A 50,652-nucleotide genomic window follows, 5' to 3' on the forward strand; every position below is an offset into this window, starting at 1 on the left:
TGGGAGATCAACTGCCCGTAAACGCCCGATTGGTGAGGGCTAATAATCAGTGGGGATGAACAAAACCCCCCACTAATTAAAGTTTCACTTTATTATGCGCTTGCTGATTCTTTTTTTACATCATCTTCAAGAACACGAACAAACTGCGCTTCATTATATGGATAACCAGCTTTTGTAATTTTCACTTTTACTAGCTTACCAATCAATTCTTCAGATCCTTCAAACACAATTTTTAAGTAGTTATCTGTATAACCTACATATAAACCTTCACGGTCACCATCTTTAAATGTCTCTTCCGGAATGATTTCAAGTACTTCACCTTCAAATCCAGAAGCATACTCTTTCGCTAATTGATTTGATAGCTCAATTAAACGGTGAACACGATCGTTCTTCACGTCTTCAGGAATTTGATCTTCCATACGTGCTGCTGGAGTACCTGTACGTTTTGAATAAGGGAAAACGTGTAATTCAGAGAAACGATTCTCTTTAATGAAATTGTACGTTTCCATGAATTCTTCTTCTGTTTCACCTGGGAATCCAACAATTACGTCTGATGTAATCGCAAGACCTGGTAACGCTTCTTTCAAACGATCTAAACGCTCTTGGAAAAATTCCATCGTATACTTACGGCGCATACGTTTCAATACAGTATTAGATCCTGACTGTAATGGAATATGCAAGTGACGTACAACTACTTCTGATTTATCTAACACTTCAATTACTTCATCAGAAATTTGACTCGCCTCAATAGAAGAAATACGAAGGCGTTTTAATCCGCCTACTTTCGCTTCCATATCGCGCAGTAATCCCGCTAAGTTATACTCTTTTATATCTTCACCGTACCCACCTGTATGAATACCTGTTAATACGATTTCTTTATAGCCCGCATCTACTAATTGCTGCGCTTGTTTAATAACTTCTTTTCCATCACGAGAACGCATTAAACCACGCGCCCAAGGAATGATGCAAAATGTACAGAAGTTATTGCAACCTTCTTGTATTTTTAAAGATGCACGTGTACGGTCCGTGAAATATGGTACATCGAGCTCTTCATATACACGTGTTTTCATGATATTGCGGACAGCATTAATTGGTTGACGCTCTTTACGGAATTCTTCGATGTATCCTAACATCTTCTCACGATCTTGCGTACCAACAACAATATCTACACCTGGAATTGCCATAATTTCTGCTGGAGATGTTTGTGCATAACACCCAGTTACACAAATTACCGCATCTGGATTTTGACGTACAGCACGTCTAATTACTTGACGGCTTTTTTTATCTCCAGTATTTGTTACTGTACATGTGTTAATAACATATACATCAGATTTTTTTTCATATTCAGTTCTTTCATAACCACCTTGTTTAAACAATTGCCAAATCGCTTCTGTTTCATAGTGGTTTACTTTACAACCTAACGTGTGGAACGCAACAGTTGCCATTGATTATCACCCCATCAATTCAAAATGATAAGAAGCGGCACTTAACGCATAAAGCGGAGCCGTTTCTGTTCTTAAAATTCTTGGTCCTAAACTACATGGTACAAATTTATGTTCACGAAGTGCGGTTATCTCTTCCTCCGCTAAACCGCCTTCCGGCCCAAATACAATCAGCAGCTTTTGGCCTCGTTTAATCGTCGATAAAGCTTTCGCAAAATTAGATTTCTCACCTTGTTTCGCTTCTTCTTCATACGCAACAAGACAAACATCATACTCGCTACTCATCGACAGCAGTTGTTTAAATGATGAGGGAACGTGTACTTCTGGAATTTCACTTCTATGCGATTGTTCCGCAGCTTCTTTTACAATTTTTTTCAAACGCTCAACTTTTTTATCTGCTTTTTTCGCATCCCACTTTACAATAGATCGAGATGCTTGAAATGGTAAAAATGCAGCTGCCCCAAGCTCAGTTCCTTTTTGAAAAATTAACTCTAGCTTGTCTCCTTTCGGCAGTCCACTTGCAATCGTCACGAACACAGGAAGTTCGCTTGACGCCTCTACCCATTCTACAATAGTGGTATCCACAAATTCACTGGTAATTTCAGCAATTGAACACTCTGCTGTTTGACCATTTACACAGCAATAAATGTGGTCACCAGCTGACATACGCATCACTCTTGCGATGTGATGAACATCATCACCCATTATACGAATACTTGTCTCATTTACATATTTCTCTTCTACAAAATAACGTTGCATATAATCACCTTAGTAGAGTTTCGTTCCTTTCGTAAGTCAACACTTACGAAAAGAACGAAACGTTATCATTTTCATATAACAAACGGCAAGTCCCTCACCTTATACGGTGAGAGACTCCCCTGTTCTTTATAGACTAAAATCTATATTACGCATTTCGTGCAATAATTGCTACCCAATCTTCCATTCGAAGCACTTCTTCAATTGTAAATCCAGCTTTTTCTAACGCTTCAGAAATTACTTTTTCTTTCGCCCCAATAATACCAGATGTAATAAATAATCCACCTGGCTTCACAACTCTCGCTGCATCTTCAGGGAATAGAAGAATAATTTCCGCTAGTAAATTTGCTACGATTAAATCAACTGGACCTTCAATACCTTCTAATAGACTATTCTGTCCAACATTGACAATGTCATCTGTTTTATTTAAGCGCACATTCATTTCTGCACTTTCAACTGCAACTGGGTCTAAATCATACGCTTGAACAGAAGCCGCACCTAATTTTGCCGCAGCAATACTAAGTACCCCTGAACCTGTCCCCACATCAATCACAGTATCACCTGGCTGAACCGTTTTTTCTAACGCACGAATACACATCGTTGTTGTTGGATGTGTCCCTGTACCAAACGCCATACCTGGATCTAATTCAATAATTTTTTCATCTGGAGAAGACGGTGTATACTCTTCCCACGTCGGCACAATTGTGAATGTATCAGAAATTTGAACTGGATGATAATACTTCTTCCAAGCAGTAGCCCAATCTTCCTCATCGACTTCATTAATTGTAATATTTCCTGTACCAATTTCGATGTCGAAAGATGGTAGTGCATCAATAGATGATTTTACACCTGCAACCGTTTCGTGTAAAGAATCCGTTTGTGGGAAATATGCTTTTACCAAAACACCCTCACTTGGATATTCATCTGGGTTAAGTGCATAAATCTCACCGTATTGTTGCTCGCGCTCTTTCGTCAACTCCGCTGGGTCCTCAATCACAATCCCGCTAGCGCCTGCTTCATGCAAAATATGAGAGACAGCTTCTACTGCTTCTTCTGTTGTATGAATACTAATTTCTGACCATTTCACAATTTACCAACTCCATTTTTTATTTCCATTATTCCCCTTTGAAAGCACGTTTAAGCTTTCTGAATAAGCTATCATCCTGCTCTTCTTGCCCTGCAAATTCACGCAATAAATCTTTTTGATGTGAAGTTAATTTCGTCGGCACAACAACACGAACGACTACATATTGATCTCCTTGACCATATCCACGTACGTTTGGAGCACCTTTTCCTTTTAAGCGGAATTCTGTTCCTGTTTGTGTTCCTGCTGGAATTTTCAGCTTCACTTTGCCATGAACGGTAGGAACTTCTACTTCCGCACCAAGTGCCATTTGCGCAAATGTTAATGGCATTTCGCAAATAATGTGATCCCCTTCGCGCTCAAAGAATTCATGATTTCTCACATGAACAACAACATATAAGTCACCTGCCGGTCCGCCATTTACGCCTGCTTCACCTTTTCCAGATACACGAATTTGTTGACCATTATCGATACCCGCTGGAATTTTAACATTGATTTTTTTGCGTTTACGAACTTTACCAGAACCATGGCATGTCGTACATTTCTCTTTAATCATTTGACCTGTTCCTGAACAATGCCCACAAGCTTGACGGTTTACAATACGCCCAAATGGTGTATTTTGTTCTACACTTACTTGCCCTGATCCTGAACAATGTTTACATGTTTCTTTTGAAGTCCCTGGTTTTGCTCCGCTACCCTTACAAGTATCACATGGATCCTCCACTGGAATCTCAACATTTAATTCTTTACCAAAAATAGCTTCTTCAAACTCTAAAGTAACTTGATATTGTAAATCAGCACCTTGACGCGGAGCATTCGGATCACGACGTCTGCCGCCACCGCCACCAAAGAATGAACTGAAGATATCTTCAAATCCGAAACCACCGCCGAAGTCGCCTCCACCGAAACCTTGATTCGGACCCGCGTGACCAAACTGATCATACTGCGCGCGTTTTTGATCGTCACTTAATACTTCGTATGCTTCTTGTACTTCTTTAAACTTTTCAATTGCATTTTCTTCTTTACTTACGTCTGGATGGTACTTTTTAGCCAAACCACGATACGCTTTTTTTATTTCATCTTTAGAAGCACCCTTGCTAAGTCCAAGGACCTCATAATAGTCTCGTTTATTCATAAATTTGCAACCCCCGAATCTTTCACATAAACGTAATTTTAACACCGAAAGAAAGTGCTTTGCAACAAAGTTTCCTCACTTACAGTATGCAAAATAAAAAACTTAAGATCCTCACACATTTCTTCTTATTCGTGAAAAAAGCCAAAGCCAAGGCACGCTTGACTTTGACTTTTTGTCATCTTACTTATTTTATTTCACTGTATTACTTGTCTTCTTTTACTTCTTCAAACTCAGCGTCTACTACATTATCTTTTTTCGCGCCAGCGTCTTGTGCTCCTTGTGCACCTTCTGCTTGCCCTGCAGCTGCTTGAGCTTGCTCGTATAATTTAACAGTTAATTGTTGTACGATTTCTTGAAGAGCATCTTTTTTCACACGGATTTCTTCAAGTTCGTTTTTCTCGATTGCCGCTTGTAATGCTTCTTTCGCTTCCGTTGCTTTCGCTACTTCAGCTGCATCTACTTTACCTTCTAAATCTTTTACAACTTTGTCTGTTTGGAATACAAGTTGGTCAGCTTCGTTACGAAGTTCAACTTCTTCCTTACGTTTTTGGTCAGCGTCAGCATTTGATTCCGCTTCTTGTACCATACGATCTACTTCTTCATCAGAAAGACCTGAAGAAGATTGGATTGTAATAGTTTGCTCTTTACTTGTTCCTAAGTCTTTTGCACGTACGTTAACGATACCGTTCGCATCAATATCGAATGTTACTTCGATTTGTGGAATTCCACGTGGTGCTGGCGGAAGGTCTGTTAATTGGAAACGACCTAATGTTTTGTTGTCAGCTGACATTGGACGCTCACCTTGTAGTACGTGAATGTCTACCGCTGGTTGGTTATCAGCAGCTGTTGAGAATACTTGTGACTTACTTGTTGGAATTGTAGTGTTACGCTCGATTAATTTCGTGAACACACCACCCATAGTTTCGATACCTAAAGAAAGTGGAGTTACGTCTAATAATAGAACGCCCTCTACATCACCAGTAAGTACGCCACCTTGAACTGCAGCACCTAATGCTACAACTTCATCTGGGTTTACACCTTTGTATGGCTCTTTACCAGTTTCACGTTTAATTGCTTCTTGTACAGCTGGGATACGAGTAGAACCACCAACAAGGATAACTTTATCTAATTCGCTTGGAGAAAAACCAGCGTCTTTTAATGCACGACGAGTTGGCTCTAATGTTCTTTCAACAAGACCAGCTGAAATTTCTTCGAATTTAGCTCTTGTTAACGTTAATTCTAAGTGTAATGGACCAGCAGCTCCAGCACTAATGAATGGTAATGAAATTTGTGTTTGTGTTACACCAGAAAGATCTTTCTTCGCTTTTTCAGCTGCATCTTTCAAACGTTGAAGTGCCATTTTATCTTGGCTTAAATCAATGCTATTTTCTTTTTTGAATTCAGCTACTAAATGATCGATGATAACTTGGTCAAAGTCATCTCCACCAAGACGGTTGTCACCAGCAGTTGAAATAACTTCAAATGTTCCATCTGCTAACTCAAGGATAGATACGTCAAACGTACCGCCACCTAAGTCATATACTAGAATTTTTTGTTCTTCATCTTGTTTTTCTAAACCGTAAGCAAGTGCTGCTGCTGTTGGTTCGTTAATGATACGCTCTACTTCTAAACCAGCAATACGACCAGCATCTTTTGTCGCTTGGCGTTCTGCATCGTTGAAGTATGCTGGTACTGTAATAACAGCTTTCGTCACTGTTTCACCTAAGTACGCTTCAGCAGAAGCTTTTAAGTTTTGTAAAATGATTGCAGAAATTTCTTGAGGTGTATAATCTTTACCTTCAACTTCTACTTTATAGTCTGTACCCATATGACGTTTAACAGACATGATTGTATTTGGGTTTGTAATTGCTTGACGTTTCGCAACTTCCCCAACTTGACGCTCTTCATTTTTGAAAGCTACAACAGAAGGTGTTGTACGATTTCCTTCTGGATTTGGGATAACCTTTGGTTCTCCACCTTCCATAACAGCTACACAAGAGTTTGTTGTACCTAAGTCAATACCGATAATTTTACTCATGGCGAATCCTCCTACTTTTATGTAAATTATTGATTTACTTTTACCATTGATGGGCGAATCACACGGTCTTTTAGTTTATAACCTTTTTGGAATTCTTCAACTACCGCGTTTGATTCAAATTCACTGTCTTCCACTTGCATAATAGCTTGGTGTTCATTCGGATCAAACTGTTTACCAACAGCTTCAATCGCTTCAACACCTTCCTTAGTCAACGCTTCTAGCAATTGACGATGCACCATTTCCATACCTTGTAACAAGGATTTCGTTTGCTCGTCAGTCGCTTCCACTTGCATCGCTCTTTCAAAATTATCAAGAGCTGGCAAAATATCTGAAACTAGACTTTGTGCTCTATATTTATCAGCAGCCTGTTTATCCATTTGGACACGGCGCTTATAATTTTCAAAATCAGCTTGTAGACGTAATGTGCGACCTTCCGATTCCGTTAGTTTCGCTTGTAACTCATCTACTTTTTCTTGTAAAAGAGCAGCCTCACTTTTTTCTTCTACAGTTTTTTCACTGTTTTCTGGCGTGACAGCTTCTTCAACTTGCGCTTCTTTCACTTCTTCTACCACTTGTTCGTTACGCTCTTCCACAATTTTCACCTCCTTAAAAGGTATTAGGTATCATGCTTAGCATGATTACCTAAGCATTATATATTACGCACAGCAATGAAAATTTCATCACTTGAGCGAATGTATTACTCTCATTTACTTTTTAAGTCCGTCTGTAAATTGTCTTGTAAATAACTGCAGTAAACTAATTACACGAGAGTATTGCATTCTCGTCGGACCTAAAATTGCAATTGTTCCAAGTTGCTCTTCTCCAATCGAATACGTTGCAGAAATCAAACTGCAATCCTCCATTGCCGTAGAAGAATTTTCTCTACCAATTTTCACTTGAATTCCGACTTGTTTATGACGCAAAATGTCATAAAACGCAGCCTCATTATCAATCATCGTCAGCAAAGATCTTACTTTGTGAATGTCATGGAACTCTGGTTGCGAAAGCATATTTGCTTTTCCTCCAAAGTATATCTTTTCCGATAAAGGGACTTGAAATGTACCATCTAACATTTTTATTGCACTATCGTAATTATGAACATACCCACGCAAGACTGTAACAATCTCTTTAAAGATTTTATTATGAAGTTCTGCCATAGGTATACCAGATAGCTTTTCATTTAAAATATTAACCATTTTTTCTAAATCTGATAAATCAACAGATTCCGGAACGGTAATCGTTTTACTTTGCACATGCCCTGTATCTGTTACAATAATAGCGACTGCTGTTTGACGATCAAGCGGTACAATTTGTACATTTTTAAGTTTATTTGTGCTCAATTTGGGACCAAGAACAATGGCCGTATAATTCGTAAGCTCTGATAAAATTTGAGCTGATTGTTGTGCAATTTTTTCTGCTTCAAAAATTCTTTCAGCAAATAAATCTTTAATTTGTACAATTTCATCGGTCGGTAAGTTTTGCGGCGCTAAAAGATGGTCTACATAAAATCGGTATCCTTTTTCAGAAGGAACACGCCCAGAAGAACTATGCGTTTTTTCAATAAATCCTAATTCTTCTAAATCAGCCATTTCATTTCGAATAGTAGCTGAACTAAACGTAATTTCATCTTTCTTAGCCAACGTCCTCGAACCAACTGGTTGCGCTGATCCAATAAAGTCATCAACAATTGTTTGTAAAATTAAGAGCTGACGTTCCGTAAGCATCTCATCATCACCTCTGTTAGCACTCTTTGTCTTCGAGTGCTAAATCTATTAATAACTTACCAAAATTGACATTCAATTGTCAACGGAAACGTCACGAAATAACAAAAATTTTTCACGCTTATGGCACATTTAATTAATCAATCAAAAATGACTGGAATACTTCATTCCCTAATAGTTTCCCTTTCCTCGTTAAACAAACATGTCCATCTCTGTTTTCAAGTAATCCTTGTTCTTGATTACTTTGTAACTGCTTTGCAAAAACATGGTCCATCTCCACATTAAATTTCTTTTGGAATTCTAACTTAGAAACACCTTTTGTTTTTCGAAGTCCTAAGAACAACTCTTCTTCCATTTTTTCTTTCTCTGTCACTGGGTGAACATCTAAATATGGAAATCCTGTCTCATCAATTTTAGTGAAATATTGCTTGAGCGGACCTACATTTTGAATTCGTTCCCCGTTCACATAGCTATGCGCTCCAGCTCCAAATCCATAATACTCTTCATTATTCCAGTATGTGAGATTATGTCTACTTTCATTATTACCTTTTGAGAAGTTACTAATCTCATACTGGTTATAACCATGTTTCTCCATTTCATCCATTACCATTTCGTACATTTTCGCTTCATGGTCTTCACCTGGAAGTCTTAATTTCCCTTTATTCATTAAGTTATAAAATACGGTTTTCGGTTCCACAATTAAGGAATATGCCGAGAAATGTTGTACACCAAGCGTAAAGGCAATGTCTAATGTTTCCTTTACATCTTCTATCGTCTGTCCTGGCAGAGCATAAATTAAATCTACATTAATATTTGTAAAACCGACTTCCTGCGCTTCTCGAATTGCTACGAATGCATCTTCTCTCGTATGCCTGCGTCCAATCTTCTCAAGTAGCTCATCACGAAACGTTTGCACACCAAAACTAATTCGGTTTACTCCACCTTCTAGCAATACGTTCAACTTCTCTTTCGGTAAATCACCTGGATTCGCTTCAAATGTTAATTCACAATTCGGCGCAAATGGGCGCAAACGACGGTTAATGATGTCGAGTAGTTTTTTTGTTTGCTCCATATTTAAAGCTGTCGGAGTTCCTCCGCCAACAAAAATCGTTTTCATACTTTCAAACGGTACTTTTTGAACCGTATTTATTATTTCTTTCTCTAAATATTGTAAGTATTGATCAACCGGTTGGCGTTCAATAAATACTTTATTAAAATCACAATAGTGACAAATATGCTGACAAAATGGAATATGAATATATGCAGCTTGTACCAAATATAACTCCTACCTTTCTAAAAAGAAAACCTCCGCGTTCCGGAGGGTCCTTTACTTTTATAAAGTGTTACGAATTTGTTCCATTCGCATTTTTCCCCAATCATACATCATTTCAACGATCGGTAAAAGCGACATACCTAATTCCGTCATATAGTACTCAACTCGCGGAGGAATTTCCGGGTATACTGTTCGATCAATAATCCCGTCCTCCATTAACTCTTTCAATTGATTTGACAACACTTTATGAGAAATGCTCGGGAACAGACGTTGTAATTCACTAAAACGATGCGGACCTTCCACACCTAAGTGCCACAATATCACAACTTCCCACTAATAATAGAAAGCGTCAGTTCCTTTTCGCAATTAAAATTACCTTTTTGTATTTTCTCTCGAATATCTTTTCGAATATTTTCGGACATTAATAGTCTCCTAACTCTATATCAATCACTAAAAAGCTCTCTCACTATTGTAAATGAGAGATGCTAAGATGTCTAAAAAGTAGCATATAAAAAAAGAAGCCGAACGAACGGCTTCTACTTTTATCACAATTGGTGCGGGCTAATAATTAGCGAAGAATAGAAAAATCCCCACTAATTATAGTTCACTCTATTAGTTATCATCCATTTTCAGTACAGCCATGAATGCTTCTTGCGGCACTTCTACAGAACCAACAGACTTCATACGTTTTTTACCTTCTTTTTGCTTATCAAGAAGTTTACGCTTACGAGAAATGTCACCACCGTAACATTTTGCAAGTACGTTTTTACGCATCGCCTTAATTGTAGAACGAGATACAACTTTATTTCCGATAGTCGCCTGAATTGGCACTTCAAACTGTTGTCTTGGAATTAATTTCTTTAATTTCTCTACAATTACTTTACCACGGTCATACGCTGAATCACGATGTACAATAAATGATAAAGCATCCACTTGTTCATTATTTAAAAGAATATCCATTTTCACAAGCTTAGATGGTTTATAACCAATTAACTCGTAGTCAAATGATGCATATCCTTTCGTATTTGATTTCAATTGATCGAAGAAATCATATACGATTTCTGATAACGGGATTTCATATGTCAATGTAACACGTGTTTCATCTAAATATTGCATATCAATAAACGTTCCACGTTTCCCTTGGCAAATTTCCATTACAGCTCCAACATAGTCATTCGGAACCATAATTGCAGCCTTCACAAACGGCTCTTCTACACGATCGATAGCCTGTGGATCTGGCATATTAGATGGATTATCAACAATAAGATCTTCACCGTTTGTTAAATACACTTTATAAATAACGCTTGGCGCTGTTGTAATTAAGTCAATCTTGAATTCACGTTCAATACGTTCTTGAATAATCTCCATGTGAAGCAGCCCTAAGAAGCCACAACGGAAACCAAAACCTAAAGCTTGAGATGTTTCAGGCTCAAATTCAAGAGCAGAATCATTCAATTCTAGTTTTTCTAACGCATCACGTAAGTCGTTATAACGTGCAGAATCGATTGGATATAAACCACAGAATACCATTGGATTTAATTTACGATACCCTTTTAACGGCTCTACAGCCTGACGTTTCGCATGTGTAATCGTATCACCTACGCGTGTATCGCCTACGTTTTTAATAGATGCTGCTAAGAAACCTACATCACCTACTGTTAACTCGTCACGTTGCGTTGTTTTCGGTGTAAACACACCTACTTCTGTTACTTCAAATTCTTTTCCAGTTGCCATCATACGTACTTTATCGCCAACTTTTACCGTTCCATTTACAACACGGATATATGCAATTACACCACGGTACGGATCATATAAAGAATCAAAAATCATACATTGTAACGGCTCTTCTGAATCACCTGTTGGAGCTGGTACCTTTTCAACGATTTGTTCTAAAATATCTTCAATACCAATGCCAGCTTTCGCTGAAGCAAGTACAGCTTCCGATGCATCTAAACCAATTACATCTTCTACCTCTTGACGTACGCGTTCTGGGTCTGCACTTGGTAAGTCGATTTTATTAATAACTGGTAAGATTTCTAAATTATTATCAAGCGCTAAATATACGTTCGCTAATGTTTGCGCCTCAATTCCTTGCGCTGCATCCACAACAAGAATTGCACCTTCACAAGCCGCTAAACTACGAGATACTTCGTACGTAAAGTCGACGTGTCCTGGAGTATCGATTAAGTGAAGAATATACTCTTCACCGTCTTTCGCTTTATACGTTAGTTGTACTGCATTTAATTTAATTGTAATACCACGCTCACGCTCCAACTCCATAGAGTCAAGCAATTGTGCCTTCATTTCGCGCTGTGCCAACGCGTTTGTTTTCTCCAAAATACGGTCTGCCAACGTTGATTTCCCGTGGTCAATGTGAGCAATGATGGAGAAGTTACGAATTTTGGACTGTCTTTTTGCTCTTTCTTCTTTATTCATCTATGTTCTCAACTCCTAATAGTCTCGCCAATATACACTAGCACTGATTATATCAATAGAGCAGCAAAGATTCAATGAAAACTCGTGCTGCTTACAATACAAATCACTCTATCTATATCTTATGCGAACAAACCATAAGAGACAAACCTTTTTCAAATTAAAGGACGACTCTCTTACAAACCAATAAGACAACCGTCCTTCCTGCTATCCTTAACTAAAAATCCCTTTTATTGCCCCAACCACTATATCCGTCCCAAACTTTGTCATATCACGAGCAACACTTGCTATCGCCATACCGATACCTTCTACAACATTAAAACTTCTTAAACTTTCTAACTGTTTTTGTTTTTCAATAGCCGAAAACGTATCTCTCGAAATTTCTGATTCAGCCCCAGCGCCTTCTGTTCCTGTCATATGAGCAATTTGTTCATATGACAGCTGACGATACCCCTTCATACTTTTCAGACCATGATTAGCGAGTGCCACTCCAGCTATCATCATAAGCAAGCATAAAACTGTACCGCATATACATAACAGCGTAAATCGACTCAAACTATTTCTGCCTCTTTCCATCAATGTGTATAGGCCCCTGTGTTATCTTGATCAATCTGATGATGCAGTGCTGCATTTAAACCACTTGCTATTACATTTGCCATATCCTCAATAAACGCATCTACTTCTTTTGGGGTTACCATTAAATTATGACCAAGAGGAGATAACACTTCATAAATCAACTTTCTCTTTTCTTCTTCTTCTAACGTACCAATAGCCCCTAAAAACATATTTCGACTCTTTTCATCTGGCATATCTTCTTCTGTTAATTTTTTCTTTTCTCCAAATGTAAAACCTGCTGGCAATAAAGAGCGTGACGGTTTGTTTCCTTCTTTCAGTTCCCGGCCAAAATGTTTCAAAATAAAATCAATTGTATCACTCGTAATCGAAACAGCATCTACCACAGTTGGCACACCAATTGCGATAACAGGAATACCTAATGTTTCTTTACTTAGTTCCTTACGCTTATTCCCAACACCAGATCCTGGATGAATTCCTGTATCAGAAATTTGTATCGTACTATTTACTCGTTCAATAGAACGCGCAGCTAATGCATCAATTGCGATGACAAAGTCTGGTTTTGTCTTTTCAATAATTCCGTAAATGACATCGCTCGTTTCGATTCCTGTAATTCCCATTACCCCTGGACGAATGGCACTAACAGGTCTAAACCCTTCTTCCACACTTTCAGGCTGCAATTTAAACAAATGTCTCGTCACCAGTACGTTCTCTACAACTATCGGTCCGAGTGCATCCGGCGTTACATTCCAATTCCCAAGACCTACGATTAAACAACTCGCTTCTTTTGAAACTCCAACCTCTTCTAAGAAATAAGAAAATTCTTTTGCAAAAATACGCTCTACCTTTTGCTGAAGTTCCGTATCTTGTTGTCGTATACCTTGCACCTCAAGAGTTAAATAATTCCCAGGTTTTTTCCCCATCGACTCAGATGCAATTTCATCAATAGTTACTTTTGTAATTGTAACTCCCTCTTCTTCCCTCTCTTTTACAATAACTCCCTGTATCCCTTTTTGTTCTTCTTGGCGCTCTTGCAGCATTTGGTGCGCCTCTACAGCAAGGTCAGTTCTAACACTATATTTACTTAAATCTAATGGTTCTTTCATCGTATCTCCTCCGTAATTCATAGTAAATATCGTTAGATTTCCCCAAGTTATATTAGGTCATTCTTTCCTTTACGTGAAATTTCATTGATATACTATTGCAATTCTCTTCACCGTTTGATAAAATATCACTTGTTCTATGTAAGAATCGAGTCATTCGATTGCACCAGGGAGGTGAAAAGTATGGCAAACATCAAATCTGCTATCAAACGCGCTAAACTTAGCGAAGAGCGTCGTTCACATAACGCTTCTATCAAGTCTGACATGCGTACTGCTGTTAAAACTGTAGAAACTTTAGTTACTAATAACGATCTTGAAAATGCTAAAGAAGCTTTCAAAACTGCTTCTAAAAAACTTGACAAAGCAGCTCGTAAAGGTCTTATCCACCAAAACGCTGCAGCTCGTCAAAAATCTCGCTTAGCGAAACAAGTAAACGCGTAAGGCGTTTAAAAAACGATCCATTCGGATCGTTTTTTATATACACAAAAAAGTTCACGTATTTAGTACGTGAACTTTTTTGTGTTACTACATATGATTTAACCGCATTAAGAAAAACTCAAGCACAAGTTTCTTATCCATCTTTCCAGTCTTCATACTATAATCAGCTTCCGCTAATTCTATAATAACTTTTTTTAATTCTTCAAAAGAGAAAAACTTTGTTTGATTCATCGCCAACTTTACCCGGTACGGGTGCACACCAATATGGGAAGCAATTTGATTTTGTCCGTAACCACGCTGTTGTAATTCTTTCACTTGATGGAGCAAGCGAAATTGACTTACTAATAACGCGAGCAGTTTAATTGGTTCTTCCTGCTGTGTAAATAATCCGTCTAAAATTTGCATCGCACCAGCGATATCTTTTTTCACCACTTTTTCTGTTAAAGCAAACACATTTTGCTCAACAGATTTCGGCACAAGTTCCGTGACAAGTTTTGGCGTAATTTCTCCGCCCATACCGACGTATAACGTTAACTTTTCCATTTCCTTCGCCAACATTGTTACATTACTTCCCACAAGCTCTAACAACAAACTAACAGCTGCATTATCAATATGCACATGCACCTCATCCGCACGAGAAACAATCCACTTCTGAACATCCTGCACTTGCATCGCATTTGCTTCTATTACATCCGCTGTTTTCTTTAATAGTTTTGTAATTTTTTTTCGTTCGTCTAATTTTTCATAAGGCGCAACAAAAACAAGAATAGAAAAAGGAGATGGCTCCCCAATATATTCTTCTAAAATTTTTATATTTTGTTCTAATTTTTCTTTTTGTGCCGTTAAAAATAATGGTGATTTTATTAATATAACTTTACGCTCTCCAAAAAAAGGAAGCGTATGCGCATCCTCAACTACATCTTCTAAATACGCTTCTTCCAAATCGTATGTCACAACATTAAACTCTCGATCTTCCTCTTCAAGCGCTTCCGTTGTAATAAGCTTTATCGTTTCATTTATAAAATAGGCTTCCGTTCCATACAGTACATACAACGGAGCGAACTGTTTCTTTTTAATCTTCTTATGTATATCACTCATATTTTTTCCTACTCCCTAACTTGGCAATATATATTTATACTAATGCCCTAGCTTTTGTTTTACAAGTACAAAGGGACGGGCTTTATAACCCGCCCCTTTATTTATATAAAACGCCACGCAATAAGCCCCGGATTTCTTATTGGTGTGCGGTAATCACCTTCCCTTTATTATTTACAATAATAATCTTAGTATAAGTGCCAACTGTTAACATGATTGGAAATGAAAAATTCACGCTACTTAACTAACTAGAAAAGTATACAAATACTCTATTTCGCTTCATATGGAAATTGTAGATTTTTTTCTGACAATATTCTATACTAAAATGGAATGTTGGGGAGGGATTCTAAATGAATGATTTTGAACAAAACGTTCAAAGTAAACGCAATGACGCTATTGATTCAGGGGTAGGATTTATCGTCTCATTTGGTTTTTTCGCAACACTTTTCATTATTGCAACTGTTATTAAATTCATCGGTTCTTAAAGGCTGCTGCTTAACGGCAGTCTTCTTTTTTTCATCTTCTATGTGTTTCATCATATGTGATTTTACTTTGAAAGGTTCCTTTTTCTCCATTAAAAACATAGGAAATAGCACCTTGCTTATCCGTACGCCATATATCAATACCCATCTTCTTAAAACGCTCTATAACTTCCTTATGCGGGTGCCCATACCTATTACGCTCTCCCACAGAAATAATCGCTACAGTAGGCTGTACAAGGCTTAAAAAAGGATCTGTAGACGATGTTTTACTCCCATGGTGGGCAACTTTTAAAATATTAGCCCGCAAATCAGGATATGTCGATACTATAAACTTTTCTCCTTCTTCTTCTAAATCACCCGTAAATAGCCATGTTAGTCCCCCTAGTCTGGCCCATAGTACAATCGAAGAGTCATTTTCTCCCTTTTCTTTCCCCTTTGGAGCTAATACGAAAAATTCCGCTTCATTTACCCTCCAACCTTCCCCTTCTCCTACTACACTTATCTTCATGCTCTTTTCTAACGCCTTTTTCTTCACCACTTTTTCCAATACAGCATCTTGTTCCTTTCTCCCAAATACAACTTCTTTTACAATAATAGATGACAGCAAATCCAGCGCAGCACCTATATGATCCGCATCTCCATGCGTTACAATTAATTTATCAATCGTTTTTATACCTTCTTTTTGTAAGAAAGGAACCAGAATATCATGCCCAACAGAAAATTCATGCTTTTTCTGTTGCCACACTTCCTTCTTGACGGGAAGGGCTCCACCTGTATCAATAAGATAAACCTCTTTATCGTACGGAAGACGAATTAATATTGCATCTCCCTGTCCAACATCAAGAAATGTAACACTCCCACTTTCGCGAAAATATGGATATACATAATGACAAGTACTAATAAAAAGAAATACACCCACAACTATGCACAAAATTTTTTTCGTTATTACTCTTTCCCAAATCACAAATATACTAACGATACTAAAACAATATATAGCCACAAGAAATAAAGGAGTTTGACCAAAAGTAAGTCGGATGAAAGGGAAACTTTCACAGTAACTTAGAAAGTCATTAGAAATGGTTAAACATAATGAAAGTACATACGCAATTCCTTTTGCGAAAAATGGAATAACCGGCATACATATAAGAATAATAATGCTACACGGCAATACAATAATGGATAGAAAAGGAACATATATAAGATTGAGGAAAATGCTATAAGGAGAAAAATAACCAAAATGATATAACAAGATGGGGGTACTAGCGAGCTGTGAAATTATAGAAATGTAAATAGAATTTCGAACTACTCCATTACTACGCCCTAATAATATCGGCGCAGATAGTAGTAAAGCAAAACTACCTACAAATGAGAATTGAAATCCAATGTTGAAAATAAGATACGGATCGTATATAAGCATACATATAGCTGTTATACTTAAGGCGTCTAGACTAGATAAGCGAATAGAGCACATGAAAGCTACCAACAATAAAACTCCTGTTATAGAAGCCCTCACAACAGATGGCGACGCCCCAGCTACGATCATATATAGAGGAATGCAAACTATAAGGCATACTGTTGCTGTCTCTTTCGTCACACCACTTCTTAGTAAAACAAAATACATTATAACCATTAATAATACGATATGCGATCCTGAAATTGCCAACAAATGTATAAGACCAAATTGTTGATATTGCTCTTCTACTTCAAACGTCATTTGTTGTCGATCTCCAAATAATAATGCGTTCATAAATGCACCTGATTGTTCTGGGAACATTTCTGTAACTTTCGAGATTGTTTGTTGCCTGAGAAGAAAAATCCATTGCACGAGTGACAACGATGTTTTTTGACATTCAGAAATGTATGTCACATCAAATATAAAATGTATTTTTTGCTGATATAAATAATTACGATAATCAAAAACATGAAAATTCCGGGCAGTTTGTGGTTCTTTCACCTCCCCTTTAAATGTACACGATATACCTGCATGTAATTGTTGCAATTGCTTCTTTTCCGAAGCAGATTGTACTTTATAATTTAACTGCACTAAGTTTTTATTCTGATCCTCAATTTGAAAAGAGAGACGATCTCCATTAATTAGAGGTGTATTTTGCACGACCCCTCGTGTAACTTCGTAGGGATCCCCTAGCGGCTTATTTAGACTCTGAACATATGTGGTGTACATAGCGCCACTAAAACACGCTATCATACAAAATATGAAGGTTTTACGCGAAGTACGATATAAACAAAATAAAACATAACAAACGAAACAACAAGCAGTCAACAAATGCGACGTGGAAAAGGTAATTGCAATCCCAATTATAAACGAGATTGCAACATAGCCCCATTGTCCATTCAACTCATACTCACTCCTTATAGCATCATTTTCGCTTTAGTGAATACACGCTGTAATTCTTCCATTGATAAATTATCTTTTTCTAAAGCTGCGAATAATTCCTTTAGCTGCAAATGACGCTCTTGTTCCTCTAGCGATGTAATATCATATTCCAGCGGAACGTGCTTCACTGTTACACTCGCCTGTTCAAATAACTCTACGGCATACGGATGATTTTTATAATCCTGTGCATAATAAACTGCTGTAACACCACTTTGAATAATCGCCTTACAGCACTGCAAACAAGGAAAATGTGTGACATAAATTTCCGCTTCCTCTGTTTTTGCACCAAACTTCGCACATTGCAATAAAGCATTCATTTCCGCATGAATTGTACGAACACAATGATTATCAATGACATAGCAACCATCGTCTATACAATGTACACCACCTTTAATTGAACCGTTATATCCACCAGCAATAATTCGTTTATCACGAACGATTGTCGCTCCTACTGCAAGTCTTGTACATGTACTACGCAATGATAACAGATGGCTTTGCGTCATAAAATATTGATCCCATGAAATTCGTTCCATATTTTTCACCTACTTTTTTGTCTACTTGTAGTGTAGCGAAAAAAGAAAAACTTCGTCAATCTTTTATGGAATAATAATTTGATCTTTTATTTTTTCAAGTGACTTCGCACCAATCCCATCAATTTCTAATAAATCTTCTATTTTCTGAAACGGACCATGTTCTTCTCGGTATTTCAAAATACTTTCTGCCTTCCGAGAACCAATGCCTGTAATTTTTTCAAGTTGCTCTTTAGAAGCTGCGTTTATTTGAATCTTTGCCTCGCCCTTTGAAAAAGTGGCCACCTCTTGTACTTGCTCATTTTTATTCGGTACATAAAGGATCATTTGGTCTTGTACAATTTGCGCTAAATTCACCTTCTTCACATCTGCTTCTAGTAAAAAACCACCCGCCTTTTCAACGGCATCCTTCGCTCGGTCCCCCTCTTTCATTTCATACACACCTTCTCTTACAACCGCCCCTTTCACATCAATTATAATTATTTTTTTCTGTTCCTTTGTATCCAATACTTTCGGTTTACTTTTTTTCTCCACATCTTTCGCTTGAACTTCCGTTGTAATGAGCGATTGCTCCGTTTGCTGATTCGTTTTCCAGAAAAAAAGAAAAATCAAAGTGCCAATAATAACCACTAATCCCAACCATTTTTTCGGAAAATCCCACATCATTTTACACCTCTAATCATAAATTTATAACATCATTCATATTGTTTAGGAGAAAGCTGTTACGAAGGAGGGATGAAACATTGAACATAGGAATTATAGGGACAGGGAACATGGGGAATATACTAATCGATGCATTTTTAGAAACCCGTGCTGTCAAGCCTTCGTGCCTTACTATTATTAATCGGACGCCTGCCAAAGCATATCATATAAAAGAAAAATACCCTTCTGTTCATATAGCCAAAACAATCCAAGAGGTAATCGAACAATCCCAGCTTATTTTCATTTGCGTAAAACCGATAGATATATACCCTATTCTAAAAAAATACGCTGACCATTTTTCAGACGAAGATTGCTTAGTTTCTATCACAAGCCCCATATCTCCATCACAATTAGAAACACTTATACCTTGCCACGTCGCTCGTATCATTCCAAGCATCACAAACCGCGCCTTATCCGGCGCATCACTATTTACATTTGGAAATAACTGCTCTGAAGAATGGCAAAAAAAACTACTTCGTCTATTCAAAAACATTTCTACTCCCCTTGTTATAGAAGAAGATATAACGCGCGTTTCATCTGATATAGCAAGCTGCGGCCCTGCTTTTTTTAGTTATTTATTACAATGTTTCATTAACGCTGCTGTAGATAAAACAAATATTACACATGAAGAAGCCACTACTTTAGTAAGTGAAATGGTCATTGGAATGGGGAAATTACTTGAAAAAGAAATTTTCACATTACCTACTTTACAAGAAAAGGTATGCGTTAAAGGCGGTGTTACAGGAGAAGGTATTCGTATTTTAGAAGAGCATGTTGGGGATATGTTTCATAAATTAATCGAACGGACACATGAGAAATTCGATGAAGATTTAAAATGTGTTGAGCAGCAATTCAATAAACACACATAATAAATACGCCATCGTAATCCCAAACCCTTTTTATTAATACTTATCTTTTTCATGCTACATTTTCACTAAAACTAGCATTTTTACACTTTACACATATCATATTTTTATTTTTCTAGAACTAAAACTACATCTTTTCTATAAAAGAAAAGCAACCTTATCGGTTGCTTTTCTTTTATCCATTCTTCTTCGCCATAAAAAAGATGCGCTCTGTTTGTTCTGTCACTTCGATTCGTTCAAAGTCACCTGTGACGCGAAGTACTGTAAATCCAGCTTCTTCAAGCCATTTTGTTAACACTTCAACCGAATATGCACGCTGCACGTGACATTCGTCAAAACGATGGTACACATCTTCTTCTGAATCTTGTACAAAGAATGTCAAATCATGTTCCACACTATCTGATTCTTCTCCAGGGAAGCAGTTCCAAATAAGTGATATTTCTTCGCCGTTCACTGTATATGTTTCATTTTGAAATACGTGATGTATTTTATATAAAGAGTGTACATCGAATAAAAACAAGCCATCCTGACGTAAATGGTGGAAAACTCTTCTAAATGTTTCTTGCACTCCATCTTCTTGCAATACGTAATTTAATGAGTCACAAAATATTGTCACACAATCAAATTCACCAGGAACATCGAGCTCTCTCATGTCTTGTTGGTAAAAAGGAATAAAATAACCTTCTCCCCCCAATTTTTGCTGTGCGACAGTTAACATTTCTTCCGAAAGATCTACACCAATTAAATCATAACCTTTTCGTACAAGCGGAAGTGTTACGTTACCAGTTCCACATGCTACGTCAAGAATTTTTGCCTCTTTCATAGATGCCTGTTGCAAACTTTCCTCTGTGAATTCCACCCATTTATCATAAGGGACATCATTCATCAGTTCGTCATACAGCAAAGCAAATTGTTCGTATTTCATTGATCTAGCTCATCTGCAATATCTTCACGCGGCACATCGCCCCATAGACGCTCTAAATTATAGTGATTACGCTCATCTTTATGGAATACATGAGCAACCACATCACCAAGGTCTACTAAAACCCAACGTGCTTCATCAAAGCCTTCCATACGTTGTACGTTAATTTCGAACTCATGTGCCTTCGCTTTAATTTCACGTGCAATTGCTTGTACTTGCTTGTCTGAATTTCCGTGACAAATAATAAAATAGTCTGCAATCGGTGAAATACCTTGCATATTTAGTACAACCATATCTTCTGCTCTCTTATCATCAGCTGCTTTTGCCGCTAATACTAATAACTCTTTATCTTTCATTTATTAATTTCCTCCTTGATAATTGCATTGTATGTTTGGAATGTTAATGGATAAATCGTTTGATCTTTTTCCATTAAAAATTGAATTGTTCGCTTTAAAGCAAACAGTAAAGCTTGATTTATATCTTTATATGCGAGTTTCCTCGCTTCTTCCACACCAGGAAACTTACGTCCTGGTTCAATGTAATCTGCTACATAAATAACTTTATCTAACATTGTCATTTTTTCATGACCACTTGTATGATATGTAATAGCTTGTAAAATTTCAAGATCAATAATACCTACTTCTTTTTCTACTAAGTATGCCCCAACAGGTGCATGCCATAACTCTTTGTTATAGTGCAGTAGATCCTTCGGCAAAGCTTCTCTCTTAATAATCTCTTCCATTTCTGGAATCGCTCTACATTTTGCATAATCGTGAAATATAGCAGCCGTCTCTGCCTTTTTCTCATCTACACCATATAACCGAGCAAGTTCAATCGCTGTTTCCATTACACCAATCGTGTGTATATAACGTTTTTCATGCATTTGTTGTTTGACAATACTAAGTGCTTCCTCACGATTCATACAACCCATTCCTCTCGACATATACCTGTACTTTTTCGGGGAGTAAATATTTGCACGTTTTCTTCGTCATATATCTCTCCCGTAACAGAGAAGAAGAAACTGCAAACTCCGGAATTTCCACTTTTACGATATCATAAGGCGTATGTAATGTATAACCTGGTCTTGCAACTCCAACGAAAGTCACAAGCTTAAGTAACTTTTCAATGTTATACCACTTCGGCAAATACTCAACCATGTCTCCGCCAATAATAAAGTGAAACTGCACATCCGGATACTTCTCCGTTAATTGTACCATAGTGTCGTACGTATAAGATGGGCCTTCTCTGTCTAGCTCTTCTAAACAAATTGAAAAGTATGCTTCTTCCTCAGTCGCTATTTGCAGCATGTTTAATCGACTTTTCACACTCGTAATGTTACGTCCTTGCTTGTGCGGTGGAATCTGATTCGGCAAAAACCATACCTCTTCCAACCCTAAAGCATGATACACTTCATTTGCAATTAACAAATGCCCATTATGAGGCGGATCAAACGTGCCACCAATAATGCCAATTTTTCTCAAAAGAAACGCTCCTTCCTTTTACATACAGCAACTCTCCCCATACATATTCGAAGAGAGCCCACTGTTAATAAAAGTTCAATTGGTTTCGCTTTCTACATATCCAGCGTCCACTACGAAATAACTCACGTATATCTTTTATCGAGGAAGTTTAATCTGCTTATTTTCTCTTGATTCTTTGTATAAAACAATTGTGCTTCCGATTACTTGAACGATTTCAGCTCGTGCACCTTGTGCAAGCTCTTCTGCAACTTCACTACGATCAAATTCACAGTTTTGTAATACGCTCACTTTAAATAGTTCACGAACTTCTAACGCTTCTCCAATTTGTTTCACCATATTTTCATTCACGCCACCTTTTCCAACTTGAAAAATCGGTGTTAAATGATGTGCCTTTGCACGTAAAAATCTTTTTTGTTTTCCTGTTAACATATAATTAGCCTCCAAGCTCTCTCATTACTAATTGTTTCATTCTATCAATATTCGGCACACACCCTGTCCACATTTCAAATGCAAGTGCACCTTGATAAACGAACATATCGATTCCATTTTGAATTATTGCACCTTGTTCTTTCGCATCGCCTAAAATTTTCGTCTCAAATGGATTATAAATAATATCAGAAACAATCGTTCCTTGTTTCAATGAACGAATTTCCAGCGGCGTATACGCAACATGTGGATGCATACCTATCGTTGTTGTTTGGATGATAATATCATATTCCCCTTGATTTTCTGCTGCACATTCTAACGATAGAGCATGCGAATTAACATTTGCCATGCACCCAGCGATAAGATTTTCCGCCTTATCTCTCGTACGATTAGCAATATCAATTTCTTTCACACCTACATCTGCAAGCGAGAAGTAAATAGCTCGGCTAGCACCACCTGCACCGATTAATAAAATACGTTTCTCTTGAAGTGGATCTTCACTAATTGACTGCAGGGCACGAACAAAACCAATTCCATCTGTATTATACCCAATCAATTTTCCATCTCGATGAACTACTGTATTTACCGCACCGATTTGCCTTGCTAGCGGGGCAACCTCATCCAAGTACTCCATAACTGCAACTTTATGCGGAGTCGTTACATTAAATCCTGAAATACCTAATGCTTTCAAACCTTTTACTGCTTCCCCTAGCGCTTCTTCTTCTACAAGAAACGCATGATAATGGGCATCCATATTCAAGTGTTCAAATGCATCGTTATGCATAACGGGTGATAATGAATGTCCAATTGGATTTCCGATTACACCATATAATTGTTTCATAAATCCCTCTCCATATTAAATTAAAGATTTACGTAATGAAACACTTACTCCCTTTGGTACATGAGCAACAATTTTCGCTCCTGATTCATTTACAGTAACCCAGCCTAATCCAGAGAATACAACGTCCGTTTTTGGCTCACGAATATTAAATTCATATTTCACAAAATCTGGCATATTTTCTAATTCTTCTGGTGTCGGTGGATTCAACATTTCTCCAGCGTGTCTTTCGTACAATTCATCAGCCTTTTCAAGCTTTGTACGATGGATTGTTAAACGGTTTGAGAAATGACAAGTAAATGCACGACGACCTCCACTTACATAATCAAATCGTGCTAATCCACCAAAGAATAATGTTTGTTCTTCATTTAATTGGAATACCATCGGCTTAACCTCTGTAGTCGGTGTAATAAGCTTTAAGCTTTGTTTCCCAACATAATGCGCCATTTGATGATGATTAATAATACCTGGTGTATCGTATAAAGATGATGTTTCGTCTAATGGGATATCAATTAAATCAAGCGTTGTTCCTGGGAAATGTGATGTTGTAATTACATTCTCAGTCTCATCACTAAACTCTTTAATCATACGATTAATAAATGTTGATTTACCAACATTCGTACATCCAACAACATAAACATCTTTACCTTCGCGGTAATGCTCAATTGCATCAGCAAGTTCAGTGATTCCTTGTCCTTTAGCTGCACTAATCAAAAAGACATCTTCTGGTTTTAAACCAAGTTGCTTTGCACTATAGCGCATCCAATGTTTTACTTTATCATGCTTAACTGACTTTGGAATTAAGTCAGCCTTATTCCCTACAAGTAATACTTTATTGTTCCCTACAAAACGATGTAAGCCCGGTAACCAGCTACCATTGAAATCGAAAATATCTACGATTTTAACCACTAGTGCGTCTGATTGTCCAATTCCGTTCAAAATACGAAGGAAATCATCATCTGTTAAAGATACATCTTGAATTTCGTTATAATGTTTCAAACGAAAACAACGTTGACAAATTACTTGTTCTTTTTCTAAAGATGATACAGGAGCGTATCCTACTTCATTTTTATTTTCTGTTTGAATTTCTACACCGCAACCAATACATTTAATTGTTTCAGTCAAACTTTATTCCTCCCAGTTAATTAAGCCTTTTTTCTTCATGTTTCTCATAATTCTTCGTTCAATTTTCCGATTAAAACGTGTCACCAATCCGTCCGTTTGCGCTACCGGTACAACTAAAATTGTATGAAGTCCCACACGATTCCCACCGAGCACATCCGTTAGTAACTGATCTCCAATTACTACAACTTCATCTGGCTGCAGGTGCATCTCGTGTATCGCACGCTTAAATGCGCGGACAAACGGTTTGCGCGCACTATGAATAAACGGAATACCTAATGGATCAGCGAATTCTTTAACGCGTTGCTCGTTATTATTTGAAACAACCGTTACTTGAATATCATTTTCTTTCATTTTCAAAAACCACTCTTCAAGCTGTGGTGTTGCGTTCGGACGATCCCATTCAATTAAAGTGTTATCTAAATCGGTAATAACTCCTTTAATTCCACGTTTTTTCAAATCTTCCGGTTGAACATGATATACATTTTTCACATATTCATTTGGTAAAAATAACTTCAATTTCTTTCACCTCTTTGAGGATTTTTCATAAAATTTTTCGACAACATTTTTCGATAGATAACCTGTGGATAAACTTGTACACACTTTCCACATTAACTTTTCAGTTAATTCGGAATTTACTAACACTCTATGCACACTTTATCCACTGAGGTATGTGGATAACCTCTTATTTGTGACTGTCATATTTTTTTGGTACATTAAATGCAACAACGAATCAATCCTTATATTATTAGGAGGTGGCTCCCCTTGAAAACAAAACATATGGAACAGTTATCTACTGATTTACTCACTGAGTCTTATTATAAAGCAAAAGAACTAAAATTAAATCCCGACTTCATTTTACTTATAAAACAAGAAATTATTAGACGCTCATTAGAGGACAAGCTCGTCAAATCTTCTTGAGTACATATAGATTGCTGATTGACCTGTAAAAAGAGCCATCCTGCGATGGCTCTCGAATAAACAAGTACTCCCATCTAGGGGATTTCTTCATTAAGCATCTTTGTCCACATTTCTTAATTAGAGCTTCATAAGTATATTATAAAATCTTTTCTTTACTTATGTGATACTCGGGTTGCAATTTTTTCACCAAGACGTAGCTCTTGCCCACTTGTCAATTCCTGCACTGCTTCAATCATATCTTTTTCAAATAATAAAACAACTGTTGAGCCAAATGTAAAGTATGCCATCTCTTCACCTTTTTGAACAGTACTTCTTTCATGAAGGAGCTCAATACTATTAACAAACATAGCACCTACTTTTACAAGTGCCATACGTTCGCCTTCACTATTTACTTCTGTAACAGAGCGATAATTTTTTGACAATGGTTCTTTCCCATACTCCATACCCGCTGCATTTACCGGATATGATTTTCTGCCGAGTACGAATCTTTCAGTCACAGAGCCAGAGAGCGGACTATGAATACGATGATAATGACTTGGACTCAAATAAATTACCATATATGTACCGCCTGCATATCGCTTTGCACGCTCTTCATTACCTAGCATATCCACAATTGAATAACGCTTTCCTTTTATATCGAATGTTTTTGTATCCTCAATAGGACCTTGATCAGCAAAAACACCATCAACAGGACTAACGATACTCGATGCATCAGTATCAATACTACGCTTTCCTTCTTTTAGCCTACGTGTAAATAAATCATGCAATGTTCGATATTCCTTCAAACCCTTTTCCATCTCATCTTGATTAATTTGAAAAACTTTCGCATACGATGGAATAATGATAGAGCTCAAACGAGATTGTGCAAATTTACGTAATATATAAGAAGTAAAACGACCATTTGTAAGTTCGATCATAAGTCGATATAATGTCCGTCGCAAATTACGAAACCTCCTAATCAGCCTATAACTTTAGTTTCCCCTTCTTTTCTCTCTATATCATATGTAAAATTGGTTCTTATTCCCACATATAGAATGGAGCCGTCTCGTTATACACGATGAAAAACTAAGTATAATTTTTATTCTTAAATTGTTTAGCACCTTCTAATATTACAGATAGAATCCGCCATTTTCAACAGTGAACATGTATTTCTTCTTAGAACAGCTCGTTTTCTTTCCGTTTTCCCGAAAGAAAAGCAGCCACTTTTAAAGTGTAGCTGCCTACAATATACATTATTCTTTTGCTTTTTTCTCTTTCTCAGCCCGCACAAATTCGTGGAACATTTTCATTAAAGCACGCTTTTCAATTCGCGATACGTAGCTTCTTGAAATACCGAGTGCCTTCGCAATCTCCCTCTGTGTTTTCTCTTTATCAAGCCCAAGTCCAAAACGCTTCACAATTACTTCTTTCTCTCGTTCGTCTAAAATATCGATATACTCTTTAATTTTTTCTAACTCCATACTAAGCTGAATCATATCAATTACATCTTCTGATTCTGATTTTAATATATCAATAAGCGATATTTCATTACCCTCTTTATCTTGCCCGATTGGATCATGAAGTGAAACGTCTTTTTTCGTTTTCTTCAGCACACGTAAATGCATCAAAATTTCATTTTCGATACAGCGTGCTGCATATGTTGCAAGCTTAGTTCCTTTCCCTGCTGAATAGCTTTCAATCGCTTTAATAAGCCCAATGGTACCAATTGAAATTAAATCTTCTGCATCTTCACCAGTGTTTTCGAATTTCTTAACGATATGAGCTACAAGCCGTAAATTATGTTCAATTAAAAGATTTCTCGCTTGAGCATCACCTTGCTCCATTAACTCTAAGTACTTTCTCTCATCATCTGATGATAACGGCTGCGGGAACGCATTGTTCTTCACATAAGAAACAAAGACAAACACTTCTCGAACCATATATCCAATTGCGGCGAATAGACTCAAACCTTTCACCTCCGCCAAAATAGTGGTCTTTACTATGTGTATGTGGGCGTGAGGTTGTTTGTGTCTGTACGATATAAATATGGAATCCTTAGCTTTTTGTCGAACGAAATAAGTCTTTCATACCTTGAATATTTTTTCCAATGTATTACAATATGTTAAGTTCCAAAATTTTGAAAGAGGTGTTTTCATGCAATACTTTACTTCACAAATAACAAAATTAGTAGTACTCACACTATCTTTTTTCTTACTGTCAGCTTGCGGACAACAAACTTCGCCCACAAAAACTGAAACGACTAAACAGGATACTGCAGCATCAAAAGACAGCACAAAAACAGAAGATACACAAAAAGATGAAGACAGTGTAAAAACTGAGGAAAATGCAACAAACGAGAATAACGCAACTACTGAAAACAACAAAAAAAATGAAGATAACGACACAGTTAAAAATAATACAAAACCTGAAGCAGAATCTAAAAACACACAAAAAGAACAACAACCAGCTAAGCAACCAAATAAACAAACTGATACTATTACATTCACAAGTGAAGATGCTGTAAAAGTTCTAGAAAAAAGAATGGGAGCTCGCTCAGATGAAATTCGTTACGGCTCCGGCGAAGACAAACTAATTGGCACAATAAATGGTATTAAACTATACGACGTCTTATACGGACGCGAATCTCCTGAGAACTCACGTGCTCTAAATTTTGCAGTGGGATCTGATGGAAACCTATATGATTGGTCAAAAGCTCAAGATGGTATTCTTCAACCACTTAACGGCAATTAATAAATAATTCTAAGAACATAGTAAAAGCCAATCGATACGTATCGATTGGCTTTTACTAGTATTCACTCCAAATTTTCTCCCCAGTATGCGCATCAATATAACGAATTTCTCGACTACAGTCGAAGAATTCTTTATAATTTTCATCCGTTGTTTGTTTATACAGCAATTGATATACCGTTTCCTCTACGTCATGATCTATAGACCATTCTAATTTAACTCGGATAGCCTCTCTGTATATTTCTAACGCTTCTTCTTTTGTTACTTTTGGTGTTGTTTCATATGCAAGTAATTCTTTTATAAAGTTGCTAGATTCTCCTGAGTAGTGCATCACAGCACCATTTTCTGTATTGATATTGACCCTAAATTGGTTATACTCTGCTGGAATCCCATTCACATATACAGAAAAGGTAAATCTTTCAATCCCATCTTCTGCTTCTTCACGTTCTTCCCAAAGACGAAGATATTGTGTGCTATCTGGAATAACTCGTTCTAAAAATTGAAGTGCTTTTTGTAAACATTCCTCTCTAGACAGTATTTGTTTTACTTCTTTATCGTCTGTCAGTTTTATAAAACCAATTAATTCATTGGTTGATTTATCAATCGTAATGCAAACTAAATTATTATATTTTAACATCGGTAAATGCTTTTTAAAGAATTCATTCATTATCTTTTGGATTCATCATACTCTCTCCTTTATTACAATTTAAGGTAATTATAATAAACAAAACCAAAAGTCATTAGCAAAAAGACAAAAAGCTGAAACAATTAGTTCATACGAATTTCACATGAATCTATTACTATAAGAATTGTACATAGTGAAATTACTAACAATGACGTTTATTCATATATAATTTCATTTGAAAGGGGTTGAAAAGATGAAAACTAAATATCGCTTTATGATCTCATCATTTGCTGCTTGCGCCTACATGATTTGGTGTTTAGTATAATAACAACTTCACTTGTAAATAAGAAAAGGTGTGTATATAAATGGAATATAACCAATCAACCGTTAACTACTGGAAAGCTTTTGTATTACCTTATACATTTGCTTTAGAAGAGTTAAAAACTAAATTTGAAATTATGAACCGGGAAGCTCAATTTTTAGAAGACTACAACCCGTTTGAACATATAAAAACAAGACTTAAACAACCCGAAAGTATCATTAGGAAGCTTGAGCGTAAAAATTTATCACCAACAGTTGAAAATGCTCAAACACAATTACAAGATATTATTGGCATCCGTATTACATGTTGCTTTGTAGAAGATATTTACCATTTAAAAGGGGTTATTGAAAATCGTGGAGACATGGAAATTGTAGAAGTAAAAGATTATATTGCCAATCCAAAAGGAAATGGCTATAAAAGTTTGCATATGATTATTAAATATCCATTGTTACTAAATTCTGGTACGAAAGATGTATTTGCAGAAATTCAATTACGTACACTTGCGATGGACTTTTGGGCAAGTTTAGAACATAAACTTTACTACAAATATGAAGGAAATATACCTGATTATTTGAAGGATGAACTACATGACGCTGCTATGAAAGCTGAAGATCTCGATAATAAGATGGCAACAATCCGTCAAGATATTGATGACATTGAAGCATGTTCAAATCAAATTTTATTACCACTTTAAAAAGGTTCTCTCCTATGAGAACCTTTTTTTATTCCGCTATTTGCGGGCAGTAAGACTCCCACTGATTAAAGTTTCACTTTATTTCTTCTCTATCGTACGAACTTCTTCAATCTTCCACCCTTCATCTTCTTTTCCAAGTGCATACTGCATTTTCTTTTGAAGAGTAACCCCTCCATCTACTTCTTTTTCCTCCGTTTCAACAATAACAAGCCCACCTTTAAGAGCTTTCATATTCATATGTTCCAATTCTATTTTCTTATTTCCCTTTTGAAATGCCGCTTCCTTTTGTGTTTTTAAGTCTTCAGCACTAGGCATCTTCTTTGAAAATAACTCCATATGCTCAGCAAGATTTTTTTCATTCGTCGTCCGTACAAATGCCTCAATAACATCTTGAATGGATTTCTCTTCTTCTTTCGTTATATGTACCTTTTCCTCAGTTTTCCCAGCAGATTTTTGTTCTATATTATTCTCTTGAGATTGACATCCAACTAGCAATAATACAAATACTAGAAGGAATCTTAATTTCCCTAAAAAAACTCTCATCTTTCCATCTCCTAAAAAGAAAAGTGAGGCATTTCGCCTCACTTTCATTTATAATTAGCGTCTTCCTTTATTCGGGTCGCCGCCGCCAACAATGTCAAAGACACGTTTAGCTATATTTGTATTCTCTTGAACGCCAGAGAATAAGTATTTACCCGGTCCGAATGCATATACGTTTACATCTTCACCTGTATGTCCACCCGTTGTCCAACCTGTAACCGAACGCTTATTGAAGATATCTTCAATTGCATTATCAATCTTTGTTACATCTTTTGATGGAGCTATATCATTTACAGCTTTAATTTCTTCTGGTGTTAATTGTAGATCAATATACTTTTTCAATGTTTCTTCTACATTTGCACCTTTTACAATCTCACTTGCCATAAAGTCTGGCGTACGTTTCGCAGCTTTAATCGGATCTACTTTAAAGTTATACTCACCATTCGCACCTAAAGATAATCCGCCAGTAGCATGGTCTGCAGTTGCAACAACTAATGTGTTCTTATCTTTTTTCGCAAACTCAATTGCTGCTTTAAACGCTTTTTCGAAGTCTTCCATTTCACTCATTGCACCGACAATATCATTATCATGTCCAGCCCAATCAATTTGACTACCTTCGACCATTAAGAAGAAACCATTTTTATTTTTGTTCAAGCGCTCAATCGCGGTATTTGTCATCTCTTCTAATGAAGGTGTTTTGTCAGTACGGTCAATCATTTTGTCTAAACCACCTGGTGCAAATAAGCCAAGAACTTGATCGCTTTTATCATTTAATAATTGATTACGATCTGTTACATAACTATAACCAGACTTCTTAAATTCTTCTGTAAGATTGCGGTCTTTTCTAACAAAGTTATTTACGCCGCCGCCAAGCATAACATCTATTTTATGCTTACCTTTAATTTTCTCATCAAAGTAATCATTTGCAATTGCGTCCATATTTTTACGACTAATATCATGTGCACCGAATGCAGCTGGTGTTGCATGCGTAATTTCAGACGTTGCAACGAGTCCCGTTGACTTCCCTTTTTCTTTCGCTTGCTCAAGCACTGTTTTCACTTCAGCTTTATCATTATCTACTGCAATAGCTGCATTATATGTTTTTATACCTGCTGACATCGCAGTAGCTGCCGATGCAGAGTCTGTAATATTTTCATGTTCATCTTCTGGATATGTTTTTTGTGTTCCTACAAGATGCTTATCAAATTCTGTAGATTCCATCTCAAATGTTTTTGGATTATCTTTCATATAACGATGAGCTGTCATATATGAAGGCCCCATACCATCCCCAATTAATACAATGACATTTTTAATTTTTGCATTGTTTCCGTTCTCATCCGCATTAACCTCACTAGAACGCGTAAAATTCCATGTTGCTACCGAAGTAACTGCTAACGACGCCACAACTGCAAATGGCCATGCTTTTTTTACAAACTTTTTCACTGTCTTGTCCCCCTAATTAGGTTATTCATTTCCCACTATCAAATTTAATATAAGACTGTTAAGAGAAAATGAGTTATATGTAAATTTTTTGTTAACTTATGTAAATTTCAGTTATAATTTGTATAAGTTTGTCTTGTCATATCAAACATACTTCCCTTTACAAAGAAAAATATAAACATGTTGGATTTTTTTAATACGAACCTATTATTTTACATTTCGTAATATTATTCTTATTTTTTCTAATTTAAATAGAAATATGGTGAACTTTATGAAAACAGTAAAACTAGACGAATCTTCCATTCCAGATTTACTCTCTCTTTGCAAATCAGTCGGGTGGTTACAGCATGAGATTTTTATGAAAGAGCAATTCCATATGTACCTTTCCATTGGCACAATTTTTGGCTATGTACATGAGAATAAACTTATTGCAGCGGGCGGGGTCTTTTCGTTTGCCCCTGGATTTTCTTCTATCGGTATGTTAATCGTGCATCCTGATTTTCAAAGAAAAGGAATTGGCCGTATTTTGTTAAACACTAGCTTAAAAGTAACTCATCCATCGCTCCCTATTACGCTCATTGCAACAAAAGCTGGCGAATCCTTATATGAATCTTATGGATTTCAATCAATAACAACAATTCATCGTTTCGAAAAACAAGCGGCTCATATAAGTACAAATTCTTTTCCCATAAAACAAATTCAGCAAGCCGATCTTCAATCTCTCATTTTTCTTGATCAAACTGCGACTGGTGCATATCGTTCTAAGCTTTTTTCATCGCTACTATCGAGAGCAACTTACTCCTTTAAAATAGAACGGGATAATCAAATAGATGCTTTTGCTTTATGCATACAAAAAGGAGATGTACTATGTATCACTCCGCTTATTTCAAAAAAAGAAAAAGACGCTATTCAGTTATTAGAAATGATTTGTAAATCGTGGAGTGGGACGATACGCATTGATGTTCCGCACTCACAATTCATATTCCGCCAATTTCTTCAAACAGCAGATTTCCAGGAAACGCTCCTTTCACCTCTTATGATAAAGAATGGTAATCAACTTCCTGGAAATCGTAATATGCTATTTGCTATGATAGATGCAGCGTTATGTTAGAAAGGGGACACCTAATTGAAGCGATTTAGCTATTTTATGGTAGGTTGTCTTACTCTTACACTATTAGTAGGATGTAGTGCAGCAGAAAAGCCAGTAGAACAAGTAAAAAAAGTTAAAAATACAATTACAGCGAAACTAGCTACCGAGGAAAAAATGGTAGAGATAGATGGTCAAACGATTTACTTTAAAAAGATTGGTGATGAAAAACCACCTTTACTTATGATCCATGGATTTGGAGGATCATCCGATGGTTTTCAAAAGATTTACTCAGATTTAGCAAAAGATCATACGATTATTTCTGTTGATGCTTTAGGATTCGGACGTTCCTCTAAGCCGATGGATTTTTATTATTCTTTTCCAACTCATGCAAATTTGTATTATAAGTTAATGAAAAAACTAGGGTATGACTCATTCGCAATACTGGGACATTCGATGGGCGGAGAAATTTCTCTTAATTTAACATATTTATACCCTGAAGCGGTTACTCACCTTATTTTAACTGATGCTACAGGCGGCCCTCATACACTCGTTAATAAACAAGGTTCACCAAGACCAAAGGTGTCGACTGATTTAAGTGCCGTTTCTTCTATTGCAGATTATGATGAGAGCAAAGTTAAATTCAAGCGTAATGATGAAGAGCATTATAATAAAATGAAATTATGGCCTAGGCGTCTTCAAATCAATGCAAATGAAATTAAGCAACCAACTTTAATTATATGGGGAAGAAATGATAGTAGCGTTTCTTGGAAAGAAGGAGAAACTTATCATCAATTCTTAAAAAATAGCACTTTCCATATTATTGAAAAAGGTTATCATGCTCCATTTCGTCAAGAGCCACAAGAATTTGTAGGGTATGTAAAAGATTTCTTCGAGAAAAATCCTATAAGTGCTGAAAAATAAACGGGTATCTCATTTTGAGACACCCGTTTTCATATATTAAGCAGCTTGTCTTTGGCGTTTTTGAGTTTTTGATCCTAATACTTTCGGTATAACGAAGCCATCAATTCCAAGTTTTCCAGCATTCATACCAGAAACAAGAACGAACATGGATAAGATAACCATTTCAGGATTTACACCAATTGACCCACTAAACATATAGGAAAAGTTCATTACAAGACCGAAAAAGACCGCTGTTTTTGTTAAACAGCCCACAATTAAACCAATTCCGACTAAAATTTCTCCCCACGTCACAAGTGTATTAAATAAATCAACGTTTGGAATTGCAAAATCTTGTAAGAATGATGCCCACCAGGATTGAACAGCTGGTTGTGCTCCTTTAGATTTTTCAATTGCACCTTGTAAATAACCAGTTGCATCGAAGCCTTTTCCTTGTAGTTTACCGATTCCAGCCATTACCCATGTGTAACCAAGATACACTCGAATTATCGCTAATACAAAAGAAACTGTTTTGTTTTCTCTTAAAAATTGAATAATCATATCTTCCTCCTAAAGTTGTAATTAAGTCAGTTACAGATAATATAATAACATTAGTTACTTACTTTTAAAATGTTAATTGTGAATAATTCTTGACATACATACAAAACATTAAATACTAACGTATATATAGTAACTTTTATTACCTGTAAAAACTTGAACATATCATACCACAGGTGATAATCATTTTCATTGAAAAAGTGTAAAAAAAATGTGAGTTAAATGTGAAACACGTTTATTCGAATATAGAATAAACGTGTTTCACACTATTTCTATAATCGAAATGTATGTGTCTCCTCATCGATTAATCTCGCTTCTTGAACACCTTCTTCTAACATTTTGTCATGGTTAATAAGCCTGTAAAATACAGCGTATTGTAAACATAAGTGCTACATTTCCATCTACATAAGCTATCGATTTAACATGTGATTTTGTATCACTATGTAAAAAGGATTCTACTAGTTCCCCCCCCAAACTCATACCAACCATTTAAAATATGTGTAATATGCAATTTTGCATATTACTTAATTTCCGCTACGCCAAAGTATACTCTCTGCTCATTTAAGTCGTACACATTTCCCCCTAACTCTTCCATTACAAATCCCCCTCCTATAAGTCCATTTCATACATACCCGTTTCTTTCAAAAAATCAGCTCTAGTTAAAGCGACTTTCTGTAAATATTGCCTATACGCTGTAATTGTTCCATCATGTGAAACGATACAAACTTTTTCTGCTCTTAACTGATAGCACCAGTGCAGAAATTCATCTACTATTTGCTGAAATTCCTTCTCCGAGATAATATTGACTCCCTCATTCCATAACAATTCATTTGTACTTTCTTCTAATGAAAAATGTGGAAATAAATTTTTTATTACCTTTCGATCTAACAATTGATCGCACGGCAATGTTTTGGCGGATTCCCGATAAGGGAAAATACGCGGGGATATATATGGATGAACAATTTTTTGACAAGCAACTTCCGCACCCCATATTGCCGCAGTTTGTAAAGTTCGAAGTGTAGGACTAGCGATTAATATATCCTTTTCTTGTAATGGTACATCGCACTGAAGTAATTTAGCCTGCTTCTTTCCCACACCCGTCAATGGCGGATTCACCGCTTGTAAACTTAATGGTAAATCTTTCGTATGCTCACCTTCACCATGCCGAACAAAGACAAGTTTCATTCTCCTCTTCCTCTCACTATGAAATAGTCTCACATATTTCTTCCCTAATTTTTTCTTTACTCCTGCTATTTTAAAAAGCAGAATGTAAAAAGTGTTTGACATCAATATTCGGAAAATATTACAATTATATATATGTAAAATACTTTTTACAAGAAGAGGAGGATTACAAATATGAAATGGATTATCTTCTTTATCGGAATGATCATATGGGGATACATAAATGGCTTTTTTAATAGCGATAAAACTGCTAATCCTTGGATTACAGATGATGAACGGGAAACAAAAATTAAGCAGAAGGCAATTATCGCAAGCTGGTCTGGTGTTTTCATGTTTTGTATCTTTAACCTCTTAAACAAATGGTTAGGTTTAGGAACGAGCGATACATCACCTTACTTACCAGCTCCTGTCGCAACTATTTTAAAAGAAAATGTAGAGTTACAAGTTTTACTTATGTTATTCATTACATATGGACTATTTTACGTATACTACCGAAGAAAACTAAGCGCTTAACTTTTATCTCATGATTATCCTCCTAAATGGTTATAGTAACTAGGACGTAATGAAAAAAGGAGAGATATAAAAATGAGTAACTCAAATGATTTTTTAGATACATTACATGAAAAACAAGCAAAAGATGAACAAAACAGAAAGCGCCAAGGGAACGGAAACCCTGCGAAAAAAAAGCCAAATAAAACACATAAATAACATTGAAAAACCTGCCTAACAATTATATTTCAGGCAGGTTTTTTTACTCGTCTTTAACCGAAACGACATCTTCCCAATTCCATTTCTCATAATACCACTCTGGCACATCTATATTTTCAATCCACTTCTTTTCATATTTCCCATCTCTATGAGCAAGCCATACATCAGCTTTCTTACGATTTGAACGGATCCATAACAATTGGTTGCTCGTCTTAATAAAAATAGGATTATAATCGCCTTGGCTATTTGATGGCTTTGTAATTTGATGCTGTTCATCGCTTATACTATTTACTTCATATAAAGATGGTAGTGGTCTTTTTTCTGGCGGAGTTTCTATCCCTGCTTCTTTTGCTCGTGAAACGATAATTACATTATCGTTCTTCCATGTGAAATCCCAATCCACATAGCCTTTTGGAGTAAATGTATTTTGCTGGAGAGCCGGCAATTCTTTTATTTTTAAATGCTTATTCTCTAAAGCAACTCTCCCGCTTCCTTCAATATAGGCTAATATATTTTTTGTTGACGCCCATTTGAACCATTGTGTGTTTAATAACATTTGATCTACTGTTTCAAAACGACTGCCGTCTGATCGAATTAAGCAAAGTGTATTACTATCCGCTGACAAAGAAGCTGTTGGTACTGCCAAAAAAGAAATCCATTTTTGATCTGGCGACCACTTAAATCCACTTCCAACTAATGCTAAAAAGTCATCATGCTCATTCGGTAGTGCATATAAATGTTTCATCTTATGAGGATTCATATTTGCATCCTTTTGTATTTCATATAACTGAGCACCTGTCCATCCTGTTGGAAGCAAGTACGCTTCTGATGATACAAGAAACTTCTTACCATCAGGATACCATGCATAGTCACCTGCACCATTGGCTACATTTTCAAAATCTGCTTTCTTTTTTTCAACATCAAATATATTTAATGTACGTGCAAATACAAAGGCAATTATATTCTCTGTTGGTGACCATTGATAATTCGATGTTGCTGATTGAGATGGTGTAACTTTCTTGCCATCTTTCAGCCGATACAGTTCAAAATGATTTCGCTTCTTTCCTTTTGCATATGCAAGCCATTCTCCATTATGTGACCATTTCGGCCCTGTTATGTACTCTCCTTTTGTAATTTGTTTTTCTTTTTCACCGAATTTAATCCATAGATTATGATTACGAATAAAGGCAACTTTCACTCCATTGTTTTCTGCGCTAGTAATAGAACTTGAACAGAAAAAAAGGCACAGAATCACGATTCCACTTACTATAAACCTTTTCATATAGCACCCCCATTTCCCTCATAGCATTCCTCACTTTCCACTTACAATATGTGAAAAATATCCATTCGACATAATCCCAAAAAATTTCCCAAGAAATTTTCAATTCAAAGAGGATTGGTAGGAATTATGTCGAATTTATAGTTTAGCCAACATCCGTTCCTATAATTAACGACAAAAATGTAATATTTATTTTCGGAATATTGGAACTTTTTATTAGGAGGAGTTTCAATGAAAAAAACTACATCTACACTATTAAGTATGGCGCTCGTCTTTTCGAGTTTTGGAGCTTTAAGCGCCCATGCTGAGTCACTGCAAAAAGAGAAGCAATTTAGTCCACAGTTAAAAGCGAATATTGAACAATGGGGAGAAAACAAAATCGCGCAAAATGTTGAAACAAAAACATCAAAAGAAATTTCAGTCATTGTAGAATTACAGCATGCTCCACTCGCTTCACAAAGTAACATTCAGCATGCTCCGGATCTAAAAAATAGCAATGTGCAATCATACCATGCGCAACTAAAAAAGGCACAAGAGGATACAACAAAGAAAATTAAAGAAAAAGCACCGAAGGCAACGATAAAAGAAACATATAGTACATTATTTTCTGGGTTTTCTATTTCTATCCCAGGAGATCAAATTGCTGCTTTAGCTTCTTTACCTGAAGTAAAAGCAATTTATCCGAACTTAACATATAAGTTACATGAAACATCAAAAAGCCCAGCAGATCAAGAAACACCAAATGTTGGCGGCCCTACAGTTGGTGCACCTGAAGCTTGGGATTTAAAAGATCCAACTGGCAAACCCCTTGATGGAAAAGGAATGAAAGTCGCTATTATCGATTCAGGTGTCGACTATACCCACCCTGATTTACAAGCAAATTATATCGGCGGCTATGATACAGTCGATGAAGATAATGATCCGATGGATGGAAACGTCCACGGTACCCATGTTGCTGGAATTATTGCTGGTAACGGAAAAATAAAGGGGATTGCTCCGAATGCTTCTATACTCGCTTACCGTGTCATGAATGATGGTGGTACTGGTACGACCGATGATATTATTCAAGGTATTGAGCGCGCTATTCAAGATGGTGCCGATGTTTTAAATCTATCTCTTGGTCAAGATTTGAATGTACCTGATCAGCCTGTAACATTAACGTTAGAACGTGCAGCAAAGCTTGGGGTTACTGCGGTCGTCTCAAATGGAAATGATGGACCAAAACCTTGGTCTGTTGACGCTCCTGGTAACGCAAGTAGTGTCATCTCTGTTGGAGCATCTACAGTTTCTATTCCATTTCCAACATTCCAAGTAGCTGGTTCCAATAAATCTTACCAAGGATTACCGTTATCAAAAGCAGATTTCCAAGTAGGAAACGATGCTCAGCTTGTATATGTTGGCTACGGTAATCCAAGCGATTACGCTAAACAAGATGCGAAAGGGAAGTTCGCCCTTGTTTTACAAGGAACTTCGAGCACGTTAGTAAAAGCAGAACAAGCGAAACAAGCTGGCGCTCTCGGCGTGCTACTAATTTCTAACGAAAAAGAAATTAATATTATGCCCGAATATTTTGGACGTGAAGATGTAGCTCTTCCAGTTATGCAACTATCAAATACAAATGGTGAAGAGTTGAAAAATTCAATTACAAAACGAAAGAAAAATATAAAAATTGGACAACCAAGCCAAACCGAACTTATTAGTAACTTCAGTTCAAGAGGACCATCACAAGGAAGTTGGCTCATAAAGCCTGATATAGTTGCACCTGGCGTGAAAATTACTAGTACAGTACCAAGAGGTGGCTATGAATCTCACAACGGAACAAGTATGGCTGCGCCACAAGTAGCGGGAGCCGTTGCTCTGCTGCGTCAAATGCATCCTGATTGGACGACAGAACAATTGAAAGCAGCTCTTGCCAACACTGCAAAAACATTAAAGGATGTCAATGAAAATACATATCCTGTCATGGCACAAGGTTCTGGTTTAATTAACATTCCAAAAGCAGCAAAAGCAGATGCATTAGTGAAACCAAACAATGTAAGTTTCGGTCTCATTAAACCTAATAGTGGCAAAGTGAAGTTAACACAAAATATTACGTTACAAAATCTTTCTAACAAAAAGAAAAACTTCTCAACTCGCATTGAATTACTAGATACAAAAACAAAAGTCCAGACTTCTTTCCCTTCTTCTATTAGCATTAAACCGAATAGTAACATCGAAAAGCCTTTTACTATTACTGTTGATAGCTCCTTACCACAAGGTGTATATACGGGAAATCTATATGTAAAAGAGCAAGGGAAGACTGAAGAAATGCGTATTCCATTTACATTTAGCATCGATCCGAAAGAATACAAGCGTATTGATGGCCTTGAAATCGTTAATTCTACTTTCAGTCCAAATAATGACAGAATACTAGATGACAACCTTATCAATTACTATTTAGTTACACCTGTTGAGGATGTAACGTTTCATGCTAATTTAATTACGAAAGACCGAGTAACATATAAAGGAATCGTTCATCAAGGCAAGAATGAAACACCAGGTTATAAATCTTTCAAATGGAATGGTACGAAAACTGATGGATCACCTCTACCTGATGGCTTATACCAAATTGAAGCTGTTGCTTCTAATTCTGGAGGAGAAACGAAACAAACAGGAGCTGTATTTGTCGACCGTACTGCACCGAAATTATCGCCTGAAGTAGATCAAGAAAACCTCGTAATTAGAGGGAAAGTAGATGATATACTTTTAGATTGGATGACAGAATCCGGATGGGTTGCTCCAGGACATCCAGTAACAATACAGTATGAAATTAATGGAAATGGCGTATGGGAAAATGCATTCTTGAACCATTGGGAGAAAAACTTTGAAATTTATTTCGATCGCAATCAATTACAACAAGGGAAAAATACAATCCACATTGCAGCAACTGATGCAGCCGGAAATACATCTAATTTAAATGTTGATTTAGAAGTAAAATAATAAAATTATTGTTGACAAGCTTTTAAATATAGTTTTATAATACAAAACATAGTTTAGTTGAGCGAATTATATATCGGCTTTGAAGGAATACTAGTAGCGACTTATATCCCTGTCTCAGAGAACTGATGGTTGGTGCGAATCAGTACATATACAAGCGTGAATTACAATTCTGGAGCTTCTTTCCCGTAATGCTTTTTATGCATGAAGAGAAAGACGGATTTTTCCGTTATCTTAAAGTAAGTGGTAAACAATTAATTGTTTACAAATAGGGTGGTACCGCGATTTTTATCGTCCCTATCGGATTTTCCGATAGGGGCTTTTTTGCGTCCTTCCCTTTTAAATAACTTCATATATACGCGTTGAAAGAATCGCAGTAGTATCTTGTATCCCTGTTTCAGAGAGCTAATGGTCGGTGGAAATTAGCACATATATAAGTACGAATTACAATTCTGGAGCTTCTTTTTCGTAGTGCTTTTATGCATGAAGGAAAAGACGGAGTTTTTCCGTTATCATTAGTTGAGATGTAAGTACCTTTTCACTTACAAATAGGGTGGTACCGCGATTTTTTCGCCCCTATCGGATTTTCCGATAGGGGCTTTTTCTATTTCTCACACAAACAGTTATTAAATAATTCCGAATCTTATGATAAGATTTTATAAGCGCTTACATTTTTTAAAGGGAGGTGATGCAATCTATACGAACCGGTATTCATTTTTATAGAAAAAAAGGAGGATGTCTAAATGACAAAGAAAACAGAAATTCCATCACATTTAAAACCATTCGTATCCACACAGCATTATGATCAATACACACCGGTGAATCACGCTGTTTGGCGTTACATTATGAAACAAAACCATAACTTCTTAAAAGATGTTGCTCATCCCGCCTATGTTAATGGACTACAATCATCTGGTATTAATATAGATGCGATTCCAAAAGTAGAAGAAATGAATGACTGTTTAGCACCAAGCGGCTGGGGCGCCGTAACGATTGATGGGCTTATTCCCGGCGTAGCATTCTTTGATTTTCAGGGGCATGGATTACTACCAATCGCAACAGATATTCGTAAAGTAGAAAATATCGAGTATACACCAGCTCCTGATATCGTTCATGAAGCAGCAGGACACGCACCGATTTTACTTGATCGTACATATGCAAAATATGTGAAACGCTTTGGGCAAATTGGAGCGAAAGCTTTCTCCACAAAAGAAGAACATGAAGCTTTTGAAGCTGTTCGTGCATTAACGATCGTAAAAGAAAGCCCGACTTCTACACCTGAAGAAGTTGCAGCTGCTGAAAATGCTGTAATCGAAAAACAAAACTTAGTTTCTGGTTTATCAGAAGCAGAACAAATTTCACGTCTATTCTGGTGGACAGTGGAATACGGCTTAATCGGTAATATAGATGACCCAAAAATTTACGGTGCTGGTCTCCTTTCCTCTGTCGGTGAAAGTAAGCATTGCTTAACAGATGCTGTAAAGAAAGTTCCATTCTCAATTGAAGCTTGCACCGGGACAACTTATGACGTAACAAAAATGCAGCCACAGCTATTTGTTTGTGAATCATTTGAAGAGTTGACTGAGGCACTTGAGCAGTTCTCTACAACGATGGCATTTAAAACAGGTGGCACAGAAGGATTAGAAAAAGCAATCCGCTCCGAAAATCATGCTACAACTGAGCTAAGTAGTGGATTACAAATTACGGGTACATTTACAGAGACAATTAAAAATGATACTGGTGAAGTTATTTACACACGAACAAGCTCACCAACTGCATTAGCAATTCATAATAAACAACTAGCAAATCATTCTACATCTGTGCACAGCGATGGATTCGGGACACCAATCGGATTACTAGATGGTGATATTGCATTAGAAAATTGTACAGAAGAACAATTACAATCATTAGGCATTACAATTGGACATAGTGCAGAGTTTACTTTTGCAAGCGGCATTCATGTAAAAGGAACAGTAACAGACATTGTAAAGAATGATAAAAAAATTGCTCTTATCTCCTTTATAAATTGTACAGTTACTCATAAAGATCGCTTATTATTTGATCCTTCATGGGGAGCATTTGATATGGCTGTCGGCTCACAAATCACTTCTGTATTCCCAGGAGCGGCAGATGCGGCTGCATTTTTCCCGATGAATGAAGAAGTACAAAAAACTCCTGATCCACTTGTACTGAATGAGCTTGAACGTATGTATCAAACAGTTCGGGATATACGTAACGATAGTATTTTACACGATACTCATACTGATCAATTAATAGCTATTCAAGAAGTATTAAATAAATTTCATCCGAAAGAATGGTTGCTTCGTCTTGAAATTTTAGAATTGCTTTTAGAACATAATAAGGGCCACGAAGCATCAGCGGCATTATTGCAACAACTTTCTACTTTCACAACTGACGAATCTGTAACACGTCTTATTAACAACGGTCTTGCGTTACTACAGGTAAAGGATGTGAAAAATGATGCTACGACTAACTAATGAAGAGGTACAAGAAGAATTAGTTAAGCTGGATAAATGGACAGTGAAAGATGAAAAATGGATTGAAAGAAAATATATGTTTTCCGACTACTTAAAAGGAGTCGAATTTGTCTCTGAAGCCGCCAAACTATCAGAAGAACATAATCACCACCCATTTATCCTTATCCAGTATAAAGCAGTCATTATTACTTTGTCATCATGGAATGCAAAAGGTTTAACCAAACTAGATTTTGACCTTGCAAAGCAATTTGATGAACTGTTTTTACAAAATGAAAAAGCGATTATAAGAAAGTAAAAAAGAGAAGCCTTTAATTAGGCTTCTCCTTTTACTTTAAAATGTATACAATGTCCAAACGGATCCTTGGCCTGTAATATTCCATCTTTGTACGTAGCAACTACGCCAATATATTTTAAGCTTTCACACACTTGCTCTTTTTGTTTTTCATCTGCTAGTACAATTGTGAAATATTTTAAGCCAACGGAATTTGGCATTTGTGGTGGTATCCCTTCACCTTGCCATGTATTTAAACCGATATGGTGATGATAACCACCTGCGGATACAAACAGCGCTCCATTACGAGCTGGGATCGTTACATCAAAACCAAGACCATCAACATAGAAACGTTTTGCTTCTTCTAAGTCAGCTACATGTAAATGAATATGCCCCATCACAGTACCAGCTGGGAACCCATTCCATGTACTTCCTTGCTGCAATAATTCTTCACCGGCTAATGGGTTACTAACAAATGGTAGCTCTCCATTCTCATCACGCCAAACTTCTTTTTGGCGATCATGATAAATTTCAATCCCGTTTCCATCTGGATCAGCTAAATAAAGAGCTTCACTAAAGTAATGATCGGCTCCACCGTGCAGTGGATATACCATCTCTACAAGATGACGAAGAATGTTCGCTAAGTCCTGTCTGGTTGGTAATAAAATTGCGTAATGATATAACCCTGTTCTCCCTCTTTGCTTTGGTAAAGCTTCTTTCTTTTCTTCAATGATAAGGAGTGGTTCTTCATTTTCATTCCCAAATGTAACGACTGTTTTCTCTTCTTTTAGCACTTTCATACTTAATACTTCTGTATAAAACTCTAGTGATTTCTTTATATTTGATACGTATAGATGAACAACACCAAGTGTTGTTTCGGGATGAAGTTGAAAGCTCATCTTGTTATACCCCCATTTAAATTAGTTCTTCTTTGACATTTTCTCTTTTAAGAAATTATCTACAAAACCATCAGCTTTCGCAACAAATAAATAAGCACCCATTGCTAATAATGCAAGTTCTAATTCGAAGCCAGGATTTTTCCCATCTCCTAATAAACCAGCTGACCATTTCACTTTTACAATTGCTCCAACCATAACAAGTGCAAATAATAATCCAATATATCTTACACCTAAACCTAGAATTAACAATAGACCACCAACTAATTCCACTGTTGCTACACCGTATGCAAGTCCTCCTGGTAAACCAATGCTTGTGAACCACCCTGCAATATTGTCAATTCCTGATTGGAATTTTGTTAAACCGTGCATAAAGAACGTTACCCCTAACACGATACGAATAATTAAGTTACCGATATGTTGATTCATTTCATTCTCTCCTTTATAGTTTCCTTATACAAAACTTTTATTTACATTACAAAACATACACTAATTTTTTTTATTCGTCAATTCATTTTCAGTGGGAAAATATATATTTTTTTTGCTATGATACAAATAGTTGTTTACAAAAAGGAGCTTGATTTTATGAATATTGGTTCTGCAATACGTGAAATTCGTCAACGTAAAGGCATAACAATTGCACAAATTTGTGAAGGAACAGGTCTTTCTAAAGGTTTTATGAGTCAGGTTGAAAATAATAAAACATCACCATCTATCTCAACTTTAGAAACAATCTCCATTTTTTTAAATGTTCCCCTTCCTTATTTACTGTTAGAACAAAAGGATCGAATGAAAATTATAAAAAAAGAAGAACGGAAATACAGCGTATACGGTAAAGATGAACAAAGAATTGAGCATGTTGCTGAGCAAGGTGGTCTCCGCCTATCTTTAGTAGAAATTTCTGCCGGATTCCCGAAAGAAAACTCACCAAATGCTCATGAAGGCGAAGAGTGCCATCTTGTATTACGCGGAAAACTGGAAGTTCAACATGGTGAAGACATTGCAATTGTAGAAGAAGGTGATTCTTTCTCCTGGAATGCATGCGTTCCCCATATTGTCCGTAACATAGGTGAAGAATCTGCGTTATTACTTATCTCTAGTCATGCTGAAAATCGAAAACGAGTTTACTAATTGATAAAAAAGAAGCCTGTTACGAAACAGGCTTCTTTTTTATTCCCTTATAATTCCATAACTCGTCCCAACCAGTACAGTCTTTTCATGTTGATTGCGATAAACGGACTCAATTGAAACTTTTTTATATCCTTCCATTTGCTCAATATTTGTTAATGTTAATTCACAAGTAATCGTATCACCTGTAAAAACTGGTCTAATGAACTCACTTACTAATTCCCTCGCTATGTAATGTAACTCTTCTCCTACTTTCGTACCAATGCTAGCAGTCAATAGACCATGAACCATTAATCGTCCATTCTCATCATATTCCATATGATGTCTACCTTTATCGCCTGTAATATTTGCAAATTCAAAAACTTCTTCCTCAGTAAACCTTCTTTCGTATTTAAATACATCCCCAACTTTTACATTCATTTTTATCCCCCGTTTAATAAACTGAATTTTCTTTTATTTTATCACAAAATAAGTCTCAGTTCAGTTTATATTATTAAAATAGCGATCCTTTTTCTTCACTACCTTATAATTTTATCGATGCCCATCCTTTTTTGCCACTTGATACCCATAATACGCACATGTTCCATTTCTTGATAACTCTCTTACTTCAAAACCACAACTTCTATAAAAATCAAAATTGCTAGCGGATGTATGCGCAAACCAATCGCCATGCGGAAGCTTTTGTAAACAAAGAGCTACAAGTTTCTTACCTAATCCTTTTCCCCTATACTCACACTTCACAACTAAATTTACTATGTTAGCAACCATGATTTGATCAGAAATCACTCTAACCATCGCGACCATTTCTTCTTCATCCCAAATTGTGAAAGTCCATGTGGAATTTTCAAATGCTATCGTAAATTTTTCAATTTGCCAAGAAGGGATATTATCATTACTCCAACCGGCATCTTCAAATAAAGTTTTAATTGCATATGCTGGTACACCGTTCGTTCCCTCACGAATAATAAGTCCATTATGGTAAATATACATGTAATCCCCCCTTTATTTTTATATACCATTCTCCAAAAAATGCAATTCACCTTTTTTCATCCAACCCGCTTAATGGAATAAACGAGAACATCCATCTCATGAAATGAAGTTGTTTTCTCATAACTAAGCCCTGTTTTTCTAGCAACAAATATTGAAGCTGGGTGGTTCGGATTAATAAGTGAAATTAATTTATTCATTTGTAATGCTTGAAAACCATAGTCTCGAAATGCCGCCGCAGCCTCTTTCGCATACCCTTTCCCCCAATACTTAGGAAGTAACCAATAGCCAATCTCAATTTCCTCTTTTCCATCTACCTTCTGCTTGACAAGTCCTGCATGACCAATTCGTATCCCTGTTTCCTTTTCAATCATTACAAATAAACCGAGACCGTTTTTATAATTTGGAAGTACCCTCTCCTCCAAACTTTTTTTACATTGCATAAATGTTTTTAACGTTCCATTTCCAATATAGCGCATTACCTTCTCATCCCCCCATAAAGAAGCATAAAACGGTAAATCATCCATTGTATATTTGCGAAATTGTAAACGATCTGTATGAAACACTCTTTTATTCACTCCCATCATTTTGAACCTCATTACATAACTATATATTTCAAACTACTTAAATGTTAAATAATTTTTATCAAGACGCCGCTAAAAAGAAAGAAAATTCAGTCTTATAAAAATGTATTATATCAAAAAAAAGCAGTAGACAAAAGAGTGTCTACTGCATCCATATCATAACTAGTATTAAGAAAACTACAATTGAGGGGGTGTAGGATTTTCATATATACTAGATACTTATCCCGTTCTAACGGGCGGTAAACCTTCCAATCTTTTGAGTGGAAAGTTTACCGCACATAAGAACTTTGCGGTCATTAAGAAAGCACTGTTAAGTATTCAAATACACGCTGAGCTTTTTCTCCACCCATTCGTGCATGTTGAAGTAGCGAAATGCCATGCGGGCCAGGTGCAAATAATGCTTCTGGTTGTACTACTAAAATAGCTTGTACGACTTCAAGTTCACCAAGCATAGCCGCTGCAAAAATATCCATCCGAGCGCCCTTTGCCAGTAAATAAAGTGCAATATCTTTACGTCCTACATGGGCCGCTGCTCCTAAGGCACTTTCCCAATCTGAGCCGCCCCAATTATAAGAGGCATGAAGTAAGCTTGGCGATTCTGCCAATAGTTCCTGTACTTTTTCTAAATCTCCGTGAGCTGCCATAACAAATTCTCTTACTAATTCAATGGTAATACGTTCTTCTGTTTGCATCGCTCTGCTCCTTTTTTAGAAATTCGTTTCGGTGTAAAAAATGGCTTGTCGCTTCCTTGAAAAATATCTACTTCTATGCCAAATACATGTTGAAACATTTGTTGACATAATACTTCTTCTGGTACACCGTCATACTGAATCTTTCCTCGCTTTAATACGAGTAAACGATCACTATATTGAGCCGCTTGGTTAATGTCATGTAAGACCATTATAATTGTCATACCAAACTCCTCGTTTAATCGTTTCACAAGTTCCATTACTTCCAACTGGTGAACGATATCCAAAAAGGTTGTTGGTTCATCTAATAATAAGACATTTGTACGTTGTGCTAGCGTCATCGCAATCCAAGCACGTTGTCTTTCTCCTCCTGATAAGGATTGTAAAAGACGATATTCATACCCTTCAAGATTTGTAACAGACAATGCCCACTCAATAATTTCTTCATCTTCTTTGTTTAAGCGACTACTCCATGATTTATGAGGACCTCTTCCGAACTCTATTAGTTCTTTCACTGTTAAATCTAATTGATGATCATGCATTTGTGGTAACATCGCTAATTGCTTCGCTACATCTGCACTCTTCATCGTATGAATATTTGTCCCATCTAAAATGATATTTCCTTCGCTTTGTTTAAGTAGCCGTGCTATTAAACGCAGCAAAGTAGATTTCCCGGATCCATTCGGACCGATTAAACTAACGATTTCTCCAGCTTTAATATGTACATTCATATTTTGCATTTGAAATCTTTCAGAATGTGCGTAAAACACTTTGTTAACGGAAATCACGTTGTTTTCCTCCTCTATGAATTAAATATAAGAAGAACGGACCACCTAAGAAGGACAATAAAATACCAACAGGCAATTCGATTGGATCGAACCAACTTCGAGCTATCGCATCCGCGAAAACAAGTAATATCCCTCCACCAAGGCATGATAATGGCAGTAAATATTTATAGTCATTTCCAACTAATAAACGTAACATATGCGGTACAACAAGACCTACAAATCCAATTAGACCAGAAACACTAACCGCAATTCCAGCTAACATTGTACTTACTACTATTAAATAAAACCGACTTCTTTCCACGTTATGCCCTAATAATTTCGCCATTTCATCCCCAAGCATTAATACTCGAATGTGTTTAATACCGAAGAAAGCTAATATAATAGCGAATATTGCATAGTAAATAATCATATTTAAATGTGCCCAGCTCACACCACCAATACCGCCAGCTAACCACGGTAACACGGATTGTACTTTGTCACTATGTAATAACATTAATGCTGACGTTGCTGCACCAATTAATGCATTGATTGACACACCTACTAAGACGATTCTTGAAGGCGGTGCCCCTTTTTGCCATGATAAAGCATAAATGACCATCGCTGTTATGAAAGCTCCTAAAAACGCTCCTAGCGGTAAAAAAGCCATGTGCTGAGGAAATAGAATCATAATTACAATTGCTACAAGACCCGCTCCAGATGAAACCCCGATAATTCCAGGGTCTGCAAGAGGGTTTCTCATAACCCCTTGCAGTAATGCTCCAGATGTAGCTAAACACGTTCCTACTATAAACCCAACGAGCACTCTCGGTATGCGAAGATCCCATACAATCCGATGAACTGTCGAACTTTCATCTTGTATCCCTGTTAGAATGTCTCGTAAAGAAAAAGATAAACTTCCTGCGAAAAGACCGTAAAAAAGACTTAGAAATGTTAATACGACTAAAGTAACTGCTATTATCCATCTTTTCTTTGCAAAAGGATGTTCCTTTTCTCTTACTATTTCACTACTCTCCATACTTATCATTTCCTTACATCTTGTATACTTTTATACATGAATTCCATCGCTTCTGTAACTTTTGTCCCAGGATTTGATCCAAATAAATCTGGTGGCAAAATAACTACACGATTTTGTTTTACTGCATCTAAATTTTTCCATGCTTCATTTTTCATCATTTCGCCTTCAAATGCTTTTTTCACACTATTGGGATCTCCATGTGTAATTAAATAAATTACATCTGGATTTGCTTCAATAATACGTTCTACACTTAGCTGTGCATATTGCGGATATTCTTTCATTTCTGGAAAACCAGCTGCGATATTTTTCCCGCCCGTTTTTTCTAAAATATCCCCTGATAGAGATGTTGGTAATGCTGCTAAATAAGTGCCTGGTGCCCCATACACTAGCAATGCTTTAACGTCACTCTTTTTCTCATATTTCTTCATTTGATCATTAATTTTTTGGTTAAGCTCTTTTGCTTTATCTTCTTTCTTCATTACTGTTCCATACATTTCAATACTCTTTTGAATATCTTTTACAGAGTTGGCTGAAGAAATGATTACTTTTGTTCCTTGCCCTTCAACCGTTGGAATATTTTTTTGGAATCCATTATTAGCAACAAGTACGTCTGGCTTTAAACTAGCAATTTGTTCAAAGTTTGGCTGATGTGCATTTCCAATTACTTGTGTTTTTTGCAAATCTTCTGGAAGGGGAATTTTTGCATCTGGACGCCCGACGATTTTTCCTCCTAAAGCGTGGATAACATTCATGTCACCCATACTTAACGTCGCAAAACTTTCAGGAACTTTATTGAATGTTATCTTTCTGTCTGAGAGATCGGTAATTTCGATTTTGTCTGTTCCTTTATCTGTTTTTGTGGCGGATGCTTTTTCGTTTTCTTTTGCACTGCAACCTATTAATAAGAAAAAAATAGATAAGATCGCTGTGAACAGCGTAATGGATTTTTTCATTCTTTCACCTCTAATTGATAATGATAATC

Annotated in this window: 53 protein-coding genes, 3 pseudogenes and 2 other annotated features; of the genes and pseudogenes, 14 read left to right on the forward strand and 42 right to left on the reverse strand. The window is 36.5% G+C overall.

What is annotated here, in order from left to right; genetic code table 11:
• Positions 1 to 92: 92 nt before the first annotated feature.
• The 12 genes and pseudogenes from mtaB to gpr all read right to left on the reverse strand — a co-directional run bounded on the left by mtaB (position 93) and on the right by gpr (position 13,561).
• Positions 93 to 1,445: a tRNA (N(6)-L-threonylcarbamoyladenosine(37)-C(2))-methylthiotransferase MtaB gene (mtaB, locus tag AB3X48_RS02275; RefSeq protein ID WP_002160445.1), complete on the reverse strand. Its 1,353-nt coding sequence runs from the start codon at positions 1,443 to 1,445 to the stop codon at positions 93 to 95.
• A gap of 6 nt (positions 1,446 to 1,451) precedes the next feature.
• Positions 1,452 to 2,201 (reverse strand): 16S rRNA (uracil(1498)-N(3))-methyltransferase, encoded by a 750-nt coding sequence (locus tag AB3X48_RS02280; protein ID WP_002160444.1) that lies wholly within the window; start codon positions 2,199 to 2,201, stop codon positions 1,452 to 1,454.
• A gap of 145 nt (positions 2,202 to 2,346) precedes the next feature.
• Complete coding sequence (gene prmA / locus AB3X48_RS02285; protein ID WP_002111903.1) at positions 2,347 to 3,285, reverse strand: 50S ribosomal protein L11 methyltransferase; 939 nt, start codon at positions 3,283 to 3,285, stop codon at positions 2,347 to 2,349.
• Between the two features lie 28 nt (positions 3,286 to 3,313).
• Positions 3,314 to 4,417 (reverse strand): molecular chaperone DnaJ, encoded by a 1,104-nt coding sequence (gene dnaJ, locus AB3X48_RS02290; RefSeq protein WP_002160443.1) that lies wholly within the window; start codon positions 4,415 to 4,417, stop codon positions 3,314 to 3,316.
• A 202-nt stretch (positions 4,418 to 4,619) separates the two neighbouring features.
• A complete protein-coding gene (dnaK, locus tag AB3X48_RS02295; protein WP_002111905.1) occupies positions 4,620 to 6,455 on the reverse strand; it encodes a chaperone protein DnaK in 1,836 nt (611 codons plus the stop codon).
• A 26-nt stretch (positions 6,456 to 6,481) separates the two neighbouring features.
• On the reverse strand, positions 6,482 to 7,048 hold the full coding sequence (grpE, locus tag AB3X48_RS02300) for a nucleotide exchange factor GrpE (protein WP_016106181.1): 567 nt from the start codon (positions 7,046 to 7,048) through the stop codon (positions 6,482 to 6,484).
• Positions 7,049 to 7,162: 114 nt separating this feature from the next.
• Positions 7,163 to 8,179, reverse strand: coding sequence for a heat-inducible transcriptional repressor HrcA (gene hrcA, locus AB3X48_RS02305; protein WP_002015201.1), 1,017 nt, complete (start codon positions 8,177 to 8,179; stop codon positions 7,163 to 7,165).
• Positions 8,180 to 8,312: 133 nt separating this feature from the next.
• Positions 8,313 to 9,452 carry a radical SAM family heme chaperone HemW gene (hemW, locus tag AB3X48_RS02310; RefSeq protein WP_002015202.1) on the reverse strand — a complete coding sequence of 380 codons (1,140 nt, stop codon included), beginning with the start codon at positions 9,450 to 9,452 and terminating at the stop codon, positions 8,313 to 8,315.
• Positions 9,453 to 9,509: 57 nt separating this feature from the next.
• Positions 9,510 to 9,871, reverse strand: a pseudogene (locus AB3X48_RS02315) (winged helix-turn-helix transcriptional regulator).
• Positions 9,872 to 10,061: 190 nt separating this feature from the next.
• The gene (gene lepA / locus AB3X48_RS02320; RefSeq protein WP_002145694.1) at positions 10,062 to 11,885 is read right to left on the reverse strand and encodes an elongation factor 4; all 1,824 of its coding nucleotides are present in this window, start codon (positions 11,883 to 11,885) and stop codon (positions 10,062 to 10,064) included.
• Between the two features lie 210 nt (positions 11,886 to 12,095).
• Entirely contained in the window at positions 12,096 to 12,458 is a 363-nt protein-coding gene (locus AB3X48_RS02325) for a YqxA family protein (protein WP_002199322.1), read from the reverse strand.
• On the reverse strand, positions 12,458 to 13,561 hold the full coding sequence (gene gpr / locus AB3X48_RS02330) for a GPR endopeptidase (RefSeq protein ID WP_002111912.1): 1,104 nt from the start codon (positions 13,559 to 13,561) through the stop codon (positions 12,458 to 12,460). The genes AB3X48_RS02325 and gpr overlap by 1 nt, the downstream gene beginning before the upstream one ends.
• A 180-nt stretch (positions 13,562 to 13,741) precedes the next feature.
• Between gpr and rpsT the strand changes: the two genes are divergently transcribed.
• Positions 13,742 to 13,999, forward strand: a complete 258-nt coding sequence (gene rpsT / locus AB3X48_RS02335; RefSeq protein WP_002088694.1) for a 30S ribosomal protein S20 — start codon at positions 13,742 to 13,744, stop codon at positions 13,997 to 13,999.
• Positions 14,000 to 14,083: 84 nt separating this feature from the next.
• Here rpsT and holA read toward each other — a convergent pair whose 3' ends face one another.
• On the reverse strand, positions 14,084 to 15,094 hold the full coding sequence (gene holA / locus AB3X48_RS02340) for a DNA polymerase III subunit delta (protein WP_016106183.1): 1,011 nt from the start codon (positions 15,092 to 15,094) through the stop codon (positions 14,084 to 14,086).
• 347 nt (positions 15,095 to 15,441) lie between these two features.
• Here holA and AB3X48_RS02345 point away from each other — a divergent pair, with 347 nt between their 5' ends.
• A complete protein-coding gene (locus tag AB3X48_RS02345; RefSeq protein ID WP_000997609.1) occupies positions 15,442 to 15,576 on the forward strand; it encodes a YqzM family protein in 135 nt (44 codons plus the stop codon).
• A gap of 31 nt (positions 15,577 to 15,607) precedes the next feature.
• Here AB3X48_RS02345 and AB3X48_RS02350 read toward each other — a convergent pair whose 3' ends face one another.
• The 3 genes from AB3X48_RS02350 to AB3X48_RS02360 form a co-directional block, all read right to left on the reverse strand.
• Positions 15,608 to 17,929 carry a DNA internalization-related competence protein ComEC/Rec2 gene (locus AB3X48_RS02350; protein ID WP_016106184.1) on the reverse strand — a complete coding sequence of 774 codons (2,322 nt, stop codon included), beginning with the start codon at positions 17,927 to 17,929 and terminating at the stop codon, positions 15,608 to 15,610.
• Between the two features lie 14 nt (positions 17,930 to 17,943).
• Positions 17,944 to 18,501, reverse strand: a complete 558-nt coding sequence (locus AB3X48_RS02355; protein WP_002088698.1) for a ComE operon protein 2 — start codon at positions 18,499 to 18,501, stop codon at positions 17,944 to 17,946.
• 63 nt (positions 18,502 to 18,564) lie between these two features.
• Complete coding sequence (locus tag AB3X48_RS02360; RefSeq protein WP_016106185.1) at positions 18,565 to 19,164, reverse strand: helix-hairpin-helix domain-containing protein; 600 nt, start codon at positions 19,162 to 19,164, stop codon at positions 18,565 to 18,567.
• Between the two features lie 77 nt (positions 19,165 to 19,241).
• Between AB3X48_RS02360 and comER the strand changes: the two genes are divergently transcribed.
• The gene (gene comER, locus AB3X48_RS02365; RefSeq protein ID WP_016106186.1) at positions 19,242 to 20,069 is read left to right on the forward strand and encodes a late competence protein ComER; all 828 of its coding nucleotides are present in this window, start codon (positions 19,242 to 19,244) and stop codon (positions 20,067 to 20,069) included.
• Positions 20,070 to 20,241: 172 nt separating this feature from the next.
• On the opposite strand, the gene AB3X48_RS02370 is transcribed toward comER, so the two are convergent.
• From AB3X48_RS02370 to AB3X48_RS02405, 8 genes are all read right to left on the reverse strand, one after another.
• Complete coding sequence (locus AB3X48_RS02370; protein ID WP_002111917.1) at positions 20,242 to 20,991, reverse strand: class I SAM-dependent DNA methyltransferase; 750 nt, start codon at positions 20,989 to 20,991, stop codon at positions 20,242 to 20,244.
• On the reverse strand, positions 20,988 to 21,344 hold the full coding sequence (rsfS, locus tag AB3X48_RS02375; RefSeq protein WP_000653209.1) for a ribosome silencing factor: 357 nt from the start codon (positions 21,342 to 21,344) through the stop codon (positions 20,988 to 20,990). Before rsfS ends, AB3X48_RS02370 begins: the two co-directional genes overlap by 4 nt.
• The gene (gene yqeK, locus AB3X48_RS02380) at positions 21,341 to 21,910 is read right to left on the reverse strand and encodes a bis(5'-nucleosyl)-tetraphosphatase (symmetrical) YqeK (protein ID WP_016106187.1); all 570 of its coding nucleotides are present in this window, start codon (positions 21,908 to 21,910) and stop codon (positions 21,341 to 21,343) included. The genes rsfS and yqeK overlap by 4 nt, the downstream gene beginning before the upstream one ends.
• Positions 21,900 to 22,469: a nicotinate-nucleotide adenylyltransferase gene (locus AB3X48_RS02385; protein ID WP_002160434.1), complete on the reverse strand. Its 570-nt coding sequence runs from the start codon at positions 22,467 to 22,469 to the stop codon at positions 21,900 to 21,902. The genes yqeK and AB3X48_RS02385 overlap by 11 nt, the downstream gene beginning before the upstream one ends.
• Before the next feature lie 135 nt (positions 22,470 to 22,604).
• Positions 22,605 to 22,898, reverse strand: a complete 294-nt coding sequence (yhbY, locus tag AB3X48_RS02390) for a ribosome assembly RNA-binding protein YhbY (protein ID WP_002015220.1) — start codon at positions 22,896 to 22,898, stop codon at positions 22,605 to 22,607.
• 4 nt (positions 22,899 to 22,902) lie between these two features.
• Positions 22,903 to 23,736 (reverse strand): shikimate dehydrogenase, encoded by an 834-nt coding sequence (gene aroE / locus AB3X48_RS02395; RefSeq protein WP_002160433.1) that lies wholly within the window; start codon positions 23,734 to 23,736, stop codon positions 22,903 to 22,905.
• 15 nt (positions 23,737 to 23,751) lie between these two features.
• Complete coding sequence (yqeH, locus tag AB3X48_RS02400) at positions 23,752 to 24,858, reverse strand: ribosome biogenesis GTPase YqeH (RefSeq protein ID WP_002160432.1); 1,107 nt, start codon at positions 24,856 to 24,858, stop codon at positions 23,752 to 23,754.
• Between the two features lie 3 nt (positions 24,859 to 24,861).
• Complete coding sequence (locus tag AB3X48_RS02405) at positions 24,862 to 25,374, reverse strand: YqeG family HAD IIIA-type phosphatase (protein ID WP_002160431.1); 513 nt, start codon at positions 25,372 to 25,374, stop codon at positions 24,862 to 24,864.
• A 246-nt stretch (positions 25,375 to 25,620) separates the two neighbouring features.
• Between AB3X48_RS02405 and AB3X48_RS02410 the strand changes: the two genes are divergently transcribed.
• The gene (locus tag AB3X48_RS02410) at positions 25,621 to 25,776 is read left to right on the forward strand and encodes a sporulation histidine kinase inhibitor Sda (protein WP_002015226.1); all 156 of its coding nucleotides are present in this window, start codon (positions 25,621 to 25,623) and stop codon (positions 25,774 to 25,776) included.
• Positions 25,777 to 25,928: 152 nt separating this feature from the next.
• On the opposite strand, the gene AB3X48_RS02415 is transcribed toward AB3X48_RS02410, so the two are convergent.
• Positions 25,929 to 26,717 (reverse strand): phosphatidylserine decarboxylase, encoded by a 789-nt coding sequence (locus AB3X48_RS02415; protein ID WP_002160430.1) that lies wholly within the window; start codon positions 26,715 to 26,717, stop codon positions 25,929 to 25,931.
• 291 nt (positions 26,718 to 27,008) lie between these two features.
• Positions 27,009 to 27,722 carry an RNA polymerase sporulation sigma factor SigK gene (sigK, locus tag AB3X48_RS02420; RefSeq protein WP_000051382.1) on the reverse strand — a complete coding sequence of 238 codons (714 nt, stop codon included), beginning with the start codon at positions 27,720 to 27,722 and terminating at the stop codon, positions 27,009 to 27,011.
• A 187-nt stretch (positions 27,723 to 27,909) separates the two neighbouring features.
• On the opposite strand from sigK, the gene AB3X48_RS02425 reads away from it, so the two are divergent.
• Positions 27,910 to 28,506: a hypothetical protein gene (locus AB3X48_RS02425; RefSeq protein WP_016106188.1), complete on the forward strand. Its 597-nt coding sequence runs from the start codon at positions 27,910 to 27,912 to the stop codon at positions 28,504 to 28,506.
• Positions 28,507 to 28,561: 55 nt separating this feature from the next.
• On the opposite strand, the pseudogene AB3X48_RS02430 reads toward AB3X48_RS02425, so the two are convergent.
• A pseudogene (locus AB3X48_RS02430) lies at positions 28,562 to 29,173 on the reverse strand (YcdB/YcdC domain-containing protein); the annotation flags it as partial.
• Positions 29,174 to 29,493: 320 nt separating this feature from the next.
• Here AB3X48_RS02430 and AB3X48_RS02435 point away from each other — a divergent pair.
• Complete coding sequence (locus tag AB3X48_RS02435) at positions 29,494 to 30,144, forward strand: GTP pyrophosphokinase (RefSeq protein WP_002111928.1); 651 nt, start codon at positions 29,494 to 29,496, stop codon at positions 30,142 to 30,144.
• Positions 30,145 to 30,222: 78 nt separating this feature from the next.
• Here AB3X48_RS02435 and AB3X48_RS02440 read toward each other — a convergent pair whose 3' ends face one another.
• Together AB3X48_RS02440 and AB3X48_RS02445 are read right to left on the reverse strand one after the other, a co-directional pair.
• A complete protein-coding gene (locus AB3X48_RS02440; RefSeq protein WP_016106190.1) occupies positions 30,223 to 30,687 on the reverse strand; it encodes a hypothetical protein in 465 nt (154 codons plus the stop codon).
• Between the two features lie 54 nt (positions 30,688 to 30,741).
• Positions 30,742 to 32,127: an alkaline phosphatase gene (locus AB3X48_RS02445; protein ID WP_016106191.1), complete on the reverse strand. Its 1,386-nt coding sequence runs from the start codon at positions 32,125 to 32,127 to the stop codon at positions 30,742 to 30,744.
• A 268-nt stretch (positions 32,128 to 32,395) separates the two neighbouring features.
• Here AB3X48_RS02445 and AB3X48_RS02450 point away from each other — a divergent pair, with 268 nt between their 5' ends.
• Both AB3X48_RS02450 and AB3X48_RS02455 read left to right on the forward strand, forming a co-directional pair.
• Positions 32,396 to 33,235, forward strand: a complete 840-nt coding sequence (locus tag AB3X48_RS02450; RefSeq protein WP_002160423.1) for a GNAT family N-acetyltransferase — start codon at positions 32,396 to 32,398, stop codon at positions 33,233 to 33,235.
• 15 nt (positions 33,236 to 33,250) lie between these two features.
• Positions 33,251 to 34,135 (forward strand): alpha/beta fold hydrolase, encoded by an 885-nt coding sequence (locus AB3X48_RS02455; protein WP_016106192.1) that lies wholly within the window; start codon positions 33,251 to 33,253, stop codon positions 34,133 to 34,135.
• Positions 34,136 to 34,171: 36 nt separating this feature from the next.
• Here the strand turns inward: AB3X48_RS02455 and AB3X48_RS02460 are convergent, their stop codons facing one another.
• The 3 genes and pseudogenes from AB3X48_RS02460 to AB3X48_RS02470 form a co-directional block, all read right to left on the reverse strand.
• Positions 34,172 to 34,672 (reverse strand): DoxX family protein, encoded by a 501-nt coding sequence (locus AB3X48_RS02460; RefSeq protein WP_002199313.1) that lies wholly within the window; start codon positions 34,670 to 34,672, stop codon positions 34,172 to 34,174.
• A gap of 269 nt (positions 34,673 to 34,941) precedes the next feature.
• Positions 34,942 to 35,276 (reverse strand): annotated as a pseudogene (locus AB3X48_RS02465) (delta-aminolevulinic acid dehydratase); the annotation flags it as partial.
• A gap of 2 nt (positions 35,277 to 35,278) precedes the next feature.
• Positions 35,279 to 35,854, reverse strand: coding sequence for a histidine phosphatase family protein (locus AB3X48_RS02470; protein ID WP_016106193.1), 576 nt, complete (start codon positions 35,852 to 35,854; stop codon positions 35,279 to 35,281).
• 171 nt (positions 35,855 to 36,025) lie between these two features.
• Between AB3X48_RS02470 and AB3X48_RS02475 the strand changes: the two genes are divergently transcribed.
• Together AB3X48_RS02475 and AB3X48_RS02480 are read left to right on the forward strand one after the other, a co-directional pair.
• Positions 36,026 to 36,364, forward strand: coding sequence for a hypothetical protein (locus AB3X48_RS02475; RefSeq protein WP_016106194.1), 339 nt, complete (start codon positions 36,026 to 36,028; stop codon positions 36,362 to 36,364).
• 72 nt (positions 36,365 to 36,436) lie between these two features.
• Positions 36,437 to 36,559 carry a DUF4023 domain-containing protein gene (locus AB3X48_RS02480; RefSeq protein ID WP_000071861.1) on the forward strand — a complete coding sequence of 41 codons (123 nt, stop codon included), beginning with the start codon at positions 36,437 to 36,439 and terminating at the stop codon, positions 36,557 to 36,559.
• Between the two features lie 43 nt (positions 36,560 to 36,602).
• Here AB3X48_RS02480 and AB3X48_RS02485 read toward each other — a convergent pair whose 3' ends face one another.
• Entirely contained in the window at positions 36,603 to 37,841 is a 1,239-nt protein-coding gene (locus AB3X48_RS02485) for a TolB family protein (RefSeq protein ID WP_367958713.1), read from the reverse strand.
• 228 nt (positions 37,842 to 38,069) lie between these two features.
• Between AB3X48_RS02485 and AB3X48_RS02490 the strand changes: the two genes are divergently transcribed.
• From AB3X48_RS02490 to AB3X48_RS02500, 3 genes are all read left to right on the forward strand, one after another.
• Positions 38,070 to 40,817, forward strand: coding sequence for a S8 family serine peptidase (locus tag AB3X48_RS02490; RefSeq protein WP_016106196.1), 2,748 nt, complete (start codon positions 38,070 to 38,072; stop codon positions 40,815 to 40,817).
• Between the two features lie 70 nt (positions 40,818 to 40,887).
• Positions 40,888 to 41,116: a binding site (T-box leader), on the forward strand.
• Between the two features lie 51 nt (positions 41,117 to 41,167).
• Positions 41,168 to 41,395 (forward strand) — a binding site (T-box leader).
• Between the two features lie 162 nt (positions 41,396 to 41,557).
• The gene (locus tag AB3X48_RS02495; protein ID WP_016106197.1) at positions 41,558 to 43,312 is read left to right on the forward strand and encodes an aromatic amino acid hydroxylase; all 1,755 of its coding nucleotides are present in this window, start codon (positions 41,558 to 41,560) and stop codon (positions 43,310 to 43,312) included.
• The gene (locus tag AB3X48_RS02500; RefSeq protein WP_002199307.1) at positions 43,293 to 43,607 is read left to right on the forward strand and encodes a 4a-hydroxytetrahydrobiopterin dehydratase; all 315 of its coding nucleotides are present in this window, start codon (positions 43,293 to 43,295) and stop codon (positions 43,605 to 43,607) included. Before AB3X48_RS02495 ends, AB3X48_RS02500 begins: the two co-directional genes overlap by 20 nt.
• Positions 43,608 to 43,624: 17 nt before the next feature.
• Here the strand turns inward: AB3X48_RS02500 and AB3X48_RS02505 are convergent, their stop codons facing one another.
• Positions 43,625 to 44,482 carry a VOC family protein gene (locus tag AB3X48_RS02505; protein WP_016106198.1) on the reverse strand — a complete coding sequence of 286 codons (858 nt, stop codon included), beginning with the start codon at positions 44,480 to 44,482 and terminating at the stop codon, positions 43,625 to 43,627.
• Positions 44,483 to 44,503: 21 nt separating this feature from the next.
• Entirely contained in the window at positions 44,504 to 44,908 is a 405-nt protein-coding gene (locus AB3X48_RS02510; protein ID WP_001071557.1) for a DoxX family protein, read from the reverse strand.
• A 156-nt stretch (positions 44,909 to 45,064) separates the two neighbouring features.
• On the opposite strand from AB3X48_RS02510, the gene AB3X48_RS02515 reads away from it, so the two are divergent.
• Positions 45,065 to 45,610 (forward strand): helix-turn-helix domain-containing protein, encoded by a 546-nt coding sequence (locus AB3X48_RS02515; RefSeq protein ID WP_002160413.1) that lies wholly within the window; start codon positions 45,065 to 45,067, stop codon positions 45,608 to 45,610.
• Between the two features lie 39 nt (positions 45,611 to 45,649).
• Here the strand turns inward: AB3X48_RS02515 and AB3X48_RS02520 are convergent, their stop codons facing one another.
• The 7 genes from AB3X48_RS02520 to AB3X48_RS02550 form a co-directional block, all read right to left on the reverse strand.
• Positions 45,650 to 46,027 carry a hotdog family protein gene (locus tag AB3X48_RS02520; protein WP_002160412.1) on the reverse strand — a complete coding sequence of 126 codons (378 nt, stop codon included), beginning with the start codon at positions 46,025 to 46,027 and terminating at the stop codon, positions 45,650 to 45,652.
• A 111-nt stretch (positions 46,028 to 46,138) separates the two neighbouring features.
• A complete protein-coding gene (locus tag AB3X48_RS02525) occupies positions 46,139 to 46,597 on the reverse strand; it encodes a GNAT family N-acetyltransferase (protein WP_016106199.1) in 459 nt (152 codons plus the stop codon).
• A gap of 56 nt (positions 46,598 to 46,653) precedes the next feature.
• The gene (locus tag AB3X48_RS02530) at positions 46,654 to 47,181 is read right to left on the reverse strand and encodes a GNAT family N-acetyltransferase (protein WP_002015253.1); all 528 of its coding nucleotides are present in this window, start codon (positions 47,179 to 47,181) and stop codon (positions 46,654 to 46,656) included.
• 293 nt (positions 47,182 to 47,474) lie between these two features.
• The gene (locus AB3X48_RS02535; protein WP_002160409.1) at positions 47,475 to 47,870 is read right to left on the reverse strand and encodes an ankyrin repeat domain-containing protein; all 396 of its coding nucleotides are present in this window, start codon (positions 47,868 to 47,870) and stop codon (positions 47,475 to 47,477) included.
• A complete protein-coding gene (gene fpuC / locus AB3X48_RS02540) occupies positions 47,837 to 48,655 on the reverse strand; it encodes a petrobactin ABC transporter ATP-binding protein FpuC (protein ID WP_016106200.1) in 819 nt (272 codons plus the stop codon). The genes AB3X48_RS02535 and fpuC overlap by 34 nt, the downstream gene beginning before the upstream one ends.
• The gene (locus AB3X48_RS02545) at positions 48,642 to 49,670 is read right to left on the reverse strand and encodes a FecCD family ABC transporter permease (protein ID WP_002111954.1); all 1,029 of its coding nucleotides are present in this window, start codon (positions 49,668 to 49,670) and stop codon (positions 48,642 to 48,644) included. Before AB3X48_RS02545 ends, fpuC begins: the two co-directional genes overlap by 14 nt.
• A 5-nt stretch (positions 49,671 to 49,675) precedes the next feature.
• Positions 49,676 to 50,623: an ABC transporter substrate-binding protein gene (locus tag AB3X48_RS02550; protein ID WP_016106201.1), complete on the reverse strand. Its 948-nt coding sequence runs from the start codon at positions 50,621 to 50,623 to the stop codon at positions 49,676 to 49,678.
• Positions 50,624 to 50,652 lie beyond the last annotated feature (29 nt).

Source organism: Bacillus sp. S4 (assembly GCF_040838205.1).
GTDB lineage: Bacteria > Bacillota > Bacilli > Bacillales > Bacillaceae_G > Bacillus_A > Bacillus_A cereus_U.

Coding starts and splice junctions, on each gene's coding strand:
- yqeK (WP_016106187.1), bottom strand. CDS start 21,910: ATGAATCGTGAGGAAGCACTTAGTATTGTCAAACAACAAATGCATGAA.
- AB3X48_RS02505 (WP_016106198.1), bottom strand. CDS start 44,482: ATGAGCTTTCAACTTCATCCCGAAACAACACTTGGTGTTGTTCATCTA.
- dnaK (WP_002111905.1), bottom strand. CDS start 6,455: ATGAGTAAAATTATCGGTATTGACTTAGGTACAACAAACTCTTGTGTA.
- rpsT (WP_002088694.1), top strand. CDS start 13,742: ATGGCAAACATCAAATCTGCTATCAAACGCGCTAAACTTAGCGAAGAG.
- gpr (WP_002111912.1), bottom strand. CDS start 13,561: ATGAAAGAACCATTAGATTTAAGTAAATATAGTGTTAGAACTGACCTT.
- AB3X48_RS02515 (WP_002160413.1), top strand. CDS start 45,065: ATGAATATTGGTTCTGCAATACGTGAAATTCGTCAACGTAAAGGCATA.
- AB3X48_RS02480 (WP_000071861.1), top strand. CDS start 36,437: ATGAGTAACTCAAATGATTTTTTAGATACATTACATGAAAAACAAGCA.
- AB3X48_RS02470 (WP_016106193.1), bottom strand. CDS start 35,854: ATGAAACTTGTCTTTGTTCGGCATGGTGAAGGTGAGCATACGAAAGAT.
- AB3X48_RS02325 (WP_002199322.1), bottom strand. CDS start 12,458: ATGGAAAGAGGCAGAAATAGTTTGAGTCGATTTACGCTGTTATGTATA.
- AB3X48_RS02450 (WP_002160423.1), top strand. CDS start 32,396: ATGAAAACAGTAAAACTAGACGAATCTTCCATTCCAGATTTACTCTCT.
- AB3X48_RS02550 (WP_016106201.1), bottom strand. CDS start 50,623: ATGAAAAAATCCATTACGCTGTTCACAGCGATCTTATCTATTTTTTTC.
- AB3X48_RS02460 (WP_002199313.1), bottom strand. CDS start 34,672: ATGATTATTCAATTTTTAAGAGAAAACAAAACAGTTTCTTTTGTATTA.
- AB3X48_RS02345 (WP_000997609.1), top strand. CDS start 15,442: ATGAATGATTTTGAACAAAACGTTCAAAGTAAACGCAATGACGCTATT.
- AB3X48_RS02485 (WP_367958713.1), bottom strand. CDS start 37,841: ATGAAAAGGTTTATAGTAAGTGGAATCGTGATTCTGTGCCTTTTTTTC.
- AB3X48_RS02370 (WP_002111917.1), bottom strand. CDS start 20,991: ATGAAATACGAACAATTTGCTTTGCTGTATGACGAACTGATGAATGAT.
- AB3X48_RS02530 (WP_002015253.1), bottom strand. CDS start 47,181: ATGATGGGAGTGAATAAAAGAGTGTTTCATACAGATCGTTTACAATTT.
- lepA (WP_002145694.1), bottom strand. CDS start 11,885: ATGAATAAAGAAGAAAGAGCAAAAAGACAGTCCAAAATTCGTAACTTC.
- AB3X48_RS02490 (WP_016106196.1), top strand. CDS start 38,070: ATGAAAAAAACTACATCTACACTATTAAGTATGGCGCTCGTCTTTTCG.
- rsfS (WP_000653209.1), bottom strand. CDS start 21,344: ATGAAAGATAAAGAGTTATTAGTATTAGCGGCAAAAGCAGCTGATGAT.
- mtaB (WP_002160445.1), bottom strand. CDS start 1,445: ATGGCAACTGTTGCGTTCCACACGTTAGGTTGTAAAGTAAACCACTAT.
- AB3X48_RS02510 (WP_001071557.1), bottom strand. CDS start 44,908: ATGAATCAACATATCGGTAACTTAATTATTCGTATCGTGTTAGGGGTA.
- AB3X48_RS02525 (WP_016106199.1), bottom strand. CDS start 46,597: ATGTATATTTACCATAATGGACTTATTATTCGTGAGGGAACGAACGGT.
- AB3X48_RS02520 (WP_002160412.1), bottom strand. CDS start 46,027: ATGAATGTAAAAGTTGGGGATGTATTTAAATACGAAAGAAGGTTTACT.
- AB3X48_RS02360 (WP_016106185.1), bottom strand. CDS start 19,164: ATGATGTGGGATTTTCCGAAAAAATGGTTGGGATTAGTGGTTATTATT.
- AB3X48_RS02435 (WP_002111928.1), top strand. CDS start 29,494: ATGGAATATAACCAATCAACCGTTAACTACTGGAAAGCTTTTGTATTA.
- AB3X48_RS02545 (WP_002111954.1), bottom strand. CDS start 49,670: ATGGAGAGTAGTGAAATAGTAAGAGAAAAGGAACATCCTTTTGCAAAG.
- AB3X48_RS02355 (WP_002088698.1), bottom strand. CDS start 18,501: ATGGAACGAATTTCATGGGATCAATATTTTATGACGCAAAGCCATCTG.
- AB3X48_RS02425 (WP_016106188.1), top strand. CDS start 27,910: ATGCAATACTTTACTTCACAAATAACAAAATTAGTAGTACTCACACTA.
- yhbY (WP_002015220.1), bottom strand. CDS start 22,898: ATGTTAACAGGAAAACAAAAAAGATTTTTACGTGCAAAGGCACATCAT.
- AB3X48_RS02535 (WP_002160409.1), bottom strand. CDS start 47,870: ATGCAAACAGAAGAACGTATTACCATTGAATTAGTAAGAGAATTTGTT.
- AB3X48_RS02440 (WP_016106190.1), bottom strand. CDS start 30,687: ATGAGAGTTTTTTTAGGGAAATTAAGATTCCTTCTAGTATTTGTATTA.
- AB3X48_RS02280 (WP_002160444.1), bottom strand. CDS start 2,201: ATGCAACGTTATTTTGTAGAAGAGAAATATGTAAATGAGACAAGTATT.
- AB3X48_RS02500 (WP_002199307.1), top strand. CDS start 43,293: ATGATGCTACGACTAACTAATGAAGAGGTACAAGAAGAATTAGTTAAG.
- AB3X48_RS02475 (WP_016106194.1), top strand. CDS start 36,026: ATGAAATGGATTATCTTCTTTATCGGAATGATCATATGGGGATACATA.
- holA (WP_016106183.1), bottom strand. CDS start 15,094: ATGAGTGATATACATAAGAAGATTAAAAAGAAACAGTTCGCTCCGTTG.
- aroE (WP_002160433.1), bottom strand. CDS start 23,736: ATGAAACAATTATATGGTGTAATCGGAAATCCAATTGGACATTCATTA.
- hrcA (WP_002015201.1), bottom strand. CDS start 8,179: ATGCTTACGGAACGTCAGCTCTTAATTTTACAAACAATTGTTGATGAC.
- dnaJ (WP_002160443.1), bottom strand. CDS start 4,417: ATGAATAAACGAGACTATTATGAGGTCCTTGGACTTAGCAAGGGTGCT.
- AB3X48_RS02495 (WP_016106197.1), top strand. CDS start 41,558: ATGACAAAGAAAACAGAAATTCCATCACATTTAAAACCATTCGTATCC.